A 57671-nucleotide genomic window follows, 5' to 3' on the forward strand; every position below is an offset into this window, starting at 1 on the left:
GGTATGAGTAGCGAAAGATGAGTGAGAATCTCATCCACCGAATGCCTAAGGTTTCCTGAGGAAGGCTCGTCCGCTCAGGGTTAGTCGGGACCTAAGCCGAGGCCGAAAGGCGTAGGCGATGGACAACAGGTTGATATTCCTGTACCACCAAAGAATCGTTTGAGTGATGGGGGGACGCAGGAGGATAGGGTAAGCGCGCTGTTGGATATGCGCGTCTAAGCAGTTAGGCTGAGAAGCAGGAAAATCCGCTTCTCGTGAAGGCTGAGCTGTGACAGCGAGGGAAATTTAGTACCGAAGTTCCTGATTCCACACTGCCAAGAAAAGCCTCTAGCGAGATTCAAGGTGCCCGTACCGCAAACCGACACAGGTAGGCGAGGAGAGAATCCTAAGGTGAGCGAGAGAACTCTCGTTAAGGAACTCGGCAAAATGACCCCGTAACTTCGGGAGAAGGGGTGCTCTTTGGGGTTCATAGCCTCGAAGAGCCGCAGTGAATAGGCCCAGGCGACTGTTTAGCAAAAACACAGGTCTCTGCGAAGCCGCAAGGCGAAGTATAGGGGCTGACGCCTGCCCGGTGCTGGAAGGTTAAGAGGAGGGGTTAGCTCACGCGAAGCTCTGAATCGAAGCCCCAGTAAACGGCGGCCGTAACTATAACGGTCCTAAGGTAGCGAAATTCCTTGTCGGGTAAGTTCCGACCCGCACGAAAGGCGTAACGATCTGGGCACTGTCTCAACGAGAGACTCGGTGAAATTATAGTACCTGTGAAGATGCAGGTTACCCGCGACAGGACGGAAAGACCCCGTGGAGCTTTACTGTAGCCTGATATTGAATTTTGGTACAGCTTGTACAGGATAGGTAGGAGCCTGAGAAGCCGGAGCGCCAGCTTCGGTGGAGGCGTCGGTGGGATACTACCCTGGCTGTATTGAAATTCTAACCCGCACCCCTGATCGGGGTGGGAGACAGTGTCAGGTGGGCAGTTTGACTGGGGCGGTCGCCTCCTAAAGAGTAACGGAGGCGCCCAAAGGTTCCCTCAGAATGGTTGGAAATCATTCGTAGAGTGTAAAGGCACAAGGGAGCTTGACTGCGAGACCTACAAGTCGAGCAGGGACGAAAGTCGGGCTTAGTGATCCGGTGGTTCCGCATGGAAGGGCCATCGCTCAACGGATAAAAGCTACCCCGGGGATAACAGGCTTATCTCCCCCAAGAGTCCACATCGACGGGGAGGTTTGGCACCTCGATGTCGGCTCATCGCATCCTGGGGCTGTAGTCGGTCCCAAGGGTTGGGCTGTTCGCCCATTAAAGCGGTACGCGAGCTGGGTTCAGAACGTCGTGAGACAGTTCGGTCCCTATCCGTCGTGGGCGCAGGAAATTTGAGAGGAGCTGTCCTTAGTACGAGAGGACCGGGATGGACGCACCGCTGGTGTACCAGTTGTCTTGCCAAAGGCATCGCTGGGTAGCTATGTGCGGACGGGATAAGTGCTGAAAGCATCTAAGCATGAAGCCCCCCTCAAGATGAGATTTCCCATAGCGTCAAGCTAGTAAGATCCCTGAAAGATGATCAGGTTGATAGGTCAGAGGTGGAAGCGTGGCGACATGTGGAGCTGACTGATACTAATCGATCGAGGACTTAACCAAGCTTTAAAGCGAAAAACTCGTTTTTACAACATTTCTTCTACATTATCTAGTTTTGAAAGAATGAACTTCTTTCAAGTAAATAGTCTGGTAATTAAGGCGAGAAGGTCACACCCGTTCCCATACCGAACACGGAAGTTAAGCTTCTCAGCGCCGATGGTAGTTGGGACTTTGTCCCTGTGAGAGTAGGACGTTGCCAGGCTGTTTTTTATAAACAAAACATGGAGCATGCTCCAAACTTTATACTTTTTATTATCGCGGGGTGGAGCAACGAGCGTTGCTTCAATGAATAATCTGCGAGTTGTAACCATCGAGCTGCTGCTTGAATAAGCTTTCTGAGATGGGGACAGTCAGTAACAAAACATGGAGCATGCTCCAAACTTTATACTTTTTATTATCGCGGGGTGGAGCAGTCTGGTAGCTCGTCGGGCTCATAACCCGAAGGTCGTAGGTTCAAATCCTGCCCCCGCAATTTGGTCTGGTAGTTCAGTTGGTTAGAATGCCTGCCTGTCACGCAGGAGGTCGCGGGTTCGAGTCCCGTCCAGACCGCCATATTTTTTTAAAACTAGTCGAAACATGGTTTTCGTCTTTTTTTTTGCCCTAAAATATAGGATAAAAGGTGAAATACCTTTACGAATAACTTTTAAAAGAAGATTTTTGAAAATCAGATAAACCATACCATTCTTCCTCTCACTTAAACCGAACCGATTATCTTTAATGGACAGTTTTTTAAAACATCCGATGGAATTGTCCAATAGACCAGCCCTAAAGGACATTTTATTAGGAAATCAGAGGGATTTGTCCAATAGAGAGGTTCTAATGGACATTTAACCTAAGAAGTCTGAAGAAATTGTCCAATAGACCAGTGGTTCTATTTATAACGAAGAACAAAATCCGAGTGAAACCATGTAAACGCTGCTTCATCCCCTGATGAGGTACAAATTAAAGCAGAATTCTTATAAACTACATAGGTATTCATCCTTAGGAAGCATCCTAAGGTTTTTTTTATGCCTAAATAAGGGTAAAATGAAACTAAAGTATTGTTAGAGTAAAGTTAGGTGATTGGATGAAAGAATATGAATTAACGACATCAAATGACAGTGATACTTCGCAATTTGCGGAAAGACTCGCAACGTATCTGCAGCCAGGCGACGTTATTGCTCTTGAAGGCGACCTTGGTGCTGGAAAAACTACGTTTACTAAAGGCTTAGCCAAGGGGTTAGAAGTGAAAAAGACAGTGAATAGTCCTACCTTTACAATCATCAAAGAATATCGTGGACGGCTACCATTGTATCATATGGATGTATACCGAGTAGCTGATGCATACGAAGACCTAGGCTTTGATGAATACTTTGAAGGGGAAGGAGTTACCGTCGTGGAATGGGCCCATCTTATTGAAGAGCAGCTGCCAGAAGAACGGTTAACCATCTTTTTATACCATCAAGGTCAGAATCAGCGGAAAATTGTCTTAAAGCCTAAAGGACAAAGATATGAGCAATTATGTAAGGAGATAGTTTAGATGACCATTTTAGCGATAGATACTTCTAATTATGTTTTAGGAGTAGCGCTGTTAGAGGATAATCAAGTGCTCGGTGAATATATTACCAACTTAAAGAAAAACCACTCTGTTCGAATAATGCCTGCGATCCAAACCTTAATGAAGGATTGCGACAGAGTACCTGCTGATTTAACGAAAATCGTGGTTGCGAAAGGTCCTGGATCCTATACAGGAGTTAGAATAGGCGTAACCGTTGCAAAAACGTTAGCGTGGACCTTAAATATACCTCTTGTTGGGGTTTCCAGTCTTGAAATTTTAGCAGCTGGTACAGGGCGTTATTTTGATGGGTACGTATCACCACTATTTGATGCCAGAAGAGGGCAGGTTTATACAGCTCTTTATCAATATCAAAACAGTAAGTTAACAGCCGTAAGACAGGACCAGCTCGTTATGTTGGCTGACTGGGCAGTTGATCTACAAGAAATGGACAAACCAATTTTATTTGTCGGAAATGATTTGCCATTGCATCAGGCTAAAATCCAAGAGATTTTAGGAAATAAAGCGAACTTTGCGGGTATAACAGAACACAATCCTCGTCCAGCAGAGCTGGCGGGATTAGGGCAGGATAAACCAGGAGAAGATTTACATACCTTTGTTCCAAATTATATTCGCTTGGCAGAAGCCGAAGCAAAATGGCTGGAGGCAAAGGGGAAAATTCTAAATGGATAGGGTTAGAGATAAATGGTAGATTCTTATGTTTTTCGTTTTATGAGGGAAGAGGATATTGACCAGGTATTAGAAGTAGAGCATGCCTCCTTTACCACACCATGGAGTCGCGAGGCATTTTTTAATGAAATACACAATAATAAATTTGCCGTTTATATTGTCCTTGAGGAAAATGAAAAAATTGTTGGATATTGCGGAACTTGGGTAGTTATTGATGAAGCCCATGTAACCAATATAGCGATTCGCCCGGAATATAGAGGCAAGAAACTGGGTGAAGCTTTATTATCAAAACTAATCTCGACAACCCGAGAAATGGGGGTAAGGAGTATGACACTTGAAGTCCGTGTGACCAACCATGTCGCTCAATCCCTTTACCGAAAATTCGGTTTTCAAAACGGCGGGATTCGAAAAAATTATTATTCCGATAATCAGGAAGATGCATTAATTATGTGGGTGAACTTATGACAAAAGATTTATGGGTATTAGGAATTGAAACTAGCTGTGATGAAACCGCCGTAGCGATTATAAAAAATGGCCGTGAAATCGCAGCGAACGTGGTGGCATCGCAAATTGAGAGTCATAAAAGATTTGGCGGGGTTGTACCTGAAATCGCCTCTCGTCACCATGTTGAACAAATAACAATCGTAATAGAAGAAGCATTGCGTCAGGCTAAGCTAACGTTTTCGGAAATCGATGCTATCGCCGTTACAGAAGGCCCTGGCCTAGTGGGCGCGCTTTTAATTGGTGTTAATGCTGCTAAGGCGCTTGCCTTCGCTCATAACAAGCCACTGGTGCCGGTTCATCATATCGCTGGGCATATTTATGCCAATAGATTGGTAACCGAACTAAAATTCCCATTACTGGCTCTTGTCGTTTCAGGCGGGCATACAGAGCTTGTTTATATGAAGGAGCATGGTCACTTTAAAGTGATTGGGGAAACAAGGGACGATGCTGCTGGGGAAGCGTATGATAAGGTGGCAAGAACTTTGAATATGCCTTATCCAGGCGGCCCTCATATTGATCGGCTGGCCCATGAAGGTAAACCGACAATTGATTTGCCAAGAGCATGGCTTGAGGAAGGCTCGTACGACTTTAGTTTCAGTGGGTTAAAGTCAGCCGTTATCAACACGGTTCACAATGCAGAGCAGCGTGGCGAGGTAATTGCTCCAGAAGACTTAGCGGCAAGCTTTCAAGAAAGTGTCATTGAAGTGCTTGTGAAGAAGACGGAGAGAGCTGTTGCAGAGTATAGAGTTAACCAGTTAGTAGTAGCGGGTGGCGTTGCAGCAAATAAGGGACTAAGAACCACCTTGGAACAAACCTTTTTAAAACACCCTAAGGTTGAATTGGTAATTCCTCCTCTTTCATTATGTACGGATAATGCAGCGATGATTGCTGCTGCCGGCAGTGTAATGTTTGAAAAAGGAATCAGGGCGGGCTTGAACCTTAATGCCAATCCTGGACTCGATATCGAATTATATAATGAATAGTCCTTCCAATCGGAAGGGCTTTTTGTATTTAGAACTTCTCTGTTGAAGCACCCCACAAGGAAGACTTCGGCAGTATAGGCAGCACATGAAGGAAAAGTTTTTTCAGGAGGCCATACTCCGCTGACCAGAGCGCTTGTACTTTTCATACGATTTGCTGTCGATATTAAGCACCTGTGGATAAAATATTCTGAAAAGTAAAAAACATATTCACAATTTGTGGATAGATATCAACAATCTGTTGATAGTGTGGATAAAATTGGGGATAACTGTGGATAATGTGGAAAACTGTGACGAATGTTTATATTTATGCTATCTAAAATGTGCGTAACCTTGTGGACAACTAAATTTCTTGCTAAAAAAAAACCGGGAAAATACTCCCGGTTTCGTCATTATTCGGCAAGAGCCGCCCATTCATCCATTAACTGCTCAAGTTCTGTTTTTGCTTTTTCAGTCTGTAGATTAATTTCTAATACCTTTTCATGGTCTTGAAAAACCTCTGGGTCACATAACTGTTGTTCAAACGCTTGAATTTGCTCCTCAAGTTCCTCAATTCGCTGTTCCACTTCATCTAAGCGTCTTTTTCGCTGACGTTCAAGTTTTTTACTCTCTTTATCCTGTAGATAACTATTTTTTTCGAGTGAATCCTTTTCAGCTGTTTTCTTAGCAGCGTCCGCTAGTGCGAGTGCGGCTAGTTCTTCCTGCTCGAGCTTCTTATCAACATAATAATCATAATCTCCCAAATACTCTAAGCTACCCTTAGGACTCAACTCCAGCACCTTAGTAGCAATCCGGTTAATGAAATATCGATCATGTGAGACGAAAAGGATCGTACCAGGATAATCAATCAAGGCATTTTCCAGTACTTCTTTGCTGTCGAGGTCCAGGTGGTTCGTTGGCTCATCTAAAATCAGCAAATTGGCCTTTTCAAGCATGAGCTTGGCAAGAGCGAGCCGTGCCTTTTCACCGCCGCTTAAGGTGGAGACAATTTTCAACACATCGTCGCCGGAAAAGAGGAAATTCCCTAAAACTGTCCGGATTTCCTTTTCGCTTTTTAAAGGATAATCATCCCATAATTCATTTAACACTCGTTTATTTGAGGTTAATTCTGCCTGCTCCTGATCATAGTAGCCAATGGCAAGATTGGTCCCATAGCGGATGGTACCCGCTAATTGCGGCAGCTTTTTGATAATGGTTTTTAAGAGAGTGGATTTCCCAATTCCATTCGGGCCGACTAAAGCAATACTTTCTCCTTTATAGGCGCGAAACGAAATATCCTCGGAGACCTTTTTACCTTCATAGCCTACAGCCAAGGAATCTACCGCTAACACATCGTTGCCGCTTTGTTTTTCAATTTCAAAGGAGAAAGTGGCTGACTTCTCATCGCCAAGCGGCCGGTCCATTAACTCCATTTTATCAAGCTTTTTACGACGGCTTTGGGCGCGTTTCGTCGTGGAGGCCCTAGCGAGATTGCGTTGAATAAAGTCTTGCAGATTAGCAACCTCTTGTTGCTGTTTTTCATAGAGCTTCATATCGCGCTCATAATTAGCTGCCTTTTGATCAAGGTAGGCACTATAGTTGCCGGTAAACCGTTGGATTTGTTTCCGTGATACTTCATAAACTTGGGTGACCACTTTATCTAAAAAATAACGGTCATGGGAAACAATCAAAATGGCACCATCATATCCCTGTAAATATTGCTCCAGCCAGGAAAGGGTATCGATGTCGAGATGGTTCGTTGGCTCGTCCAATATTAAAATATCAGGTTTTGTTAATAACAGCTTTCCTAAAGCGAGGCGGGTCTTTTGCCCACCGCTTAAGCTTGTGATCATCAGAGAATTATCATGAAAGTTTAATCCATAAAGGACAGAGCGAATATCCGCTTCATATTGATAGCCGCCCTGCTCTTTAAATTTCACCTGAAGCTGATCATATTCTTTTAAAATACGTTCGTATTTTGCACTGTCTTCAAAAATACCAGGATCGGCCATTTGTTCTTCGAGCTGGCGAAGCGATTTTTCCATCAATTGAAGCGGTTCGAAGACGGTTAACATCTCATCCCAAATCGATAAATTTGATTCAAGTCCGGTATTTTGCGCTAAATACCCGATTGTTACATCCTTAGGCTTAATAATCTCGCCGCCATCATGGGACAGGTGTCCGGCAATGATCTTTAATAATGTCGATTTCCCGGCGCCATTTCGCCCAACCAGGGCAACGCGGTCGCGGGTTTGTAATTCTAGCTTTATATTCGATAAAATAAGGTCAGCACCATAATATTTTTGCAGTTGGTTTACTTGTAGTAAAATCATTATATTCACCTCTATTAAAAAAACAAAACGCAGGATTATGTCATTATAAGATACAAGCTATATTCCATTTCATCTTATAAGTGAAAACTTTCACTTATATAAGCAGCAAATCGGTCTCTACTATATAAATAGTGTACAGTATTAGCGTAAGGTCGGCAATAAAGTGAGGTTTTATGGCACTTTTTTCAGGAAAAAATGCATATTCGTTCAAACTTTCACACACATAGTGGTAAAAATAGTGTATTATTTTTTCGTAGGGGGATTTTTTTATGTCAGAATTTACGCATTTCAATGACGAAGGCAGAGCGAAAATGGTGGATGTTAGTGACAAACCCGAAACGACACGAACGGCTCTTGCTCATTCGAGTATTACTGTAAGTGATGAAATTTATCAAAAAATAACGAACCATGAAATGAAAAAAGGCGATGTCCTAGCCGTCGCACAGGTAGCAGCGGTAATGGCTGCCAAAAAAACATGGGACATTATTCCGATGTGTCACCCGATTCCATTAACAGGGGTCAATATCTCCTTTTCATGGGAAAAAGGCCAAAATGAGAGCCATCAATTGCATATTGCTGCAGCCGTTAAAACAAAAGGAAATACAGGTGTTGAAATGGAAGCGCTCACAGCTGCAACAGCTTGCGCTTTAACCGTTTATGATATGTGCAAGGCAGTAGATAAAGGTATGATCATTGGACCGACATACTTAGTTGAGAAAACAGGCGGAAAAAATGGAGATTTTAAAAGAACAGAGCAAGTTAAATAATATTTATTCATTTTGGGAATGGGGTGTGGGAGATTATGAGTAATGAAACGATGAAGATACCACAGGCGACAGCCAAACGGCTGCCCCTCTATTATCGGTTTTTAAAAAATCTGCATACTTCCGGGAAACAAAGAGTTTCGTCTGCGGAACTAAGTGAAGCGGTGAAGGTAGACAGTGCAACGATTCGCCGAGATTTTTCTTACTTTGGCGCCTTGGGGAAGAAAGGATACGGCTACAATGTTAATTATCTGTTAACCTTTTTCCGTAAGACACTTGATCAAGATGAGCTAACAAAGGTTGCGTTAATTGGGGTTGGTAATTTAGGAACCGCCTTTTTGAACTATAACTTTTTAAAAAACAATAATACCAAAATAGAGGTTGCTTTTGATGTCGATCCGGAAAAAATGGGAGGAAAAGTTCGGGAAGTTCCTGTTTATCCTATGGATGATCTCGAAAAGGTGCTCTTAGAGGAAAAGATATCTGTTGTTATTCTTACGGTGCCAGCCCCTGTTGCCCAAGTGATTACCGACAGGCTGGCAAAGGCAGAGGTAAGAGGGATTTTGAACTTTACCCCCGCACGATTAAATGTGCCTGCATCGATTAGGGTACATCACATTGACTTGGCAGTCGAACTGCAGTCGTTAGTCTACTTTTTAAAACATTATCCAACAGAGGAAATTGAAGAATAATAAGTAAAAGGTGTTTCACTTACAAAAATTAGTGAAACACTTTTTTTGCACCTTTACTTGCGCAACAGTGTTATGTTACACTGTTTTTAGAAAGGGGTTAACTGACAATGAGTGACGAGTTAATTTCAAAAAAGGAACTGCTGGAAATGGCTGATATTTCTTATGGGCAGCTTTACCGGTGGAAACGGAAGGACCTGATCCCCGAAGAGTGGTTTATTCGAAAATCCACCTTTACTGGACAGGAAACGTTCTTTCCAAAGGAAAAGGTGTTAGAGCGAATTCATAAAATCCAGACCATGAAGGATAATTTATCTTTGGATGAATTGGCTGATATGTTTTCTCCGAATATTAGTGATTTAAAGTTGGAAAAGGATGATTTAGTAAAACGTAACATTGTTTCGTCATCTGTTATGGATATTTATTTGGAAATGGATAAGGGCGGTCATCAGTTTACTTTTTCAAGAATAATTGAAGTTTATGTATTGGAGAAACTTTTGCAGTCAGGTGATATCAATTTAGAAGAAGGCAAAATGGTGCTTCAAGTTTTAAAGGATCATACGCAGCTGATCAAGCAGAAGAAATGTGAAGTAGTGATGACAAGAAAGCTTGGTGTATCATCCTGCCTGCTGCTTATCAATTCAGAGGGTTTTCATTTTGAACAGGGAACGAAAGTGGTCACTGTTTTATCAATTATGACATGTATGGAAGAAATCAAAGCGAAATTATTATAAGGGAGAATGGCTATGGAAACGAATCGAAGAGGCGACCTGGTCATCAATGGACTTGGTTCATCTAATGGGGGACATTTTTCGCTGGTGACGCTGAATGGAAGTGGGACCATTAATAGTGACCTCGTATGTGAGGAATTAGAATGTAACGGCTCCGGAACGCTGAAGGGGAATGTAGCTGCCACAAAAGTAAACGTTAACGGCAATGCCCGGTTCCATGGAACGATTGAGGGTGAGAAGCTGAAAGTGGATGGGACAGCTAAAGTTGCCCAGGACCTTTTAGTGCAAAACGTAAAGGTCTCCGGAAAAGTCAATGTTGAAGGCAAAGTAAAAGCGGAACAGATCAGCATTCATGGTATTTTAACCGTGGGTGAAGACTGTGAAGCTGAGAGTTTTAAAGGGAAATATCGCTTTACCATTGGTGGACTTCTCAATGCAGGGGAAATCGATGTAGAGGTTTATGGGGAGTGTAAGGCAAAGGAAATTGGCGGGCAGACCATTACCGTTAAACAACATAAAGGGTCGTTTATCGGCGCTATATTTAAACCTTTTTTCAAAAACCAGTTAGAAACTGATTTGATTGAGGGCGACAAAATTGTGCTCGAGAATACCGTGGCAAAGGTGGTTCGAGGCCATCAAGTGAAAATAGGTCCGAATTGTCAGATCGGTGTGGTGGAGTATACGGATGAATTTTCTCAAGATAAAGATGCGGTTGTAGGGGATATTCAGAAGATTTAGGAGGAGGGAGAAGAGAATGGGCAAGGGTCAAAATCTAATTATTAATGGTTCAGGAAGTTACCCAGGCGGCATATATGATAAAGTCAGCATCCGTGGTGAGGGGATGATTGTAACCGACGTCGAATGTTCTGCCTTTCATGTGTATGGTACGAGTGAGGCGAAAGATAATGTGAAAACAGGCTCGGTAAAAATTATGGGCGAGGCCGAAGTGAAAGGAGATGTAGCGGCGAACGATACGCTTGTGATGGGGACGCTGATGGTCGGCCGGAATGCCAGTCTGAAGAAGATGAAGATATTTGGGCTGCTCGAAGTGAGTGAAAAGTTAAGCGGAGATGTGGCGACCATAAAAGGAAGTATCTCTGTTAAAGGAGATGTCGAATTTGAAACGTTTGATTCGAGCGGCAGTTTTGACATCAAAGGATTACTAACAGCAGATAAGGTTAAGATTGGGCTGCGATTCGGGCAAAGCATGGCAGAGGAAATAGGCGGTGGGAAAATTGTCGTCAAAAGAAAGAAAAACTCGATCCTCCCGTTCGGAAGAGAGGAAGGGACTCTTTCGGCCAAAGTAATCGAGGGTGATGATATTTACTTAGAAAATACAACTGCTGAAGTGGTCCGCGGCAATACCGTTAAGATCGGTCCCGGCTGTCAAATCGGCCTTGTTGAATATACAACGGAATTGAAAAGCGATTCATCGTCAGCAATCAAATCTAAGACAAAAGTGTAAAGGGGTAATCGAATGGCTACAAAGGAAAGTAAGTTAGGACTGGTCGTTGCAGGATTGTTACTGGGGATCCTGATGGCCTCCATGGATAATACGATTGTCGTGACAGCAATGGGAACCATTGTTGGCGACCTCGGCGGGCTTGAAAGCTTTGTCTGGGTGGTTTCAGCTTATATGGTGGCAGAGATGGCAGGGATGCCAATCTTCGGGAAATTATCCGATATGTATGGGCGTAAACGATTCTTCATCTTCGGGTTGATCTTATTTATGATTGGTTCTGCATTATGCGGAACAGCGGAGACCATTACACAGCTAAGCATCTACCGGGCGATTCAGGGGATTGGCGGCGGAGCCTTAGTTCCCATTGCCTTTACGATCATGTTTGATTTATTTCCTCCTGAAAGACGCGGGAAAATGGGTGGATTGTTTGGAGCTGTTTTTGGATTATCCAGTATCTTTGGTCCGTTATTAGGGGCCTATATTACGGACCATATCAGCTGGCATTGGATTTTCTATATCAATTTACCACTTGGAATCTTATCCTTGTTGTTTGTTTCGATTGCCTACAAAGAATCGCCGATTCACCAGAAACAGAGAATAGATTGGTGGGGGGCTATTACTTTAATTGGGTCGGTTGTTTGTTTAATGTTTGCCCTAGAGCTTGGCGGGCAGAAATATGATTGGGATTCTAGTATTATTTTGAGCTTATTTGCGGGCTTCACCGTTCTTTTCTTACTCTTTTTATATATTGAAACAAAAGCAAAGGACCCGATCATTTCGTTTACGATGTTTAAGGACCGTTTATTTGCCGGAAGTACACTTGTCAGCTTATTTTATGGAGCGGCATTTATGGCGGCAACTGTGTATATTCCCATCTTTGTGCAAGGGGTATACGGCGGAACAGCGACCAATTCAGGACTCATTTTATTGCCAATGATGCTTGGATCAGTGGTGACGGCCCAAACAGGTGGATTTTTGACGACCAAGATGAGTTACCGTAACATTATGTTTTTATCTGGCCTCATTTTGATAATCGGATTTTTGCTGTTAAGCAGTATCTCGCCGGATACAACCAGGGCTCTGTTGACGGTTTATATGATTGTCATCGGTTTAGGCGTTGGTTTCTCGTTCTCTGTTTTAAGTATGGCGGCGATTCATCCATTCGGTATGGAGCAGCGGGGTTCAGCTACGTCAACCAGTAACTTTATTCGGTCGCTCGGGATGACCATCGGCATTACCATATTTGGAACGATCCAAAGAAGCAATTTAAACGCTGGGCTGAAAGATGCCTTTTCTGGAATGGGGCAGATGAAGGGGCAGCCGTTTGGCGATTCGCGTTCACTCTTATCGGAAGAAGCAAGAAGTCACATACCTCCACAAATCTTAGACAAAATAACAGATGCCCTATCAAGCTCCATCGTCCACACCTTTACATGGGCACTAGTCCCGGCAGGAATCGCATTCCTCTTTATCTTTATCCTCGGCAAAGACCGTCTCAGATTAAACACACAAGCACCATCGAAATAATAGAAAAGGTGACAGGCACCATGGGTGCCTGTCACCTTTTCTTACTTCTTCACATTATTTTTATACTTTATATGAAAAAGGATCATCTTGACGCCGGAACCAAAGTCGAAGGTGGCCAGTATCACGAGCAGGTAGCCGAAGAATCCCCAGCCGTTTGTTTGGACATGGTCGATGGCAAAATAGGTAAACAGCGTACCGAGAAAGAGGTAGATAAAACCGGAAAACAAGGGTGAACGTCTCATAGAAAGCCTCCGATAAAGTTTTGAATCGCTTCCGCCTCTCGTCTTAGTCGTTCAATATCATCTTTATAAACAGATTGAACCAAAACAACCATTGTGTTCATCGATACATGAGCAAAGATCGGAACAATAATACGTTTTGTTTTGACATAGAGAAATGCAAACGTAAAGCCCATCGCCGCGTAAAGTAAAATATGCACAGGCTCCATGTGGGCTAATGCGAAGATAACGGAACTAATTAATGCGGAGATGAAAAAATTATATCGTTTAAATAGTGCACCAAAAATAATTTTGCGAAAAACGATTTCTTCCAGAATAGGGCCAATGATGCTTGTAACAAGGATTGCCAGCGGCAGGGTTTCAATGATTTTGAGGATATCCTGTGTATTTTCCGAACCCATTTTAATCCCTAAAAGGCGTTCGATTATAGCTGCAACATACTGGGCAAATAAAGCTAAAAATACCCCTAATACTGCCCATATTGCCGAATATCCAAATGAAGTCCCTTTCTCATCCAAACTACGTGTATTCATTTCCTTCCGTAAAATAAGGAGGATAATGATCAAGGCGATCGAAAAACTGGCAATCAGATACACAGGAACAGCAAGTCTTTGACTGATATCGAAATGCTTAAAGCCAAAAATTAAGATAGGAAGCCCCACTAGACTTGAAAACTGCATAGCTATATAAACAATAATGACCCACCAATATTCCTTTTTCAAATGACAATCTCCTTTATGTATAGTTATAGGATGCAACGAGTAACTAACGATAATGAATAGGTCCGATATAAGCACTAATATTTATTTTACTCTTAAAGCAGTGATGGTTTCAATTTAGATGTACTGTTTCATCAAAATTGAAGGACTCTGGCTGTGGAAACCCTAAATAGTTATTTTCTTTTAAAAAGGAGGTATAGATTGCCTGCTTTTTCACATACTTTATAAGGTTGTAAAAAAGAAAATTTCTTTGTAAAAATTTATGCATCCTACTTGCAAAAGATTTTAAGATTCATTATTATAATAATTGTGTTAGCACTCATCAGAGGAGAGTGCTAATAAAGAAAAAACTACATATATTTGAGGAGGTTGTTTGAATTGTTAAGACCTTTAGGTGATCGTATTATTATTGAGCTTGTGGAGTCAGAAGAAAAAACTGCAAGCGGAATCGTATTACCGGATTCAGCGAAAGAAAAGCCTCAGGAAGGTAAAGTTGTTGCCGTTGGTACTGGCCGTGTTCTTGAAAGCGGTGAGCGTGTAGCACTTGATGTGGCTGTAGGTGATCGTATTATCTTCTCAAAATACGCTGGTACTGAAGTGAAATACCAGGGTGTTGAATACTTAATTTTACGTGAAAACGATATCCTTGCTGTAGTAGGCGAGTAAATAAAAGCATTTAAGCCTGACACATACATGTCAGTTATTGAACTTTAAAGAAATAGATTCAGAGTAAAAATACGAGGAGGTTTTTTTACAATGGCTAAAGAAATTATGTTTAGTGAAGATGCACGCCGCGCAATGCTTCGTGGTGTTGATGCTCTAGCAAATGCAGTAAAAGTTACGCTTGGACCTAAAGGACGCAACGTGGTTCTTGAGAAAAAATTCGGTTCTCCACTGATCACGAATGACGGTGTAACCATCGCAAAAGAAATCGAATTAGAAGATGCATTCGAAAATATGGGTGCTAAACTAGTAGCTGAAGTAGCTAGCAAAACAAACGATGTTGCCGGTGACGGAACAACAACTGCAACAGTTCTTGCTCAAGCGATGATTCGTGAAGGGTTAAAGAACGTTACAGCTGGTGCGAACCCAATGGGTATCCGCAAAGGAATTGAAAAAGCAGTTACTACAGCTGTTGAAGAATTAAAAGCGATCTCTAAACCTATCGAAAGCAAAGCTTCAATCGCACAAGTTGCGGCGATCTCTGCTGCTGACGAAGAAGTAGGTCAATTGATTGCAGAAGCAATGGAGCGCGTTGGTAACGACGGCGTTATCACAATTGAAGAATCTAAAGGCTTCACAACTGAGTTAGATGTAGTTGAAGGTATGCAGTTCGACCGTGGTTATGTTTCTGCCTACATGGTAACAAACACTGACAAAATGGAAGCTGTTTTAGATAACCCATATATTTTAATCACAGACAAAAAGATTTCTAGCATTCAAGAAATCCTTCCAGTTCTTGAGCAAGTAGTACAACAAGGCAAGCCACTATTACTTGTTGCTGAAGATATCGAAGGTGAAGCATTATCTACATTAGTAGTAAACAAACTTCGCGGAACATTCAATGCTGTTGCTGTTAAAGCTCCAGGCTTTGGCGATCGCCGTAAAGCGATGCTTGAAGATATCGCTGCATTAACTGGCGGTGAAGTCATCACTGAAGAGCTTGGCCGTGACCTTAAATCTGCAACCATTTCATCTTTAGGCCGTGCCGCTAAAGTTGTTGTAACAAAAGAAAATACAACAATTGTTGAAGGTGCTGGTGCAACAGATGAGATTCAAGCTCGTGTAAACCAAATCCGTACTCAATTAGAAGAAACTACTTCTGAATTTGACCGTGAAAAATTACAAGAGCGCTTAGCTAAATTAGCTGGCGGTGTAGCAGTTATCAAAGTTGGTGCCGCTACTGAAACTGAATTAAAAGAGCGCAAACTTCGTATCGAAGATGCATTGAACTCAACTCGTGCAGCAGTTGAAGAAGGTATCGTATCCGGTGGTGGTGTAGCCCTTCTTAACGTATACAGCCGTGTGGCTGAGCTTCAAGAAGAAGGCGATATCGCAACAGGTATCAACATTGTTCTACGTGCAATGGAAGAGCCAGTTCGCACAATCGCACACAATGCTGGTCTTGAAGGATCTGTTATCGTTGACCGCTTAAAGCGTGAAGAAGTTGGAACAGGCTTCAACGCAGCTAACGGCGAGTGGGTAAACATGATCGAAGCTGGTATCGTTGACCCAACTAAGGTTACTCGTTCAGCTCTTCAAAACGCTGCTTCTGTTGCGGCTATGTTCTTAACAACTGAGGCAGTTGTTGCTGATAAGCCAGAACCTGCTGGTGCTGCTGGAATGCCTGACATGGGCGGCATGGGTGGAATGGGCGGCATGATGTAATGACTGCCTAAACCCTTGATATATAAGGGTTTTAAAGTGATTTGCTAACAAAATGCTAACATTAAGTATATATAAGAGGCTTCTCATTAGTTGTATAAACTTTTGAGAAGCCTCTTTTTTCATTCTTACGTAACATGGAGAAACACATTTTTTGTTAATTGATCATCAGTATCCCCAAGCCGGTCTAGGATTTGTTCGAGTGATACACCTGTCTCTGCTAAGAGAGATGTATCGGCTTGGCAAGTCAATATGCTGAAAAGGTAAAAATGGCTAAATAATCAGATAGGAAACAAATTAAGAGGTTGTCCCAAAATGGTGGGGTAATCTCTTTTTTGCTATATTCCATTTTTTTAATACGTTGATGTAGTTCGGTCCCCAAGCAGTACCGCCAAACTTTAATAAAGTTCTTCTGCACGGTTTATAAAGTTGTTTTTTGACAAGACTGTTGAAAGCTATTTAGTGAGTCAATCACCACTAACATCTCTAACCGTTATACCCCCAATACAAATCAGATAAGGTATATATCAACAAAAAAAGGAGAAGGAAAATGATCCACTTACTCTATTATACAACCCCATTTATAGCGGCATTTATCATATACGGCGGCTTTTTTCGATATAAGAAGCCCACTATTTTAACTAATAAAATAAAATATTATCATGCTTTGGAAGAATTAGAAAAAGATCCTAAAAATGAGGAATTAAAACTAGTAGCCAGAGAATTTGGCCGCAAATTTTATGGATCTGCAAGAATCACCGGTATTGCGAATACGTTTGACGAGTCACTCATAAATTGTGAAATTATTGCATCATGCGAAGCTGATGAAAAAGATGCAAAGTAAAAGTTGATACTGATTTTTTTGAAAATTGCGGGGATTTTTAGTGTACGATTGTACTAACCTAAAAAAAACATAAAAAAATCTAAAATTAGCACGGTTTCCCATAGGCATGAAAACATTTACAATAAACACATGAAAGCACTTACAATATTAAAAGACTTAAAAAGGAGGGGGAATTGGTAGTGAAAGCCTTAAAACGATTTTGTCTATTCATAGATAGTCTTTTTGAGAAAGTAGCGATAGGCTCACTGATAGCCATGATTATCATCGTTACGCTGCAAGTTTTCACGCGAAAGTTGTTTAATTTTGTATTGTTTTGGTCAGAGGAAGTTACTCTTTTATTATTGTGTTGGTTTTCGTTTATGGGGATTGCCATAGGTGTTCGAGAAAAATTGCATTTAGCCATTGAATCCTTTACCGCAAAACTGCCTCCAGCAATAATTAACATCATCGAAAAATTGGTATCACTTGCTACCATGGCTTTCGGTTGGTATTTGTTGAAATATGGCTGGGATTTCACCGTTTTAATGGGTGATTCAACTTTACCGGCAACTAAATTATCAAATGCTTGGGAATATGCTGTCATGCCAATTACAGGATTTATGATGATCATTTATGCCTTCTTGCAATTAATTGGTGTTGACACAAGGAGACATAATATTGAAGGTGGTGGCCATTAACGATGGATCAAACAACGATTGCGATAATTATTCTTCTAGTTAGCTTTGTTATCATGCTGCTGCTGCGTTTTCCAGTGGCGCTGACATTGGCAGGTTCCACTGTCATCACAATGATCTATTTGAACATGCCGCTTGAGGTTATTGGTCAACGGATGATTCAGGGAGTAAATTCATTTGCATTATTAACCATTCCATTCTTTATTCTGGCTGGTCAATTAATGAATGAGGGTGGTTTGGCCGCTCGTTTAATTAACTTTGCCATGCTTGCAGTCGGCCGTGTCCGCGGTGGTTTAGCAATGGTTAACGTCCTTGCCTGTTTATTATTCGGCAATATTTCAGGCTCTGCTGCCGCGGACGTTTCGTCAATCGGTTCAGTAATGATTCCAATGATGAAGAAAAAGGGATACAGTAAAGAATTTGCAACTGGCTTAACTTCTGCTGCTGCTATTCAGGGTGTAGTCGTTCCGCCAAGTCATAACTTAATTTTGTACTCTCTTGCTTCCGGCGGCGTATCGATTGCAACCTTATTTATGGCTGGTGTAGTGCCAGGAATCCTGCTTTGTGTAGCACTTATGTTTGTCAGCCGCATTTTGGCTATCCGTCAAGGCTTTACTCAAACTACCGTCATTGAGAAAAAAGAGGTTCCTAAGGTCATTAAAGATGGAATCATATCGGTTATGCCGATTGTCATCATCCTGGGCGGAATCTTCTCAGGCTGGTTTACCGCTTCAGAATCAGGTGCAATTGCTGTTTTGTATGCAATTATTGTTACCTTCTTCGTCTTTAAGGAAATTCCGTTCAGCCGGATGTGGACCATTCTGATCAGAACCTTCAGGACGGTCTCCATGGTGTTGTTCCTAATTGCAGCATCCAATGCTTTAGGTTATGTCCTTGCGTTCCTGCAAGTACCTAACATGGTTACAAATGGATTATTAAGTATCTCTGATAATCCGATTATTATCCTATTGATTATCAACGTATTGCTACTCATCCTTGGATGCGGCATGGATATGGCACCACTTATTCTGATTATGACACCAATCCTCCTTCCTGTAGTTACTTCATTGGGGATGGATCCGGTTCATTTCGGTATCATTCTAATGTTAAACTTAGGGATTGGGCTTTTAACACCTCCAGTTGGAACGGTGTTGTTCATAGGCTCCGCAATCGGCGAAGTCCCTATCATGAAAGCGGCCAAGGCCATGGCTCCGTTCGGATTGGTGCTCTTGGCGGCATTAATGATTTTAACCTATGTACCAAGCATTTCATTATGGCTGCCTAAAGTACTAGGCCATTAAAAATGGTTTCAACAATGAATCTATAAAACTATTTATTAATTTGAGAGGGGTTTTATTATGAAGAAGTCACCAAAACGTTTATCCGTAATGCTAACTGCAGTACTTGGGGCAAGTTTAGTTCTTTCCGCCTGTTCAGGAACGGGAAATTCAGCAAAAACCAGTGGAGATTCCGACTCAAAATCTCAAGGTAAAACATACACTTTCCGGTTGGCTGATACCCATCCGGACAATTACCCAACTGTATTGGGCGATAAGAAGTTTGCCGAGCTTGTTAACAAGAAATCTAATGGCCGCATTAAAATTAGCGTGTTCCCTAATGGACAGTTAGGAGACGAGAAATCAGTAATTGAACAGGTTCAATTGGGAGCAGTTGAGTTCACGCGTGTTAGTGCCGGTCCATTGGCTGAATTCAGTAAGCCACTTGGTGTATTCAGTCTTCCATATATCTTTGACAACTCTGAACACGAATGGAAATTCTTAAATGGTGAAAAAGGACAGGAAATGTTAAAGAGTTTAGAGGCGTCTAAAATGGAAGGCCTGGCTTACTATGATTCTGGTGCCCGCAGCTTCTATTCTACTAAACCTCTCAAGGACCTTAATGATCTGAAAGGCCAAAAAATCCGTGTACAACAAAACCAGATTAACATTGACTTAATTGCCGCACTTGGCGGCAGTGCCACTCCAATGCCTTACGGAGAAGTATTCAGCTCACTTCAAACAGGTGTTATCGATGCAGCTGAAAATAATGCACCAAGCTATGTTTCTGCTAACCATTATCAGGTAGCGAAAAATTTGATTCTTGACGGTCACCAGCGAGTGCCTGAAATTCTATTAGCAAGCAAAACTATTTGGGATAAGATAAGCGATGCAGATAAAAAGATTATCCAAGAAGCTGCAAAAGAATCTGTAGAAACAGAACGTGCAGAGTGGGAGAAAATGGAAGAAGATTCCCAGAAGAAAATTGAAGATTCTGGCGTGAAAATTGTTGAGGTAAAGGATCTTAAGCCTTGGCAAAAGAAAGTTGAACCTGTAATCGAAAAGTATCGCGCTGATTATGGTGATATTCTTGATGCAATCGATAAGGCAAGGAAATAAACTAATACCTTTTGGGAACTATATGGAAAAATAATAGGAAGAGCTATGCTAGAAATGTTATTATTATAGCATGGCTTTTCTTTTTATCTTACATAGGAACAAGGTGAAATATGCAACGGTTTGGAAGACATACTTTTGCCCGGCTAACGAGTATACTGCTAATAAAAGATCAGTCACTGGTTCGCAAGTTATTTGTTTTTGCAACATTGCTTGTTGTTGTTCCGATTGGTTTTATCGGATTTTTTTCCTATCAGAAATCAGTCGAAGTGCTTGAAAATGAAGCACGATCAAATAGCTGGCAAATTATAAGGCAGGTAAACACGCATATCGAGTATTATGTAGGCGATTTTGAGATTGATATATTAAAAATTTTAAACAACCAGACGCTCAACCGATTTCTTCAAATGAGTAGCCAAGAGGAATTTGATTCGAGTGAAATGGCATCTAATGTCCAGCGTATGCTTCAAAATGCAGCCTACTCCAGGTCGGATATAACCAATATTACTGTATCCGTCAATAACGTAGCCACGGTCGATGCAAGTGATATCCGTTACAATCGATTTCATCCCAAAGAGTCTTTTGATCCGGAATTTTTTCAAAAAATCCTGCCGGACACCGCTGAACCTGTTTTTTTCACACGGATGCTTACAGATGGTGAGAACAACGAGTATGTGATTTCCATTGCCAGAAGGTTGTTTAGCCCGAAAACTCTTAAGCCAATTGGTTATATTGTGATGGATGTAAACTTTAAGCGGTTTAAGGAAATTGCCAGCCAGGTAAGTATTGGCCACTCGGGATTTATGTATATTGTTGATTCACAGGGGAATTATGTCTATAATCCAGATTTCTCCCAACTCGGAAAAAAAGCTTCTCTTCAAAATATAGAAGAAATCCTTCATGGGGAAAGCGGTTCATTTGTGACAAACGGAAAGGACAAAGAATTGCTCACGTATACCCATTCTGGGTTTCTTGGATGGACCGTCATTACATCTATTTCTTATAACGAACTGATTAAGAGTTCAGTTTATATAAGAAACACTATATTTATTACGATTCTCATTACATTGTTGATTGCAATTATTCTTGGAGTAGGTTTATCAAGAAGTATCATTAAACCAGTAAGAGGACTGCAAAGGATGATGAAGCGAGTGGAGAAAGGGGATTTTAGCGGACAAGTGAAAGTCTTATCCAAAGATGAGATTGGTGAGCTGTCACAGGGGTTCAATAAAATGCTGATCCGTTTAAATGAACTTGTAAATGAAGTTTATCTTTCTAGAATTCGGGAAACGGAAATGCTGTTCCGTCAAAAAGAAATTGAACTAAAAGCACTACAGGCACAAATCAATCCACATTTTTTGTTTAATTCCCTCGAGACCATTCGGGGAATGGCGTTGGAATACGGAGTAGAAAACATATCAGATATCTCTGCGTCATTGGCAAAGTTATTACGTTATAATTTAAATAATAACTCTCAAACCGTATGGCTGTCGGAAGAAATTCATCATACGAATGTATACCTTCGAGTTCAGAAATACCGGTTTGATGAAAAATTGGAATATGAATTCTTCATACCAGACTGGGCGAAAAAACAACCAATTGCCAAGTTCTCCATTCAGCCGATCGTTGAAAACTCGTTTAAGCATGGGATTGAACCTTCTGGCGGTGTATCAAAAATCACCATAACGGCGTTACGGGATTCAGAGGATGCTTATGTCATTACAATTCAGGATAATGGGATCGGGATTTCTCCAGAGAAACTGGAAGAAATTCGACGAAATTTAAGTGAGAAGGATGTAATGGATGGGGGGCCAGGAATCGGCATCGTGAATGTCCACCGAAGAATTGTACATCTTTTCGGAGATGAGTATGGAATAAGCGTACAAAGCAGTCCAGGAAGCGGAGCAATCATAATCATTCGCCTGCCGTTAATGAGGCACATTGAACAAGCTGATTTATAACAAAAGATAATGGTCGTACATTTTTAAAAATGATTGCTTTATTGGGAAGTGATAGCATGTATACGATTCTTCTGGTCGATGACGAGAAATGGGTTCGAACTGCATTGCGACATACGATAATCAAGACAGGGCTCTCCTTTAAGGTGATTGGTGAATGCTCCAATGGATTGGAAGCTTTGGACTTTTTAAAGGAACAAGCTGTTGATTTGGTAATGACAGATGTTCGGATGTCCGTGATGGACGGGTTATCCTTTGTGACAGCAATGGCAAATGGTGTACATCAGTCAGAATGTATTATGATCAGCGGATACGATGACTTTAAGTATATACAGCATGGCCTTCGTTCAGGAATTTTTGACTATCTGCTTAAGCCTGTAGAGTTGGAGGAACTTAAGGAATGCCTGGAAAACTGGGCAAACCATCGTCAAAAAATAAGTGAATATTCAGCGAATAGTTTGGTAAAAGAGGCAGATCCCTTAGAATTATCCACTATCGAGAGAGTTATTAACTACGTCAAAAGCAAAGTTCCGGGTGAAGTCACTTTAACAGATGCCGCAAATTACGTCAATTTGAATCCAAGTTATCTCAGTAAGCTATTTAAAGACAAAACAGAGCAAAACTTTGTAGACTTTGTTGTTGAAACCCGTTTAAATGAAGCAAGGCATCTGCTTGTTTCGACCTCTTTAAGAGTTTGTGAAATAGCTGACAGGCTGGGTTATTCCGATATTACCTATTTTAGTAACATGTTTAAGCGGAAAAATGGAGTAACTCCATCTGAATATCGAAAAAGGGTAAGTACGAATTAAAAAGGATATTGCAGTTTTTGTAAATATCTTTAGAAAAAACTGTCTGGATTTAGTATTTTGATAAATTAATTGAAAGGAGGTAATTGACTTGTTTTTCTTTGGAAAGAATGAGCAATTTGTTGATGCGGAAGAAGGTGCTAAAAGAAAACTTTTAGGAAGGGGCGGCACCCTCATGATGGCAGAAGTAAGTTTTCAGAAGGACGCTATTGGTGCCATTCACGCTCACACTCATGAACAGGTTAGTTATATTGTTCAGGGAAGTTTTGAGTTTCATTTGGACGGAGAGGTCCAGCGAGTGGTAAAAGGGGACAGCATTTACGTCTCCTCAAATACATTGCATGGAGTAAAGGCACTTGAAGACAATTCGATTATATTGGACGTGTTTACACCGCAGCGGGAAGATTTTGTTTGAAGTGTGTGAAATTAAAATTTTAACCCATAATGGCTATGTGAGAAGAGAAAAAAATTTGTGACTAGTTGATTTATTATCTACAAGCAAAAATGATTCAAATGAAATGTCTTTATTTCCTTGTCTGATAGGAGTGCATTTTAATGAGACTAAAAGGTTATAAGAATTTGTTGGAGATAATTAATAAAAAAACTGACCTAGAAGAACATTTAATGCAGAATCCAGATGAGGTTTCGAAAAACTCTAAACAACAACCTTTCATTTTTGAACATAAGCTAGGGAACGACAATTGGAAAATTATTATGGATATAGATGAGGAAGGAATTATAACATCTTATCCTAATAATGAGGTGAAAACCAATAAGTTTTCAATAAGGAGAAAAACTAAGTTCATCCCTATTTTAAAACACAAACATGAATATATTGAAATGGTATATGTTTTAGAAGGAAGTTTTATTCAAGAGATAAAAGGAAGACAAGTTGAAATGAATAAAGGGGATTTATGTATTTTAGACAAAAATATCGTACATAGTTCCTTGCCTTTAAGGGATTCTGATGTGGTTGTCAATATTATTATAACACCGGAATTTTTTGATGGTATTTTCATGCATTTATTGTCAGATGATAACTATATTTCTAATTTTATCATCAATAGTCTTTACTCTAAGAGTAAAGTACAAAATTTCTTAATGCACCATGTAGCAGAAGATTCTGTCATAAAGATCATATTAGAGAACCTTCTGATAGAATATTATACACCAGAAATTAGATCTTCAGCAGCTATTAATGGCTACTTGCTAGTTCTTTTTACAGAACTATCAAGAGAATTTACTTACAGTACGGGAGAACTGATAAAGGATGAACAGCATAAGGTAAAGAAAAGAATTTTAACCTACATTAGAAATAAATATAAAGATACAAATCTTAATGAAATGGCGGAATATTTTCATTTTCATCCAAGTTATCTGAGCAGCCTCATCAAAAAAGAATTTGGTAAAAACTTAAAGGACTTACTGACTGATATTCGAATGTCAGAAGCTGAAAATTTACTTAAAAATACAGATATGACAATTGAAAATATCGTTCTTGAAGTCGGGTATAACTATAGTTCCTTTTTTAAAGTATTTAAAAAAACATTCGGTATGACTCCAAATCAATACAAAACAAACTTGGATAAAAATAAGTGAAAAAAGGGCAAATGAGCCTTAGAATGAATGTCTATAGATCATGAAAATCCTGCCGGAATAAGGTGGGATTTCTTTATGTTATAGGTTTGTTGTTCATTAGGAATAATGAAACAACCTAATCCTAAAAAAACATATAATCTCCTTAAAAAATGACATTACCTGATTATTCTATTAAATGATAAAATTCAGGGTAAGTAAGCGCTTTATAAATAAAAAAAAGGAGGTAATTTATAAGATAATAGTAAACTCAAACGTACTGTAAACGCATTATCAATGGGGAATAGAATGGGGGAGACGGATGTTCTGGATTAATTTTAAAAAATCAGTACTACTTATGCTGGGGATCTTGCTGTTATTTTCGCTTGCTATACCAAGTGTGAATGCAGAGCAAGGAAATAAAGATACAGCAGACATTACAGGTAGAATTGTAAAGAATATTAATAAAGATTGGACATTCCATAAGGGTACACAAGGTACAGATGAAAATTATAGTGCCAGTAATTTTAATAATAGCAGTTGGCAGAAGATAAGCCTTCCACATACCTGGAACGTAGAGGATGGCAGTGGGATTACAGAAAATTACAAAGGTGATGGATGGTACAGAAAGGAATTGAATATTCCGGCTTCCTACAAAGGTAAAAAATTATACCTGCAATTTGAAGCAGCAAACAAAGAAGCAGAAGTATTTGTAAATGGTAAGTCTGTACATACCCACATTGGCGGGTATAGTGCATTTATAGTTGATATTACAGACTATGTAAAGTACGGGGATGAAAATATTGTCGCCGTAAGAGTAAACAATGAAGTGAAAGATTCGGCACCATTACAAGGAGACTTTACTTTCTGGGGTGGAATCTACAGAAGTGTAAATCTATTAGTTACAGATAAAACTCATATAGATGTAAACGATTATGGTTCAAGTGGTGTCTATGTTACCATTCCAAATAATCAATTCATTGAGAAAAGCGCAGAAGCCACACTTACAGTACCAGTTACAATTAGCCGGGATGATGTCGAAAGTAAATCTAACTCTATTGAAGTAAGAGCCTTAATAAAAGATGCAGAGGGAAAAATCATATCAAGAACAGAGTTAAAGGCAGATGGGAAAAAGTTGAAGTCTGCAGATCTTTTAGGAGATCAAGCCGTTTTTACTGGGACAATGAAAGTAAGTAATCCACATCTTTGGAATGGAACCAAGGATCCTTACCAATATACCGTTGAGGTTGCGATTTCAAGAAAAGGCGATGTAATTGACAAGGTGAATGAAAAAGTAGGATTCCGTTATTACTCCATAGATCCTGATAAAGGATTTTTCCTAAATGGTAAAAGTTATCCGCTCCATGGTGTTGACCTTCACCAGGATAGAAAGGGTTACGGTAATGCAGTACCAGATTCAGTCAGAGCAGAGGATTTTGAACTTATTAAGGAAATTGGAGCAAATACATTGAGATTAGCTCACTATCAACACTCACAGTATGATTACAATAAAGCTGATGAAATGGGCTTGGTGGTGTGGTCTGAAATTCCATTGGTCAACAAAATGTCACCGACGAAAGAATTTTCTGATAATACTGAAAAGCAATTGACTGAGTTAATCAAGCAAAACTATAACCATCCTTCAATCGTAACCTGGGGTCTCGAGAATGAATTTGGAGGAAGCGGCTCTTATATGAGTGACACCAGTCTAACTGATGAAGAGCAGTATGCCAAGGAGACAGAATTGATTAATCGTTTGGCAACGAAGGCAAAAGAATTAGATCCAAACAGACCTACTACTCAAGCTCTTCAGGGGAATTCATCTTTTTTGGGTACTGAAGGTTACTCTAAAATTTTACAAAAATCTTTAGCCTGGAACCAAAGTGCAGGTGTGGATCTTGCCTCCTTTAATACGTATTTTGGTTGGTACTATAATAAAGCAGGTGAATTAGCCCAATATCTGGACAATTTACATGAAAAGTATCCGAATATACCACTGGGTATTTCCGAGTATGGTGGAGGTGCAAACCCTTATCAGCATCAATTGATAGATGACAATTTTATCAACAACTGGAATAAGAATCGGTCGGACTCACGCGGTCCATGGCAGCCAGAGGAATATCAAAATTATCTTCATGAAAGTGCATGGAACATTATTAGTCAGCGTCCTTATTTATGGGCAACACATGTCTGGAATATGTTTGACTTTGGCGTAGCTGGTAAAAATGAAGCCACAACTCCAGGTATTAATACCAAGGGTCTCGTATCATATGACCGACAAGTTAAGAAGGATGCATTCTATTTCTATAAAGCACAATGGAATAAAGACGACAAATTCGTTTATATCACAAGTAGAAGATATACCGAAAGAAAAGAAAGTATAACACCGGTAAAGGTTTATTCAAACCTTAAGGAAGTTACTTTAACGGTAAATGGAAAGGATTATGGTCAGGGAAGATTGCAGCAATCCGGTGTATTTGTGTGGGATAATGTAGAACTACAAGAAAATGACAATAAGGTAACTGCCTCAGCTAAAAAAGCAGATGGAACGAATGTAACAGATTCTGTTACTACTTGGAAGGTTGTTAAATAATCTTATAGGAACTAATGAGCGGAAAAGCTGGTATGAAGAATTTTATCATGCCAGCTTTTACTTAAATTAGCATTATAAAAAGAACATGAAGATGCAAACTGCACATTGAGTGATTAATAATCTAGTCTACGAAACTAGCTCAATCCTAGAATGTACATATTCAATTACAGTGTAAGAAAAGGAAGGGGAGTACTATGAAAACAATCTTATTAGTTGACGATGAAAAATGGGTTCGAACTGCCCTAAAATGGACAATCAATAAGTTGGGTCTTCCCCTACATATTATCCATGAATGTGTAAATGGATTAGATGCAGCGGATTGGATCAAACAAAATGAGGTTGACCTTATTATTTCGGATGTTCGTATGCCTATAATGTGTGGACTATCACTTGCAAAAGAATTGAATCAATTGAATAGGAAACATGATCTCATCGTGGTAAGTGGCCACAATGAATTTCATCTGGTTCAACAGGCATTAAGAAACCGCGTGATAGATTATCTCCTTAAACCAATTGAAGAAACTGAACTAAGAGAATGTCTTGAGAAATGGTTATCTAAACGGACGATTGAGGAAACAAAAAGAGATAATCAACAAGAAAAGGATGATACATTCCCTGCCTCGCCGATAGAGCAAGTTCTGTTTTATATCGAAAGGACACCATTAGATCAAATAACATTAAAAGATGCTGCAAAGAGCGTGCATATGAATCCGAGTTACCTCAGTCAACTGTTCAAACAGCAGCTTAATATTAAGTTTGTTGAATATATTACTGAGCTCCGAATAGAAGAAAGCAAAAGACTATTACAACATACTGCCTTAAGGATCTCAGAGATTACGGAGAAGGTCGGGTACTCGGATATAGCCTATTTTAGTAATAACTTTAAACGGCTTATGGGTTGCTCCCCATCAGAATATCGAAAATCTGTTACTGGAGTCAATTAACTGGCTCTTTTTTTATTAGCCTCTTTTGTGGGAACTGTTGGAAGCTACATCTAGAAATAAACCTAAACGAAAAACCTAGGGTTAACACCTCTAGGTTTTTTGTGTTTTGCCGATAATGCCAACCAACCAGTTGGATTATTAAATTCGACTAGGTTACCTTTACAAAAATTATAGATAAATTTTCAGAAAATTTACAATCCCGCAAAAGAAGGTCAACATTTTTATCTTATATTGTTAATTGGATGAAAGAGGAGGGTACAAAAGTGATTCGTCAAAAAATTTATTTCATGGTAGATGGCTTGGTTTTTGAAGTCGATGAAGCAGAAATTTCCTTGGAGCAATTGAGAGGATCAGATACAGACGAACCGATGGAATTTAGAAAATTAAAAAGGAATGACCATGATTCTTTTAAAGTTGAGCGTGATTAATATTCTCTCTGAAACTTGATAGTGTCCGCGTAAAGAAGGGTTTCTTTATTGAAAAGCCTTATAATGAGAGGGATGTGATCAGTTGAGTATTACTGTTGTTATACCTACTTATAACCGAGCAAACAAGCTGAAAAATTCCATTGATAGTGTCTTGGAACAAACATATCCTGTCGATGAAATCATCATTGTTGATGACTTTTCAACGGATCAAACAGAACAGGTAGTTCGGTCGTTTAATAGTGAAAAAATAAAATATGTCGTCAACTCATTTAAAAAAGGAGCAAATGGTGCACGAAATACGGGGATTATGTTGGCTAAGGGACAATATATCGCCTTTCAGGACAGTGATGATAGATGGTTACCTGAAAAAATAGCAAAACAATATCAATACATGATCGAACATCCAAGTGTTGATCTGTGTTTCTGCAGCATGAATCTTATAGGAAGTAAACATGGAATTGTACCCAAGCGGCATGTGAAGCCGAAAGAAATCGCCACGCAGCTTGAGAAAGGAAATTTTATTAGTACCCAAACCATTTTCACGAAAAATAAAGTGGCAAAAAGCATTCTATTCGACGAAGACCTGAAACGATTTCAAGATTGGGATTTTGTTTTGAGAGTGGCGAGAGACTATAACATTCACCATTTAAATGAAAATCTTGTAGAGGTAGAAGTCCAAGAAGATAGTATTAGTAAAACGATAAAAGAGGTAGAAGCGCTTAAGGAATTTTTCACTAAACATCCTTATTTGACCAAAACACACCTGGTTAATAAAGCTCGTTATTACAAAATCCTTGTTCATGATTATATAGGTCAGGAACAAGCCACTAAGGCAATCATGAGTTTATTGACATATAACTTTTATCGTTTTTTTAATAAGGTGATTAATCGGAGACTGGTGTAGTTGTTAAAGAATAGTAGTTAAGCTGCAAAAGGATTTGCAGTACTCAGTTTGTACAGATGATTAAAAGGTAAAAGAGAATATAAAATACAACATCAATTGAGGACAACAAAGCCATAATCGGTTCTTTGAGATCGTTAGGAAGGAAGTAAAATGGAAAAAGTCGATATATTGCTGCCGATTTACAATTCAGTCTCTGAAACTCGAAACTGCATTGAAAGCATTTTGGAAAATACACCACAAGATTCCTTTAATTTATACTTATTGGATGATAAAAGTACGGATGTTCAGATCGAATACATGACAAAGTACTATTCGGAAAACTACCCCAAAAATATCTTTGCGATCCGGAATAACGAGAACCTCGGCTTTCCAGGGAACGTTAATAATGGGTTTGCGATCACGAAAAATGATGTGATTATCCTGAATAGTGATACATTGGTTGCTGGAAATTGGCTGAAAATCCTGGCTGACGTGGCCTGCAGCGATGAATCAATCGCCGCGATTAATCCAATGAGTAACTACGGCGTTTTAGCAGGACTTCCCACTCCCAATAGTACCGTAAATGAACTATTTTCGTTTAAAGAGCTTGCAACGGCGTTCCAAAAAAGTAAAGAAACTGGATATATCGAAACACCGCTGTTAATCGGTTTTTGCATGTACATGAAAAGAAATGCATTAAAAACGGTTGGGGTGTTTGATGCTGAGGCATTTAAACGCGGATATGGAGAAGAAACGGACTGGTGCATGAGGGCCAGACAAAAAGGGTATAAACTGGCGGTGGCAAAGGCAGCCTATGTTCACCACATTGGCGGAAGTTCATTTGGTGCGGAAAAAGAGCAGCTGCAAAAAAGGTCGAGGGAAATTCTACTGCAGCGTTATCCGCAAATTGATACTGAAATAGAACAGTTTGTAAAAGGAAACCACTTTAAAGCGATGAGAAGGAACATGATGTGTAGTCTGCCGTTTTTTCAAAAGAAAGCCGGGGGCAAGTTAAAAATAAAAATGATCAAACATTTTGTTTCGAACCGTATCTAGTCAACTAAGAAGGAGCTAAAAAATGTAGTGGGTAAACTTGTCTCGAATTATTTTTTCACCGTCCTGTATCAGTTGTTATTAATGTTAACCCCATTTATTACAACTCCATATATAGCAAGAATTTTGAAGGCTGAAGGAGTCGGGACGGATGCCTATGTATTATCGGTAGTACAGATTTTCATTGTTTTTATTGTTTTAAGTTTGCCGATGTACGGAAGCAGGCAAATCGCAATAAAAAAAGATCAGGAAGAAGCTTCAGTTGAATTTTGGTCTATATTTACCTTCCAACTCATTGTCTCTATTTTAAACCTAATCGTTTATTTGATTTTTATTCAGACTGTTTCGTCTCATAAAGAATTGTATTATATTCATATTTCAACTCTATTATCCTATAGCTTGGATATATCCTGGTATTTTATCGGCAAAGAGCAGATTAAAATGATTGCGATTCGAAATATGATGATTAAGATTGCAGGCATTTTTTTGATTTTTACTTTCGTAAAGCATTCACAGGACCTGCCGCTATATGTTGCTATTAATGGCGGCACGCTGTTAATCGGGCAATTAATTATGTGGAGGCCATTATTTAAGGAAATTACATTTGTGAAGCTGTCGATAAAGGACATGAAAGAACATATTCGTCCCATTTTTATCTTGTTTATTCCGCAATTAATGATCCAAGTCTATGCATTGATTAACAGGATTGTTCTGGGAAATATTTCTGGCGAGATACAGGTGGGGTATTACAATCAGGCATCTAAAGTGGCGAGAATAGCAATTGGCATAATCAGTTCACTAGGAACCGTCTTACTGCCAAGAATGGCTTCAGAGTTTTCCAAGGGAAACAAAGAACAATTGAAAAGGTACACGGACTATACACTGCAGTTTGTATTGATGATTACATTACCGATGACGTTGGGTCTAATGGCGATTTCGCCCAATTTTGTAAAATGGTTTTTAGGAGCAGAATTCACAAGTGTTTCAAACACGTTGATTCTGATGTGTCCAGATATCATTTTTGTGGGATTGGCTAATGTATTTGGTATTCAAATATTAGTTGCAACCCAACAGCAAAATAAATACACCATTTCGGTCACGGTTGGCGCTTTTTTGAGTTTACTAATTAATTTGCTATTGGTCCATTCATATGGAAGCATCGGGACAACGACTGCGTTATTGGTCGCCGAGGGAGTTGGAGCAGTGTTACAAATGTATTATGCAAGGAACTATTTTCACTTTAAAAACTTTTTACTGTTATTTAGTAAGTATCTGATTCTCAGTGTGCTTGTTTTCATACTGGCAGTCTATTTAGGGAAGGTTCTATCGGTTCCTCCCATGCTGTTAACGGTGATCCAGTTGATCGCAGGTGCATTCATCTATTTGGTTGGATTACTGATAATAAGGGATCCCCTTCTAAAGAAAACGGTTAAGGGTTTTTACAACCATTATAGAAATGATTGATAAGACATTAGACGTAGCGGAGATGTATTGAAAATGAAAATTACCATTGCAGGAACCGGCTATGTAGGATTATCCAATGCGATACTTTTAGCCCAACACAATGAGGTCATAGCTCTTGATATTATTCAAGAGAAAGTAGATATGATTAATAATAAAAGATCTTCTATTATTGATCATGAGATTGAAGAATTCTTAGCAACAAAAGAACTTAATTTAACCGCAACAACAGATAACTATAAAGCTTTTAAAGATGCGGAATATGTGATTATATCAACGCCGACAAACTATGACCCTGAGAAGAATTATTTTAACACAAGAACGGTTGAAGCGGTAATTGCCAATGTTCTTTCCATAAACCCAGATGCTGTCATGGTGATTAAATCTACTGTTCCGGTAGGTTACACGGATAAAGTAAAAGAGAAGTTTGAAACCGACAATATTATTTTTTCACCGGAGTTTTTAAGGGAAGGAAAAGCTCTTTACGATAACTTGTATCCTTCCAGAATTGTGGTTGGTGAACAATCAGAAAGAGCGAAACTATTTGCTGATTTAGTAGAGGAAGGTGCCATAAAAGAGGATATTCCTGTTTTGTTTACGAATTCAACGGAAGCGGAAGCGATTAAACTATTTGCTAACACTTACCTGGCAATGAGGGTTGCTTTTTTTAATGAACTGGATTCCTTTGCCGAGGTCAGAGGATTAGATACCAAACAGATTATCGATGGTGTTGGCCTCGACCCGCGTATAGGGAACCATTACAATAATCCTTCCTTTGGATATGGCGGCTATTGCCTGCCGAAAGATACAAAGCAGTTATTAGCCAATTATACTGATGTACCGAATAACATCATGACGGCTATTGTGGATGCCAATAGAACGAGGAAAGATCATATTGCCGACATGATTATCAAGAGAAATCCGCAAATAGTTGGTATTTATAGATTAACGATGAAAATGGACTCGGACAACTTCAGACAATCAGCTATTCAAGGGGTCATAAAGCGCATTAAGGAAAAGGGCATTGAAGTAGTTGTATATGAACCTGCTTTACGTGAAGAGAAGTTCTATCATTCTAGGGTAATTAATGAACCATCAGAGTTTAAAAGAGTAAGTGACGTTATTGTTGCCAATCGATTATCGGATGAATTATTGGATGTTGCGGATAAAGTGTATACAAGGGATTTATTTAGTAGAGATTAAAATTTCAACAATCTTATAAAATTAGGAATATAGCTAATAATAAGGAATGGTTATGGCGAAAAAATAGCCCCTCCATCTAAAGATGGGAGGCTCTAATTAGATTCATTATTTTCAAGTAGATTCTTACTCATTACTCTTTTAGTTATTTGTCTAATGCCTGCAATGCTAACTCTCATCCAAATCCAACTATATACGATGCTGAAACCTTCTATAGCAAGGATGGTGGTGGGGTTAATATCACTTGAAATGGATGGACCCAGTACCGGAAAGTGGAAAATAAAGAGCAGCAAAAGGATTCCTGCAGATAATGCCAGTCCTCCCGTCAAGGTAACGGAAATTTTTTGTTTGGACCATTTGAATCCCAGCCCTAATGCAACCCCTAATAGCCCGGTTGTAAACAGAAAGACCAAAACCTCCGAGGGCTGGATAATCAGCAGTAAAATGGCGGTTACTACATAGGTAAGCAGGCCAAATTGAACAGAGATAACAGTAGACAGTACAATGGGCCCAGTAGCCATCATGCTAAACGCATAACCGAAACCGCCAATTAACCCAGCAGACTGTAAAATTGCCGCAATGGCTCCTAAAAGGCTCCCCAGCAGCATCTTCGTATTCCTCGGATAATCGACAACGGATACTTCATGAACCTTCAGAAGAAAACGGATGCCCCTTTTTAACACTTGCAACATACTCCCTTCCGCATAAATGAACCTCGCCAAACTTCGGGCGGTGCCTGACACCTTTCGGTTGTATAGGATGGAGATTGGTGCCATCTCTAACATGTATTCTTGTAGAAGTAATTGATGCATGGTTTTTTCATGGACAGACTTTTAATTGGCCGAGCTCATTAATGGTGTGATTAATGTATAGCGAAAAAGCAGATGATAACTGATTAAAAGAATATTAAAATTAGATTTGGAAGGGGTTTTTTATATGGAAAACATTCGAAATATCTATTGTGTAGGCAGGAACTATGTATCACATGCTAAGGAATTGAATAATGATATTCCAACATCGCCTTTTTTGTTCTCTAAGCCGACGCACGCTTTGGTGGAGACATGCGGACAAGAGATTAATCTGCCGGGTGACCGTGGGTCTATTCATTATGAAGTGGAATTGGTTGTACATATTGCAAAGTCCTATGAAAAGGGAATGAAAGTTGACGAACTTGTTGATCGTATGGCGCTTGGGATTGATTTTACACTAAGGGATGTGCAAAGTGAGTTGAAGAAAAAAGGATACCCATGGTTGCTTGCAAAAGGCTTTCCAAACTCTGCTGTATTAACTCCCTTTATTGAGTTCCCGGATATCGAAAAATGCAAGCAATTTGATTTTTCACTCTGGAAGAATGGTGGGCAAGTACAGCGAGGGAATATTCAAAATATGATTTTTGATTTACAAACCATTATTGATTTTAGCGCGTTACATTTTGGTCTTGGAAAAGGAGATATCATTTTTACAGGAACGCCTGAGGGAGTTGGGCCTGCAGCAGAAGGTGATAGGTTTGCTCTCAAATGGGGAGAAAATACACTTGGAGAGTTTTCCGTATCTTTAAAAAATAAATAGACGAGTAAGCTAAAGAGTGAGATAAACTGGTCGGAAAGGCTTAACTAAGAAATAGTCAAAGCCATGTTATATAAGTTTGAACAACGGTATGTCCATTCTTGGAATTTGAATCGACTGGCAGCAAGCTATTAAAGGACTTGATCTCCTAGCAGCAGTTGCCTTCGGCTTTGGGAATAAAAATAAAGCATCTTAAAATTAAGATGTATTTAAGGTATGTTTCCTAAAGCGTCTTTTTTATAAAATTCTAAAAAAGAGACCGCGGAAAAGTTAAAATCATAATAATTCTCAAAGAGCAATGTTTTTATATGCATTGCTTTTTTTGTATTGGAAGGCACTGAAGGCCACTTAAAATTAGGTTGAGTGTTAAATTGGCTGTTGATTTCTTGTTTTAATATAAAATCATTTGTGCTATTTTATAAAAAATGCAGATTTTTATAAATATTCTTTATATTTGATTTTATATAATTAGATTTAAGTGAGCGCTTAAGTAATATATCAAAGGGGTAGGAGGCGGAATCAGTTTCTGTGCTAGGGTTTCGAATATCTAGTTTTATCTTGGTAAGTTATCAAGTAATTTAAAAGTTAGGAAATGAAAAGAAGTAAAGAGTTATGGAATGCGACTTATTTCGAAAAAGAACATGGATTTAATCCCAACCATGTGCTTAAAGTTATACTCATATGCAGCACCGAGGTAGATTATTTTTTTAAAAGGAGGTATTACACAAGATTATGAAAAAAGTAGTTTCGAAAATCATGTTATCAACTCTACTATTATCATCCTTTTCAACTGCAGCTTATGCGGATAACCCTATTATTAAGGATAAGTTCACTGGAGACCCGGCTGCGCTAGTCCAGGGTGACAAGGTTTATCTCTATGCAGGACACGATGAAGCGAGTGCAGGTGGAAACTTTTACTATATGCCAGAATGGGTTATTTATTCTACAACTGATATGGTCAACTGGAAACAAGAAGGGTCACTAAGCGTCAAGGATACCTTTTCATGGGCAAGGGAAGATGCCGCATGGGCAAGTCAAGTAATCGAGAGAGACGGTACCTATTATTGGTATGTTGCTACTAATAATAAGGACGGTAGTGGATATTGTATTGGGGTAGCTACCTCAAAAAGTCCAACTGAAGGGTTTAAGGATGCACTTGGAAAGCCATTGATTACCAATCAAATGACGACATCAAATATATCCTGGGATGATATTGATCCTACAGTCATGATAGATGATGATGGACAGGGATATCTATATTGGGGAAATTCGTATCCATACTATGCAAAGCTTAAGCCGAACATGATTGAGCTAGACGGGGATATTCAAAAAGTTACCATAAATAACTTGAAGGGTGGTTACACCGAAGCTCCGTGGATTCATAAACACAACGGCAAATATTATTTATCATTTGCTCATGATTGGCCAGAAGGTCTAGCCTATGCAATGAGTGATAGCCCTACAGGTCCATGGGAATATAAGGGGGTGATTATGGATCCGTTCACCTCAGACCCCAATGATAAGAATAATAGTAACACGGAGCATCAATCCATTATTGATTTTAAAGGAAAGTCTTACATTATTTATCATACCTCTGCATTGCCTACTGGAAGTTCATACAGACGTTCAGTATCAATTGATCGATTATACTATAATCTTGATGGAACAATAAAGAAGGTTGTTCCTACTTCTACAGGCTTGGATGGGGTAGGACAAAAGCTGCAGTCTTATAGTTTCCTAGACCGTTATATTAGGCACTATGCTTATGATGCAAGGATAGATCCTCTAGACGTCTCAAACAATTCAAACTTTGATTCTAGATGGGATATCGTTCCTGGCTTAGCTAATTCAGAAGAGGGTTATGTTTCCATACAGTCTGTTAGTAAGCCAGGATATTATCTAAGACATAGTAATTATGACCTTGCACTTGTAAAGAATGACGGTACTAGTGGTTTCAAAAACGATGCCACATTTAAGATGGTACCTGGTTTAGCAGATCCAAACTGGACTTCATTCCAATCATATAACTTTCCAAAATTATATATTAAGCAAAGGGATTACTTATTGAAGTTAGAACAAGTCGGTACCGAAGAGGATAAACAGAATGCTACTTTTAAAATGTCAGAGACAGATGTAAAGGATGTTCAACTGAGCCTTGATAGCCTAACATTACAAGAAAATGGAGAAGAAAGTTTGTCAGCCATTGTTTTGCCAAGTAGTGTACTTAATCAAAAAGTTACATTTACATCTAGCGATCCAAATGTGGTATCCATTTCTAATCCAACTTATAATCCAGAGGATGGAAAGTCTAAAGTTACAATTGTGGCAAAATCTCCGGGTACGGCGGAAATAACTGCGACAACAGACGAAGGACAATTTACTGATTCAGCCTCCATCACAGTTGAAAAACAGCTACCTCAAACTATAAAGGATTTAAACATATGTGTTAATAATACAAAAGTTGTAATTGAAGGCTATATGACTCAGAAAAAAGGCACGGATGTGGCTGTTAAAGTTACTGCACCAAATGGTAAATTGGATTATCTCGATCAAATTACCACAGAGGACGACGGTAAATTCAGTTATAGCTTTACGCTGTCGAATCATGCAGCCGGTAAATATAACGTTAGTCTTGGCGCAGCAGACTTAAATGAAATTGTGAATACAAGCTTCCAATATAAGCAAGGTGCAAAAAATGAGTAAGTATTTAGAACGCAATGCAACCGGAGATACACTCTAATACTCTAATAATCTAATAAATATTCTAATGTAAGAAACATAGGGGGGGATTAAATATGAAGTTGAAAAAAACAATTCATTGTGCGCTTGCTGTCACACTTTTATCGGTACCAATAGCCACTATTCCTTCTTGGGCTAATACATTAAATGCCGAAACAACAGACTCAGTGCAACAGACAACTGGGGTTGCTGCAGTAGCTCAGGAAGCTCTCACAACTTGGTATAAATTCGATCAGTTAAATGGGACAACAATAACCGATACCTCTGGTCATGGTAAAGATGCTACTGTTATGAACGGTGCTTCATTGACTACTGTTGACGGCAGGACGGGTATCGATCTTGATTATACGAAAAGCCAATATGTGCAGCTGCCAAAAGGTATTATGAGTACTCTGGATGATTTCACCATTTCCACATGGGTTTATCTCGATTCAAAAACAGGAAATTGGGCTCGAATATTTGATTTTGGAACGGGCGCTAATGCTGGGAAAATCTTTCTTACGGAAAATTTGTATTTGGATCTAGTAGGACGAGTTGCCGATGCTACTCCGAGTGCTCCGAAGGTTGGTGAATGGACGCATATCGCTATCAGTAAAACCGGAACAGCTTACACCATCTATGTTAATGGAAAGGTTGGTGCCACAGGAACTTCAAATATGAAGCCTTCAGATTTTGGGGAAACCGCCTATAACTATATCGGAAAATCGAATTGGGCCGATCCTTATTTAGACGGTAAAGTGAGTGATTTCCGCATCTATAATAGAGGATTGAGTGCTGAAGAAATCCAACGGGTTGTCTCAGAATCAATGACCGACCAAGATGCCGTTGGAAAAGCTGTAGCAACTTTAGCTCTTGGTGATACTGCAAAAGTCGTTAAAGATTTAAAATTACCTGTAACTGGGGATAATGGGGTATCCATTTCGTGGAAATCTGATACACCATCCGTTATTTCCGATTCGGGTGTAGTGACACGACCTGAAAAAGATCAAAAGGATGCAAATGTGACCTTAACAGCAACTATTAGCCGAAATGGATACTCAGAAACGAAAAACTTTACGGTCACCGTACTGGCTGATAGTATCGTATCAATTGAGGACGTAAATTTAAGGACAATGGTAGATTTCCCGCCAAAGCTCCCTGAAAAGGTAACCGTACACCATTATGATGGCCATACCGAGCAACTTGATGTAAAGTGGAATCCTATTTCAAATGATGATTTCTCACAGGCTGGTACGCTTGAGGTTAAGGGCTCTGTTTATGGTACTAACATCCAGCCTGTAGCCAATATTAGTGTTACTAAGATTGCTAAAGTTGAAGACGTGAACGTAAACACGAAACAGGGCACCGCCCCACAACTTCCATCTACTGTAGATGTACATTATAGTGACGGGTCTACTGGGACACTTAATGTGGATTGGGGTCAAGTGAACAAACAGGATTACTTTAAAACAGGTTCTTTTACCGTTAAAGGTGAAGCCACAACCTATTCATATACTGACCCATTGATTGAGAAGAGAGCGGATCCTCAAATCTTTAAACATACTGATGGGTATTATTACTTTACAGCGTCTGTTCCTGAATATGACCGCATTGTCTTGCGAAGGGCGAAAACAATACAGGGACTCGCTACGGCAGAGGAAAAAGTAATTTGGACTAAACATACTTCAGGGGCGATGGGAGCGCATATTTGGGCACCCGAATTACATTATATCGATGGAAAATGGTACATTTACTTTGCAGCAGGATCGGCAGAAAATATATGGGATATCCACCCATATGTACTTGAATGTGGAGATGAAAATCCACTAACAGGAACCTGGACAGAAAAAGGCATGATTAAAGCACCAGCAGGCAGTAAGGCCTTCACCAATTTTTCATTGGATTCCACTACATTTGAGAACAACGGCAAACGTTATTTAGCCTGGGCACAAAAGGATGGTGGAAATTCTAATCTTTATATCGCAGAAATGAGCAATCCATGGACAATCACTGGTAACCCAGTTATGATCTCTACTCCGGATTACGCATGGGAAAGACAGGGATATTGGGTCAATGAGGGGCCGGCTGTATTAAAGCGGAACGGTAAAATATTCATGACTTTTTCAGCCAGTGCTACTGATGCTAACTATTGCATGGGGTTATTAACTGCTTCAGATACAAGTGATCTGTTAGATCCAAAATCATGGAAAAAATCCCCAGAGCCTGTATTGAAAAGTGATGAAACAACTGGCCTTTATGGACCGGGGCATAATTCCTTTACGGTAGCGGAAGATGGGAAGACGGATATTCTTGTTTACCATGCCCGCGACTACAAGGAAATTCAAGGCGATCCCCTGTATGATCCAAACCGCCATACAAGAGTGAAGAGAATCACCTGGAATGCAGATGGAACACCGAATTTCTCAAGTGTAAAAGTAAACGGAGCCGTACCGGGACCTACCATTTCGGTAAATGCGAATGTAACGGTCGCAGGGGACTTTTCGGTCATCACTGATTTTAGTTCAAAACAACTGCAACCGAAGGAAAATCTAAGTGCTAAAGTTGAGGTAACCAGCCACAAGAGCACTGCTCAGCCAATTTTAGTAACGATGGCTCTATACGATGGGGAGAATAAACTAGTAGACACCCAATCGAAGTCCCAAAGCATAGCAGCTGGTTCTAAGTCATCTTTCTCCTTGAGCATGAAGATGCCTGCCAAATTGGATGGTTACAAAGTAAAGGTATTTGTGTGGGAAGGCACGGATATTGAATCCACATCACTAAAGCCAGTATCGGCTCCGACAATTTTAAAATAGCAAAAAAATCAGGGCTAAATTTGGCCCTGATTTTTTTGTTATAGATCTATCAGACTAAAATTAAGGTCGCTTAAGTGGATATTACCAATTCTGGGCACAATTTTTAACATCTATTAAAAAACTAGAATGGAAAATTATAAAAAAAAGCTGATGAGTGGAAATACTTTAAATTAAATATTTTTTATAATCAAAATATACAAAAAACGAGGAGGAACAAAAAATGAAAAAACTGAAAGGTATGTTTGCAGTGGCAGGAACAACGGCTTTAGCACTTTCTCTTTTAGCAGGTTGTGGAGCGTCAAATTCAGTAAGCTCAACAAGTAAGCAGGGGGCTAGTAAAGATCATAAAATTGTAATCGGTTTCTCACAAGTTGGAGCAGAAAGTGGATGGAGGACTGCCAATACTGAATCAATAAAATCTGCTGCCGCAGCGGATTCTAATATCGAATTAAAGTTTTCAGACGCACAGCAGAAGCAGGAAAATCAAATTAAAGCCATTCGATCCTTTATTGCTCAAAAAGTAGATGTAATTGCTTTTTCTCCAGTTGTACAAACAGGATTTGAACCAGTTTTAAAAGAAGCAAAAGCAGCTGGTATACCTGTCATTTTAACTGACAGATCAGTAGAAGCAGATCCTTCACTATATGTCACAATGATTGGATCAGATTTTACACAAGAAGGAAAAAAAGCAGCAGACTGGATGCTTAACAATATAAAATCAGATGGAACCGTTAATATTGCAGAATTGGAAGGAACAGTGGGATCAGCACCTGCGGTAGACCGTAAAAAGGGATTTGATGAAGAAATTAAGGATCATCAGAATTATAAAATAATTAAATCTCAAAGTGGTGACTTTACACGGTCAAAAGGAAAGGAAGTAATGGAAGCTTTCTTAAAATCCGATGGAAAAAAAATAAATGTGGTATTTGCACACAATGATGATATGGCCCTTGGTGCCATTCAAGCAATTGAAGAATATGGATTAAATCCTGGCAAGGACATTAAAGTCATCTCGATGGATGGGATAAAGGATGCTTTTCAGGCCATGGTCGACGGTAAATTAAATGCATCTATAGAATGTAATCCATTATTAGGACCAGCCTTAATGGAAACAGCTGAAGGTGTATTAGCAGGGAAAAAATATCCTAAATGGATTAAGTCCGAAGAAGGTGTATTCGATCAAACGAATGCTGCAAAAGAGTTGCCAAATCGTAAATACTAATCTCTTATAACAGAACATTCTAAAAAGGATAAGAAGGGTATGTGTACCCTTCTATCCTTATATTTTTGTAAAGGAGCGGCTAATATGCATAAATCTCGGGAGCCAATTTTGGAAATGCAAGGAATAGTTAAGTCTTTTCCCGGTGTAAAAGCATTGTCTAATGTAGATTTTACCTTATGCAAGGGGGAAATTCATGCCTTAATGGGTGAGAATGGTGCTGGGAAATCAACGTTAATAAAAGTATTGACAGGCGTTCATGAACTTGATAGTGGAAAAATTGTTTTCAATAACAAAAATATAAGGCCGAAATCACCTCAGGAGGCCCAAAAGCTTGGAATCAGCACCGTATATCAGGAGGTAAATTTATGTCCTAATTTAACGGTGGCAGAAAACATATTCATTGGAAGACTACCTAAAAAAAAGCGTGGTATTGATTGGAATTTGATAAACGAAAAATCCAAAGAAATATTGCGCAGAGTTAATTTAGATATTGATCCGACTCAGATGCTTTCATCATTTTCTGTGGCAATCCAACAAATGATAGCTATCGCTCGAGCAGTTGATATATCAGCAGGAATTCTAATTTTGGATGAACCCACAGCAAGCTTGGATGAGAACGAGGTAAAACAATTATTTAAAATTATGCGTAAATTAAAAGAAGATGGAATGGGTATTATTTTTGTTACACATTTTTTAGATCAAGTTTATGAGGTTACAGACCGTATTACTATTCTCCGAAATGGTAATTTAGTTGGTGAGTTTATGACAAAGGAATTATCGAGGATAGATTTGGTTACTAAAATGGTTGGTCGCGAAATTAATGAAAAGGAACATAATCTGGAAAATAGGAAAAGGCGCAGATCCTCTGAAAAAATAGACACCATGGTTAAGGCAGTAGGTTTGGGGAAAAAAGGAACATTGGAACCATTTGATATGGAAATGAAGAAAGGTGAAGTTTTAGGTCTGGCTGGTTTATTAGGATCAGGGAGGACAGAAACAGCCCGTTTAATTTTTGGGATTGATAGAGCGGATAATGGCGTTGTAAATATTGATGGTAAGGATATACAACTTATGTATCCAAAAAAAGCGATCGAGGAAGGAATGGGCTATTGTCCGGAAGATCGAAAAAAGGAAGGAATTGTAGGAGAATTAACCATAAGGGAAAATATTATTCTTGCTTTACAAGCTAAAAGGGGCAGTTTACGTTACATTTCTAAAAGAGAACAAGTGGAAATTGCAAATAAATATATTAAGATGTTACAGATCGCTACACCTTCCATGGAACAACAAATTCGAAATCTCAGTGGAGGAAATCAACAAAAAGTCATACTGGCTCGCTGGTTAGCCACCAATCCTAAGCTGCTGATATTAGATGAACCAACCCGTGGAATTGACGTAGGGACAAGAACAGAAATTCAAAAATTGATTCGAACTCTAGCAAATGAAGGGATGACAGTTTTATTAATTTCTTCAGAACTAGAGGAGTTGGTCGCCTGCTGTGATCGAATCGTGGTCTTGCGAGATCGTACACCCATCGGACAGTTGCAAGGGGATGAAATTACGGAAAGTGTCATAATGAAAACCATTGCAGATGGAGGTAAAGTCAATGCTTCTTAGTAATTGGAAGAAAATTAGTGGAACAAAGATATTTTGGCCATTAGTAGCTTTATTAGTACTTTTTGTCTTTAATTATTTTTATATTCCCGGCTTTTTTAAGATAGTTTTAAAAGATGGGCATTTATTTGGTAGTTCTATAGACATTTTAAATCGTGCAGCCCCTTTAATTATTATTTCAATTGGAATGACTCTAGTAATCTCCACAGCTGGCGTTGATATTTCCGTAGGTTCAACAGTCGCCATTGCAGGTGCATTAGCAGCGTACATGATGGGGGGGAATAGTACAGGAGGTCATTCTTCGTTAACAATTGCTATTCTTTTATCACTCGGTCTTTCGTTACTATGCGGTATGTGGAATGGTTTATTAGTGGCAAAAATAGGGATTCAACCAATGGTAGCCACTCTCATACTGATGACAGTCGGAAGGGGGATCGCGCAGCTTATAAGTAATGGTCAAATTATTACGGTAAGCTCTGAATCATTTCACTTCTTAGGTGGAGGGTATCTATTCGGAATTCCATTTGCAATTTTTGTAACTGGGATCGTGGCATTATCTGTTTTTTTACTGACGAGAAAAACGGCAATGGGATTGTTTTTGGAGTCAGTTGGCGGAAATGTAGAGTCCAGCCGATTTACAGGGATTAATTCTAAGCTAATTATCTTTTGGGCATATGCCATATGTGGAGTCTGTGCTGGAATTGCCGGTATATTAATTTGTTCTAATGTAAAAAGTGCAGATGGTAATAATTCAGGATTGTGGATGGAGTTAGATGCTATCTTAGCAGTTGTTCTTGGTGGAACCTCCATGAATGGTGGAAGATTTTATCTTTCCGGTACAATTGTAGGCGCAATATTTCTCCAGACATTAAAAACAACAATTTACTCAACAGGTGTACCGCCTGAAAGTGTGTTGGTCGTAGAAGCTATTGTAGTTATTATTGTGTCTTTCATACAGTCAGAACAATTTAGAAATTTGATAACTATCAAGAAAAATAGCAGAAAGAGGGTGTTCCAGGCTAATGAAAAACATGCTGCAAATTAATCAATTGAATATGACGCTTGTTGCCACAATTATTCTGTTTATCGGGTTGTTCAGCTTAGGTTCACTAAGATATACAGGTTTCTTTTCCTTACAGGTTTTTCTTAATTTATTCATCGATAATGCCTTTTTGATTATTGTGGCGACGGGTATGGTCTTTGTGATTATATCCGGAGGAATTGATTTATCTGTAGGTTCCGTTATCGCACTTACCACAATGGTGTGTGCAGCTTTATTAAAAAAAGGGGTTAACCCAATAGTAGTGATCCTGCTTGTCCTTATAATGGGATTCCTTTTTGGCTTGGCCCAGGGATATGTCATTCAACGATTCAAACTTCATCCGTGGATTGTTACTTTAGCAGGTTTGTTTCTGGCAAGAGGATTATGTTATTTAATTAGTGTGGAATCTATAGATATAAATAATAAATTGTTCGAAACAATATCTCAATATAAAATTCCGCTAGGCGGACAATATAATGTATCTATTAGTGTAATCATCAGTTTAGTCTTTGTACTAGGTGCCATGTATATTGGTAAATATACAGAGTTTGGTAGAACCGTATTTGCCATTGGAGGTAACGAACAGTCAGCGATACTAATGGGTTTACCAGTAGAAAGGACCAAAGTTTTTATTTATGCAATAAGCGGCTTTAGTTCTGCATTAAGCGGCCTTGTATTTTCCTTTTATATGTTATCAGGGTATGGACTGCACGCGTTAGGTATGGAAATGGATGCGATAGCCGCCTGTGTCATCGGTGGTGTCCTTTTAACTGGTGGGTATGGATTTATTATTGGCCCGATGTTCGGTGTTTTGAGTATGGGGGTTATTCAAACAATTATCATGTTTGAAGGTACTTTAAGTTCATGGTGGACAAGAATTGTGATAGGGATTCTATTGTTTATTTTTATCGTTTTACAAAGAGTAATTGTAGTTCAAAAAGAGAGAAATACAACTCTAATTAAAAGAAAAGCTGTAAAAATATCAACATCTAATTCTGTTTAAATTTAAAAACAGGAAGTGAAAATTAAATCATATAGGTTAATGTTATATAAATTAAAAGGATGCTGACGATTTGATTGTCAGCATCCTTTTAATTAATAAAGATTTTATTCAAATACCTTAGCCAAAGTAAAAACTATATCCTTGAAAGGGTAATGGCTTTAATTCTTCAGTTAACAATGAAAGTAATATTTTCCCAAAAGGTAATTTAATATAATAAAACGTTTGCTATAATATAGAGAAGAACTTTTGTTAAAAGTTCGAAAATTTATAATATTGTACTTTTGGTGATGAATATATAAGTTACTCGAAAATAGGGGAAGTAAATGGAAATGGTAGATCGAATTTTTAAAAATAAATCACTTTATTTTAAGTTAATATGTATATTTATTTTGATTATCGTAATGTCTGTTACGATTTCAACTACCTTATCAGCAAATCAATTTACTAATGTTGTGGAAGATCAGGCAAACGCTAATACGTTGAGTGCAATAACGACAGTTAAAAATAGTATTGAGTTACAAATACATGAATTAGATAATATTACTACCTACATTAGCGAAAATGATGATTCAAAGAGTTTCTTCCAAAACAATATGAGTTCGAAGGTGGAAGAAAAACTAAGAAAGCAGCTTAATATGTATACGGTTACAAAACCAAATATTGCTGGTATTTTAATTGTAAATAGCCATGACTACTCGATAAGTAATGAAATGAGCAGAATTTCAAGAGACCCATTAACAAACGAGTCTTGGTATAAACAAGCAGCAGCTTCCCCAAAGACGTTTCATTTGGACAGCAGGCCTATAGGACGAAATATAAAAACAGTGAAAAATTACGGTGCGGATGAAGTACTATCTTTAACGAAAGCAATAACAGATGAAAAGACTGGAAAAGTCTTAGGAGTAATTTTAATAGATTGGAAGCTTGATGCAATCAAAAGTGAGATTGAACACATGGGTTTTGGGTCAAATGGCTTTGTTTATGTGATGGATGATAGTTCACAAATAGTTTACAGTCCGGTAAACCCAATTGTTTATCGGATAAATGGGAAATGGTTTCATCCTTCTGGATCCGGTAGTGTTATAAAACGAATCAATCATACGGATTATCAGATGATGTATGATCATTCATCTTATACCAAATGGGTAATAGTGGGCGCTTTTTCTATTAATGAAACATTTCTATTTATTCAAAAGGTCAAGTGGATAGCTGTTTTGATTGCCATGATTGTATCAGTTTTCGCCATCTTTGTTGCCGCCTTTTTTACATCCTCGATAACCAAACCTCTGGTGAAACTTAGATCACTAATGAAGAAGGCAGAGGAAGGAAATTTAGATATTAAATTTGAAAGCAAGAGTGATGATGAAATTAAGCAATTAGGTGACAGTTTTAACAGTATGATAGGATCCATCAAAAAACTAATGAATGTCATAAATGAAATTGAGAAAAGAAAAAGAGAAGCAGAGTTGAAAGTACTACAGGAGCAAATTAAACCGCATTTTCTTTACAATACACTTGATACGATAAGATGGATGGCGCAAGAATACGAAGCGAGAGATATTATGGCAGTGATCGATGCTTTAACTAATCTTTTTCGAATTGGTTTAAGTAAAGGAAAAGAGAGTATTAGGGTATCTCAAGAGATTGAACATGTAAAGAGTTATCTGATTATACAGATGACTCGATATGAAGAAAAATTTGATTATGACATTCATGTGGAAGATTGTGCAAAAGATCTTTATGTCCTTAAGTTGATTTTGCAACCTTTAGTCGAAAATTCCATTTATCATGCTATTAAAACCAAAAGAGGAAAAGGAAAAATTTCTATTATTGTCAAGAGTGTCGAGAATAATCTTTGTCTTAGCGTAATAGACAACGGGTCAGGAATGATGAAGGAGGAAATGCACAAATGGAATGAACTTCTTAAGACGCAAGGGATGATTGGAAAAAAATCTGAAGGATATGGAATGTTGAATGTAAACGAAAGAATCAAACTATCTTTTGGAAACGATTACGGTTTACAGATTGATAGTGTGGAGGGAAAAGGTACAAAAGTAGAAATAAAGCACCCAATAATAAGGGAAACTACTAACTTTTAGTTTATTGTAAGGGGGCCAAGAATATGATCAAGCTATTAATTGCAGACGATGAACCTAAAATTCTTAGAGGTCTTAAAAAATCACTGGATTGGGAAGAGTTGAATATTGAAATTGTTGGAGAAGCTGAAGACGGTGAAATAGCCTTTGAAATGGCGAAACAACAAAAACCGGATATTCTGTTCCTAGACATCAATATGCCATTTCTCAATGGGCTGAAATTAATCGAAAAATTGAATAGTGAATTACCATTATCCGTTGTCATTGTCATTAGTGGCTATGATGAATTTTCTTATGCTCAGGAAGCAATTCGATTGGGAGTTTTTCAATATTTACTGAAACCTGTCAATACAGAAGAATTAAGGAAGGTAGTAACAGAAGCAGTACAGCTTCTCGAAGAAAGAAAAAAGGAAAATCATTATAAAAATTGGATAAATGAGAAATTGGATAAAAACTCTCATTTAATTAAGCAAACGTTTTTAAGCCACTGGATGAAGGGGAAGTTGACCGAAAATGAAATTCAAGAGCATATCGCCTTCCTGGATATGAACTTTCATGATATTTGGATATTTGCAGCAAAACCAATGATTAAAGTAACAGAAGGAAAAAAAGCGGAATCATGGGATCAATATTTATTGTACTTTACTTTACAAAACTTCATGGAAGACCTTTTATCAAATTACGAATCGATGGTTGTTTTTAATGATGAATATAAACAGATAATCGCATTTGTTCCATGTTTAAACACAGATCAAATACATTCAGTAGGTCCCATGATTGAGGAGATGTTTGAAAGGCATACAGGAAAGAATATATTTTTTGCAAAAAGGGCATTTAAACTGAATCAAAATATGCCTGAGCTGTATCAAGGTATATGTGAAGAAATCAGTTCACAATCGAGAATTGTCCCTGTTGTATTGTTAGCTAAAAAATATATTGAAAGAAATTATTACAGACAAGATCTTACCCTTCAAGAAGTGGCAGAAGAGGTAAGAGTAAGTCCAACGTATCTTAGCAGACTGCTAAAAGAGGAATTGGGTTCTTCATTTATTGATTATTTAACCAGGGTAAGAATTGAAAACGCAATTGAGTATATGGGAAATCCAGTTTACAAAATGTACGAGGTTGCTGAAAAAGTTGGTTACAGTACCCAACATTATTTTAGTACAGCATTTAAAAAGGTTATTGGTGTATCTCCTTCTGCCTATGCAAAGAGGTGGGAATAAAAAGTGAGAGGTATCAATAGGAAGGGGTTTTTGGTTCTTTTTGTTGCATTGGTTATATTGTTGGTATTCCTTTACATCTTTGTTTTTAAACATGGTCATGGAAATCAAGATAATCAAGGAACCCGCTTTGTAATAGGTGTTTCACAGTCAAATCTAACCGAACCTTGGCGAGTCCAAATGAATGAAGAAATTAAAAAAGAAGTACAGAAGCATAAAGATTTACAGGTGATATATACGGATGCTGCACAAAGCAATGAAAAACAAAAGAAAGATATAAATAGATTACTCGGTTATGGAATAGACCTTTTAATTGTATCAACAAATGATACAAATAGTTTAACGCCTCTTATAGCAAAGGTTCATAAAAAAATACCCGTAATTGTTCTGGGCAGAGCAATTGATGGCTATGATTATTATACGCTATTTATTGGACCTGACAATCAAGCTATAGGAAGAAATGCTGGCCAACTAGTAAGTGATATGCTAGGTAGGGAACAAGGTAATATTGTTGAGATTCAAGGTCCTGAAGGTTCTTCTCCAGTTCGGGAAAGAAGTCAAGGCTTTAATGAGGTTATTCAAAAACATCCAAACCTTCACCTTTATAATACGATAGTGGCAAATTGGCAGAAGGATGAAGCGGAAGATAAGGTAACGGCATTATTACAAAGTAATCCTCAAATCAATACTATTTTTGCTCAAAGCGACGCCATGGCATTAGGTGCATATAAAGCTTTGCAAAAGCACGAAATAAAGGGAGTAAAGGTAATAGGGGTAGATGGACTTGAAGGTACATATGGTGGTTTGGATCTTGTTAAAAAGGGGGTTTTGGCGGGGACATTCGCGTATAAAACAGGTGGCAAGGAATCGATTCAATATGCAATGGATATTTTGAAGGGGAAATCCAATATTCCCAAAAAAATTACTTTACGTGTGAGTACAATTACGCATAAGAATGTTGATCAATATGCTTTAAATAAATCAAGTTTCCCTAAGCAGATTAAAAGTAGGAAACATATCGTGCTAGGGTTTGTACAGGTAGGAGCAGAAAGTAGTTGGAGATTGGCAAATACTGCTTCTATTAAAAAAGCTGCACAGGACTATGGAATTGACCTGAAATTTAAGAATGCAAATGAGAGTATTGAAGCTCAAATTAGTATAATTCGTGAATTTATCAAACAAAAAGTGGACGTTATTGCTTTTTCTCCTATAGTTGAAACTGGTTATGAGCCAATTTTAAAAGAGGCTAAGGACGCTGGCATACCGGTTGTCCTGGTGGATAGAGATCTTGATTTAAAAGATAATGATTTATGGTTAACATCCATTGGGGCGGATTTTGAGGAAGAAGGTAAAAGGGCAGCAAGATGGCTACTTGATAATACAAAAGGGATAAAAAGTAATATAAATATTGTAGAATTAGAAGGAACTACGAACTCTTCCCCAACTGTTTACAGGAGAAAAGGATTTGAGGGGGAATTACCTAAAAATTCAAATAGATACCACATTATTGCTTCTAAGTCAGCTAATTTTACAAAAGAAGAAGGAAAGACAGTTACGACTGAGTTTTTGAAAAAGTTTGGGAATAAAATCAATGTTGTCTTTGCACATAACGATGATATGGCACTTGGTGCCATCGAAGCAATTGAGGCTTTTGGAAAGAAACCAGGAAAAGATATTCTAGTAATTTCAGTGGATGCGACACAAGAGGCTTTAAATAACATCTACGCAGGAAAGCTAAATGTAACAGTTGAGTGTAATCCTCTGTTAGGTCCCTATATGATGAAGGCTATTATAAATCATTTTAATGGAAAAGAGCTTCCAGTTAAAATCATAACAGAAGAAGGAATATTCACTGCAAAAGATGACCGGTCGGTCTTCTTTAATCGACCTTATTGAGTAGCAAACTGTAAAGGGACAATGTATTTTGTTAGACATTCATTCATTGTAATAAACTGTTAGATTCGGATATCACACTAAGAGGAGGATTCTACAATTAAAAAAGTAGCATCCTTTTCTTTTTGTTCAAAAATGATATCAAGAACATATTTTGGACGAAAGTAAAAATAGATTAGAGCTTAATCTTGCAATTCTAATATAGATATTTGAATGTCAATAGTAGTATTGAAGATATTAAATTTTTTTTAGAAGATACTTTAAAGCAAATGTATAAAAAGAAAATTTGGAAAAGTATAAACTTTAACGGTTTTCTATAAATACAGATAATTATTTTTTATATTAAAATTTATGTAAGGGTTTTATTCTTTGATTAAATAAAAATTTATACTGGGGGTTCTTATGAGGAAAAAGAAAAGTCTATCAATCTTTTTAATAACCATGATCATCGTGTATTCCGCTCTACAAATATTTCCACGTTCGTCATTTGCTGAAGAGGCAAAAGAAACAAAGTTAATTCTTGATTATGATATGAACAATATCGAGGGCACAAAAGTAATAGATAGCACTGGGAACTTTGATGGAAGTCTGGTAAATCCCCAAAACGCTGAACTTATAAAGGGGACTGATGCAGGGGTTATCAGCTTTAAAGGCGGTTCAACAAGCTCTTATATTGAAATGCCAAAAGGAGTATTAAACAATTTGGATAGTATAACTGTTTCGTCATTGGTAAATTGGAAAGGGGCTAATGAGGCCGAATGGTTATTTGGGTTAGGTCAGGATAGTAATAAATATTTATTTACTACCCCGAAACGTAATTCAGGTGACCGATCTGCAAGAGCGGGACTCGGCACAACAAGTTGGATGAACGAAGCAGGTGCAAATGCGACAACGGGATCATTAACACCAAATAAATGGAAGTTGATTACTACAGTTGTATCAGGAGCAGATAAAACGATAAAGCTATACATTGACGGTGTTGAAGTCGGTTCTGGATCTACCAATGGATATACTTTAGCACAGATTAACAATCTTAGTGGAATAAGTGGTTTTATCGGACGATCCTTTTATTCCGCTGACCCTTATTTTGGAGGCATGATTGCTGATTTTAAAGTGTTTAATGGAGCATTGACAGCAACAGAAGTAAGCAAACTAAAAGAAGAAGCTGATAAAAAAATAGATGACATGGATGGACTCCTTCTAAACCATGCCGTGGAAAAATTAGATTCCTCCATGTTTATTGGTCAAAACCAAAGTAAAGACCAAATTACTTCGGATTTATCCTTTTCTAAGAACGGGGAATTCGGGACAACTATTACTTGGAAATCACAAAATCAAAATATTATTTCAGATGATGGAAAGGTTTACCGACCTTCATATGAAGATGGTGACCAATCAGTAGTTATTACTGCGAACGTCTCAGATGGTACTAATACTAGGACAAAAGAATTTACAGTGACTGTATTAAAGAAACCGAAAGATTCGGTGACAGTTCAATCGGATGCAGAAGCTTTAAAAGTTCATAACATTGATGATGTTAGAGGTAATCTTACTTTACCAAAGTCAGGAGTTAATGGATCTACAATCACATGGAAATCAAGTGATTCATCTATCATTACAGCAACTGGAGAAGTGACCCGTCCGGGTAATGGGGAAGGTGACAAAACAGTTAAATTGACTGCAACTCTCACCCTAAACAAGGAAACCATCACTAAAGCGTTTCTAGCTAAAGTGAAAGAAATGCCGAAAAAGGAAAACTATGAAGGCTATGTCTTCAGTTATTTTACAGGGGAAGGTTACACAAATGGTGAACAAATTTATTTCGCTTTAAGCGAAGGAAATAATCCTCTTAAATGGAAAGAGTTAAACAATGGGGCCCCTTCCATCGTCTCTAATTTGGGTGAAAAAGGAGTGAGAGATCCATTTATTATTCGATCTCCTGAAGGTGATAAGTTCTATTTAATTGCGACAGATTTGAAAATTAATGGAGATTGGAACTGGGATAGAGCACAACGGTTTGGCAGCCGCTCTATCATGGTCTGGGAATCCACCGATTTAATTCATTGGTCAGATCAAAGAATGGTACAAGTATCTCCAAAAGAGGCTGGAAATACATGGGCTCCTGAGATTGTGTATGATGATACAACAGGAGAGTATATTGTGTTTTGGGCTTCAGTATTGTTTGGTAATGAGGAACATACTGACTGGACTCATAACAGAATAATGTATAGTAAAACAAGGGATTTCTATACGTTTACTGAACCCAAAGAATATTTTGATCCTGGATATTCAGTTATTGATACAACAATGATCAAATATGACGGAAAGGTGTATCGTTTCACAAAAGATGAAAGAAATAACTCGACATCTTCACCAAATGGAAAATTTGTTTTCGAAGAAGTGGGGAATTCGGTTTTTGATCCTTCTTTTAATCTTATTAAAGAAGGAATTGGAAAAGGATCAATCAGTGCTGGTGAAGGACCTACCGTCTTTAAATCCAATACGGAAGAAAAGTGGTACATGTTTATTGATGAATTTGGCGGCAAAGGGTATGTACCTTTTGAAACAACCGATTTACAGTCAGGTGAGTGGAAGATGTCTACAAACTATAGTTTGCCTGCACGCCCTCGCCATGGAACAGTAATGCCTGTTACAAAATCTGAATATGAGGCTTTACTTGCAAACGTTCCAGAAGTAAAAAAGCAAAGTACAGAGCAACACGTTACAAACATAACGGTTGATAAGGAAAAGTTGGAACTAGCAGAAGGAAAAACTGCACAGTTGACTGCAACAGTGACACCTGAGGGGGCAGTCAATAAAGGAGTTCTATGGACCAGCAATAATGATGAAGTCGCAGTAGTGGATGAAACGGGTAAAGTTATTGCCAAAAAAGAAGGTTCTGCAAAGATTAGCGCAACGACAGTTGATGGTAGTTATATGGCAGTTAGTGAGGTCATCGTAGAGAAACAGACGGACTCTACACCACCAGAGGGGCAGTTTACGATTAATAATGGTGAGGAATTTACCAAAGATCCGAATGTGACTCTTTTGCTGGAAGCGCATGATGATCTAACCGGAGTGAATCAAGTTCGCTTTTCGGTGGATGCTAAGCAATGGACAGATTGGGATGCGTATAACACAATGAAAGAATTCACCGTGCCTACAGGAGATGGGGCAAAAACTGTATATATTGAATTTAACGACCATGCTGGAAATGTCAGTGAAAGGTATCAACAAAAGATAATACTTGATACGACAGCTCCTGTGATACAGTTTACCGGTAATAAAGGTACGTATCCTGTTGATGCTAAGATAGCGATTTCCTGCAGTGCAGTTGATGAATTATCTGGGGTAGCTTCTGCCAATTGTCCAAGTACCGAAGGATATGCGTTCGACTTCGGAGTTGGTGTTCAGACTATCTCGGCTTTGGCTACTGATAAGGCAGGGAATAAAACGGTAGCAGAAGAAAAGTTTACGGTAACGGTTGATTTTGATAGTTTAAGTCGATTGACTCAATCTTTTGTAAGTAAAGATGAGGTGGCGCATTCGCTTGTGGCGAAACTCCAATCAGCAAAAGAAGCAGCTGTTAAAGGTAATAAATTGGCCATTGATGGTAAACTTAAAGCTTATGTAAACGAGCTGTCCTCCCAAAGTGGGAAAGCAATTTCGGAACAACAGGCAAATATTTTAATAGATTTGTCAAGTGATTTTTGATTCGAAAAAGCTAGATGATAGTTGGGTTTAACTTAAATATACATTACTTTGATGCCTCTAGGTTAAATAATATAGGTTATTTAATTCTAGGGGTATCTTAATTATCTATATAATCATCATTCTTTAGGCTTGAATAAACTATCACATATCTAGTTAAAAAATGAGTTGGGAAGTAATTTCTGAAAGATAGAAACCGCCTTCTATCAACCACATTAAGGAGGTGATCTTAAACAAAGCTGTTTTTGGAATTTAACAATACTAAAAGGGAGGATAAACAATGGTATCTGTTAAGAAAATGACTAAAAAGATTTTAGCATGCGGGTCCGCCACAGCCCTGACACTGGGACTGCTTTCACCTACAGCAAATAAGGCATTTGCCACCGAAGATACACAATCAAGCACTTTAACGGAAACAGTTAAATTAGACCCAAGCTATCAACAGGCACCCTTTAATGGCTGGGGAACCGCCCTAGTATGGTTTGCTAATATTACAGGGGGCTGGCCGGATAATATCAAAAACCAGTTAGCTGACGCACTTTTTGGCAAAGATGGACTTAATTTTAATATTGCTCGTTATAATATAGGCGGTGGTGATTCCCCAGAAACCGTACCTTACATGCGACTTGGAGGAGCAGTCCCAGGTTATTGGAATCGTCCTGCAGAATTCGGGCCTCCTAATGGTAATACGGATGGATGGACAGAGCCTCAAAATTGGTGGGATCCAAATAATCCTGATCATTGGAACTGGAACGCTGACGCTAACCAGCGCTGGTGGCTAGAGGCAGCTAAGTCAAGAGGGGCTGATACGTTTGAAGCCTTTTCAAATTCTGCACCATACTTTATGACCCAGAGCGGATACGTATCCGGAAACTGGGATCCATGGAAGGATAACCTTAAGCCTGATCAATACACAAATTTTGCCAGTTATTTAACCGCGGTTGTGGATCATTTGCAAAAGGATATGGGCATTAAATTTAAAACGCTATCACCTGTAAATGAACCTAATACTGGATACTGGGGAGCAAAGGGAAGACAGGAAGGATCAAACTGGACCCCTGCATCTCAAGCAAAAATCCTCGATGAGGTGAAAAAGCAATTGGCGGAAAAGGGTTTGGAAACTGTGGTATCTGCAATGGATGAAACCAACCCGACCAATTTCCAAAAAGACTGGGATAACTACAATTTGGAAACTCGCAGTAATATTGGGCAGTTGAACGTACATACGTACGGAACCGGAGATAGAATTGGTGCTAGAGATATTGCTAAGGGCTCAGGAAAAAGACTTTGGATGTCCGAAGTTGATCTAAGTACCGGCGGACAGAATTTTGATGATATCAACCCTGGGCTAGCTTTATCACAAAGAATTCAAGACGATATCCAATTGCTCGAACCGGAAGCCTGGGTTCTTTGGCAGTCAATTGAGGATGAAGTAAATATGAACCCAGAGCATGAGAATGGTAACTGGGGGCTGATTCAGGTAGATTTTGCTGCAAAAGACCCTAGCAATATTAAAATCTATAAAAACAAAAAATATTACACAATGGGTAACTATAGTAAATTTATCCATCAAGGCGACCAAGTTATCAACTCAAACAATAATCATACTTTGGCTGCGATTGATTCGAAAAATGACTCGGTTGTAGTCGTTTATACCAATTCATCTGCAGAACAAAAGGCAGTAGACTTTGACCTATCCGGCTTTAAAACGGTGAAGGAAACAGCAGAAGCAACACCATATGTGACTTCCGTAAGCGATAATTTACAGAAAAAAGCGGAAATCACAGTAAAGGATAAAAAATTAGCGGTGACGGTCCAACCCAAATCGATTACGACATTCGTTGTATCTGGTGTTTCTGGTGTCAACGAGGATGCAAACTTTATAAATAATCATGATAAATATAAAATTAGCAATCTAAATAGTGGTAAGGTTCTTGATGTTACGCAGGATGGAAAGGTTGTACAAAAAAACTATGTTCGTGATAAAGCGAGCCAGCAATGGAGCATTGAAAAGGTAACGAACGGAAATAGCTCAAGGGAATTGTACAAAATTTTTGATACTAATAGCGGTAATGTAATCGGGGTAGAAAACGGGTCCGCTGTAGAACAAACTGACCAAAACTTGAAAAGTCAAAGGTGGATGTTATCGACTTCCGGTGATCAAAAATATACGTTCATTAATGCACAAAACGGCCAGCTACTGGAAGTAGGCGGCGCTTCGACAAAAGAAGATGCCAGTGTCGATGTCTGGTCAGCGAATTCTGGAAAGAATCAGACTTGGGAAATTGAAAAGACAGGAATAGTAAAAATTGAAACTTCCAATGTAGTCGTTACCAAGAAAAAGATTGCTCCGGATATGCCACAGGAGGTCACTGTTATTTACGGAGACGGAGAACGAGTACAAAAAGCCGTAGTATGGGATACAATTGATCCAAAACAATATGATAAGGAAACTATTTTTACAGTAAAGGGAATAGTTGAAGGAACTCAAGTACCAGCAGTTGCCAATGTTACGGTAAGTAAAGTGGAAAGTGTGGAACCTATTAAAGTCAAAACCGTTCCAGGAATGGCACCAAAACTACCGCAATTTGTTACTGCTAAACTTGAAGCCGGGACAGAAGGCAATGTACAGGTTGACTGGGAACAAATTGACCCGAGTAAATATGAACAGCTTGGAAAATTTACAGTATTAGGGTCTATTCCATATAGCCCAATTAAAGTAACCGTTAATGTACAGGTGACGAAACCTGCACTACAGAATATCGCCTTAAACTTGCCAGGCTCAGGCCAGGAGTTTCCAAAAGCAACTGCTTCTTTCACAGGAAAATATGATAAAGCATCTAATGTCAACGATGGGGATATCTCATCAATCAGATGGACGAATTGGGATCAAAGCAGCTGGAGACCAGAAGATTGGGTAGCGATTGATTTTGGTAGTGAAGATACCATTTCGAAAGCACAATTCCATTTTTATGATGATGCTGGCGGTACGAGACCACCTGAATCGTTCTCTCTTGAGTACTGGGACGGAGTCAACTGGAAAGCAATCGACGGTACGCAAACAGAGGTTAATGCACAAAAGGACGTAACGGTTAATTTTCAACCGGTTACCACATCGAAAATCCGAGTAGTGATGAAGGCCATGCCAAAAACGTGCATGGCGATTTCTGAAATCGAAGTATTTGGAAAGGGAGATATCACGAAAGCTACACCAAGCATTAGTGATGATGCAACGCTTGAAAGTATCTTAATCGATGGAAAGCCACTTAAGGAATTCCAACCGGACCAATATACTTATAGTGTAAAGGATAAAGCTTCGAAGGATCATTCAATAACAGCAGTAACAAACGACCTCTTTACCTCATATCAGGTAGTAAGAGACGAAAACTCTGCAGTAATAACTGTAAAATCCGAGGACGGTCTTCATACTGAAAGGTATACTGTAAAATTTAGATAATCCATTTCAGTCATAGTTGATGAGGTTGGAGATCCTCAACTATGACTTTTTACATTCTCTTTTTTCCATCAGACAGCAAAGTTCACCATTTCTACTTTTTTCTATTAAAAAATTGACAATTTGATAAAGGAAATTTAGGATAAAATCAATTTCTATGGAAAGCTTGTTGTTTTTTGAATTGTGGAAGGTTCTCATAATGAATTATTGGGGCGAATTAATTACTATTGGAAGCTGCATCAGTAAAACATCAATCTTTAGAAGTGGGATAAAAGAGAATAAAGAAAAATCAAAAAGAATCTGGAAATTCCGGATTCTTTTTTTGGTAGAAGTAAA

At 38.7% G+C, this 57671-nt stretch carries 43 protein-coding genes, 2 tRNA genes and 2 rRNA genes (1 of these 47 cut by a window edge); 43 read left to right on the forward strand and 4 right to left on the reverse strand.

Annotated elements, in window-relative coordinates; all coding sequences use genetic code 11:
• The 8 genes from L1999_RS01375 to tsaD form a co-directional block, all read left to right on the forward strand.
• A 23S ribosomal RNA gene (locus L1999_RS01375) occupies positions 1-1632 on the forward strand (it extends 1304 nt beyond the left edge of the window).
• Between the two features lie 83 nt (positions 1633-1715).
• A 5S ribosomal RNA gene (rrf, locus tag L1999_RS01380) occupies positions 1716-1831 on the forward strand.
• 196 nt (positions 1832-2027) lie between these two features.
• A tRNA-Met gene (locus L1999_RS01385) sits at positions 2028-2101 on the forward strand.
• A gap of 3 nt (positions 2102-2104) precedes the next feature.
• Positions 2105-2181: transfer RNA gene (locus tag L1999_RS01390), tRNA-Asp, on the forward strand.
• Positions 2182-2695: 514 nt separating this feature from the next.
• Positions 2696-3148, forward strand: a complete 453-nt coding sequence (tsaE, locus tag L1999_RS01395) for a tRNA (adenosine(37)-N6)-threonylcarbamoyltransferase complex ATPase subunit type 1 TsaE (RefSeq protein ID WP_235741910.1) — start codon at positions 2696-2698, stop codon at positions 3146-3148.
• Complete coding sequence (tsaB, locus tag L1999_RS01400; RefSeq protein WP_235741911.1) at positions 3149-3856, forward strand: tRNA (adenosine(37)-N6)-threonylcarbamoyltransferase complex dimerization subunit type 1 TsaB; 708 nt, start codon at positions 3149-3151, stop codon at positions 3854-3856.
• Between the two features lie 12 nt (positions 3857-3868).
• The gene (gene rimI, locus L1999_RS01405; RefSeq protein WP_235741912.1) at positions 3869-4318 is read left to right on the forward strand and encodes a ribosomal protein S18-alanine N-acetyltransferase; all 450 of its coding nucleotides are present in this window, start codon (positions 3869-3871) and stop codon (positions 4316-4318) included.
• A complete protein-coding gene (tsaD, locus tag L1999_RS01410) occupies positions 4315-5340 on the forward strand; it encodes a tRNA (adenosine(37)-N6)-threonylcarbamoyltransferase complex transferase subunit TsaD (RefSeq protein WP_235741913.1) in 1026 nt (341 codons plus the stop codon). The genes rimI and tsaD overlap by 4 nt, the downstream gene beginning before the upstream one ends.
• A gap of 389 nt (positions 5341-5729) precedes the next feature.
• Here the strand turns inward: tsaD and L1999_RS01415 are convergent, their stop codons facing one another.
• Positions 5730-7649: an ABC-F family ATP-binding cassette domain-containing protein gene (locus tag L1999_RS01415; RefSeq protein ID WP_235741914.1), complete on the reverse strand. Its 1920-nt coding sequence runs from the start codon at positions 7647-7649 to the stop codon at positions 5730-5732.
• A 269-nt stretch (positions 7650-7918) separates the two neighbouring features.
• On the opposite strand from L1999_RS01415, the gene moaC reads away from it, so the two are divergent.
• From moaC to L1999_RS01445, 6 genes are all read left to right on the forward strand, one after another.
• A complete protein-coding gene (gene moaC / locus L1999_RS01420) occupies positions 7919-8416 on the forward strand; it encodes a cyclic pyranopterin monophosphate synthase MoaC (RefSeq protein ID WP_235741915.1) in 498 nt (165 codons plus the stop codon).
• Between the two features lie 35 nt (positions 8417-8451).
• Complete coding sequence (locus L1999_RS01425; protein WP_235741916.1) at positions 8452-9105, forward strand: redox-sensing transcriptional repressor Rex; 654 nt, start codon at positions 8452-8454, stop codon at positions 9103-9105.
• A gap of 107 nt (positions 9106-9212) precedes the next feature.
• Entirely contained in the window at positions 9213-9836 is a 624-nt protein-coding gene (locus L1999_RS01430; protein WP_235741917.1) for a YhbD family protein, read from the forward strand.
• A 12-nt stretch (positions 9837-9848) separates the two neighbouring features.
• Entirely contained in the window at positions 9849-10571 is a 723-nt protein-coding gene (locus tag L1999_RS01435) for a polymer-forming cytoskeletal protein (RefSeq protein WP_235741918.1), read from the forward strand.
• 16 nt (positions 10572-10587) lie between these two features.
• Complete coding sequence (locus L1999_RS01440; protein ID WP_235741919.1) at positions 10588-11298, forward strand: cytoplasmic protein; 711 nt, start codon at positions 10588-10590, stop codon at positions 11296-11298.
• Between the two features lie 12 nt (positions 11299-11310).
• Positions 11311-12822 (forward strand): MDR family MFS transporter, encoded by a 1512-nt coding sequence (locus L1999_RS01445; protein WP_235741920.1) that lies wholly within the window; start codon positions 11311-11313, stop codon positions 12820-12822.
• A gap of 41 nt (positions 12823-12863) precedes the next feature.
• On the opposite strand, the gene L1999_RS01450 is transcribed toward L1999_RS01445, so the two are convergent.
• Positions 12864-13064, reverse strand: coding sequence for a YdiK family protein (locus L1999_RS01450; RefSeq protein ID WP_215046687.1), 201 nt, complete (start codon positions 13062-13064; stop codon positions 12864-12866).
• A complete protein-coding gene (locus L1999_RS01455; RefSeq protein ID WP_235741921.1) occupies positions 13061-13783 on the reverse strand; it encodes a CPBP family intramembrane glutamic endopeptidase in 723 nt (240 codons plus the stop codon). The genes L1999_RS01450 and L1999_RS01455 overlap by 4 nt, the downstream gene beginning before the upstream one ends.
• Before the next feature lie 375 nt (positions 13784-14158).
• On the opposite strand from L1999_RS01455, the gene groES reads away from it, so the two are divergent.
• The 17 genes from groES (at position 14159) to L1999_RS01540 (ending at position 32980) form a co-directional block, all read left to right on the forward strand.
• The gene (gene groES / locus L1999_RS01460; RefSeq protein WP_235741922.1) at positions 14159-14446 is read left to right on the forward strand and encodes a co-chaperone GroES; all 288 of its coding nucleotides are present in this window, start codon (positions 14159-14161) and stop codon (positions 14444-14446) included.
• Positions 14447-14536: 90 nt separating this feature from the next.
• Positions 14537-16168, forward strand: a complete 1632-nt coding sequence (gene groL / locus L1999_RS01465) for a chaperonin GroEL (protein ID WP_235741923.1) — start codon at positions 14537-14539, stop codon at positions 16166-16168.
• A 547-nt stretch (positions 16169-16715) separates the two neighbouring features.
• Positions 16716-17009 carry a hypothetical protein gene (locus L1999_RS01470; protein WP_235741924.1) on the forward strand — a complete coding sequence of 98 codons (294 nt, stop codon included), beginning with the start codon at positions 16716-16718 and terminating at the stop codon, positions 17007-17009.
• Positions 17010-17188: 179 nt separating this feature from the next.
• A complete protein-coding gene (locus L1999_RS01475) occupies positions 17189-17686 on the forward strand; it encodes a TRAP transporter small permease (protein ID WP_235741925.1) in 498 nt (165 codons plus the stop codon).
• Positions 17687-17688: 2 nt separating this feature from the next.
• Positions 17689-18984, forward strand: coding sequence for a TRAP transporter large permease (locus L1999_RS01480; RefSeq protein WP_235741926.1), 1296 nt, complete (start codon positions 17689-17691; stop codon positions 18982-18984).
• A 57-nt stretch (positions 18985-19041) separates the two neighbouring features.
• Positions 19042-20079 carry a TRAP transporter substrate-binding protein gene (locus L1999_RS01485; protein ID WP_235741927.1) on the forward strand — a complete coding sequence of 346 codons (1038 nt, stop codon included), beginning with the start codon at positions 19042-19044 and terminating at the stop codon, positions 20077-20079.
• 110 nt (positions 20080-20189) lie between these two features.
• The gene (locus L1999_RS01490) at positions 20190-22037 is read left to right on the forward strand and encodes a sensor histidine kinase (protein ID WP_235741928.1); all 1848 of its coding nucleotides are present in this window, start codon (positions 20190-20192) and stop codon (positions 22035-22037) included.
• A 56-nt stretch (positions 22038-22093) separates the two neighbouring features.
• Positions 22094-22843 (forward strand): response regulator transcription factor, encoded by a 750-nt coding sequence (locus tag L1999_RS01495; protein ID WP_235741929.1) that lies wholly within the window; start codon positions 22094-22096, stop codon positions 22841-22843.
• An 88-nt stretch (positions 22844-22931) separates the two neighbouring features.
• Positions 22932-23255 carry a cupin domain-containing protein gene (locus L1999_RS01500; protein ID WP_235741930.1) on the forward strand — a complete coding sequence of 108 codons (324 nt, stop codon included), beginning with the start codon at positions 22932-22934 and terminating at the stop codon, positions 23253-23255.
• Between the two features lie 140 nt (positions 23256-23395).
• Positions 23396-24439, forward strand: coding sequence for an AraC family transcriptional regulator (locus L1999_RS01505; RefSeq protein ID WP_235741931.1), 1044 nt, complete (start codon positions 23396-23398; stop codon positions 24437-24439).
• Between the two features lie 298 nt (positions 24440-24737).
• The gene (locus tag L1999_RS01510; protein WP_235741932.1) at positions 24738-27008 is read left to right on the forward strand and encodes a glycoside hydrolase family 2 protein; all 2271 of its coding nucleotides are present in this window, start codon (positions 24738-24740) and stop codon (positions 27006-27008) included.
• 194 nt (positions 27009-27202) lie between these two features.
• Positions 27203-27952 (forward strand): response regulator transcription factor, encoded by a 750-nt coding sequence (locus tag L1999_RS01515; protein WP_235741933.1) that lies wholly within the window; start codon positions 27203-27205, stop codon positions 27950-27952.
• 263 nt (positions 27953-28215) lie between these two features.
• On the forward strand, positions 28216-28380 hold the full coding sequence (locus tag L1999_RS01520; RefSeq protein WP_215046708.1) for a hypothetical protein: 165 nt from the start codon (positions 28216-28218) through the stop codon (positions 28378-28380).
• An 82-nt stretch (positions 28381-28462) separates the two neighbouring features.
• On the forward strand, positions 28463-29284 hold the full coding sequence (locus L1999_RS01525; protein ID WP_235741934.1) for a glycosyltransferase family 2 protein: 822 nt from the start codon (positions 28463-28465) through the stop codon (positions 29282-29284).
• Between the two features lie 150 nt (positions 29285-29434).
• Positions 29435-30319, forward strand: a complete 885-nt coding sequence (locus L1999_RS01530; protein WP_235741935.1) for a glycosyltransferase family 2 protein — start codon at positions 29435-29437, stop codon at positions 30317-30319.
• A 27-nt stretch (positions 30320-30346) separates the two neighbouring features.
• Positions 30347-31780, forward strand: a complete 1434-nt coding sequence (locus tag L1999_RS01535; protein ID WP_235741936.1) for an oligosaccharide flippase family protein — start codon at positions 30347-30349, stop codon at positions 31778-31780.
• Positions 31781-31813: 33 nt separating this feature from the next.
• Entirely contained in the window at positions 31814-32980 is a 1167-nt protein-coding gene (locus L1999_RS01540; protein WP_235741937.1) for a nucleotide sugar dehydrogenase, read from the forward strand.
• A gap of 92 nt (positions 32981-33072) precedes the next feature.
• Here L1999_RS01540 and L1999_RS01545 read toward each other — a convergent pair whose 3' ends face one another.
• A complete protein-coding gene (locus tag L1999_RS01545; protein WP_235741938.1) occupies positions 33073-33660 on the reverse strand; it encodes a hypothetical protein in 588 nt (195 codons plus the stop codon).
• Positions 33661-33913: 253 nt separating this feature from the next.
• Here L1999_RS01545 and L1999_RS01550 point away from each other — a divergent pair, with 253 nt between their 5' ends.
• From L1999_RS01550 to L1999_RS01605, 12 genes are all read left to right on the forward strand, one after another.
• Positions 33914-34546 carry a fumarylacetoacetate hydrolase family protein gene (locus tag L1999_RS01550; RefSeq protein ID WP_235741939.1) on the forward strand — a complete coding sequence of 211 codons (633 nt, stop codon included), beginning with the start codon at positions 33914-33916 and terminating at the stop codon, positions 34544-34546.
• Between the two features lie 729 nt (positions 34547-35275).
• Positions 35276-37246 (forward strand): family 43 glycosylhydrolase, encoded by a 1971-nt coding sequence (locus L1999_RS01555; protein ID WP_235741940.1) that lies wholly within the window; start codon positions 35276-35278, stop codon positions 37244-37246.
• 92 nt (positions 37247-37338) lie between these two features.
• Complete coding sequence (locus L1999_RS01560; protein ID WP_235741941.1) at positions 37339-40077, forward strand: family 43 glycosylhydrolase; 2739 nt, start codon at positions 37339-37341, stop codon at positions 40075-40077.
• Between the two features lie 220 nt (positions 40078-40297).
• Positions 40298-41299 (forward strand): ABC transporter substrate-binding protein, encoded by a 1002-nt coding sequence (locus L1999_RS01565; RefSeq protein WP_235741942.1) that lies wholly within the window; start codon positions 40298-40300, stop codon positions 41297-41299.
• Between the two features lie 114 nt (positions 41300-41413).
• A complete protein-coding gene (locus L1999_RS01570; RefSeq protein WP_235744208.1) occupies positions 41414-42916 on the forward strand; it encodes a sugar ABC transporter ATP-binding protein in 1503 nt (500 codons plus the stop codon).
• Positions 42906-43958, forward strand: coding sequence for an ABC transporter permease (locus tag L1999_RS01575; protein ID WP_235741943.1), 1053 nt, complete (start codon positions 42906-42908; stop codon positions 43956-43958). Before L1999_RS01570 ends, L1999_RS01575 begins: the two co-directional genes overlap by 11 nt.
• Complete coding sequence (yjfF, locus tag L1999_RS01580) at positions 43936-44958, forward strand: galactofuranose ABC transporter, permease protein YjfF (RefSeq protein ID WP_235741944.1); 1023 nt, start codon at positions 43936-43938, stop codon at positions 44956-44958. The genes L1999_RS01575 and yjfF overlap by 23 nt, the downstream gene beginning before the upstream one ends.
• A 323-nt stretch (positions 44959-45281) precedes the next feature.
• On the forward strand, positions 45282-47057 hold the full coding sequence (locus tag L1999_RS01585; RefSeq protein ID WP_235741945.1) for a cache domain-containing sensor histidine kinase: 1776 nt from the start codon (positions 45282-45284) through the stop codon (positions 47055-47057).
• A gap of 23 nt (positions 47058-47080) precedes the next feature.
• Entirely contained in the window at positions 47081-48280 is a 1200-nt protein-coding gene (locus L1999_RS01590; protein ID WP_235741946.1) for a response regulator transcription factor, read from the forward strand.
• Positions 48281-48283: 3 nt separating this feature from the next.
• Positions 48284-50173, forward strand: coding sequence for a substrate-binding domain-containing protein (locus L1999_RS01595; RefSeq protein ID WP_235741947.1), 1890 nt, complete (start codon positions 48284-48286; stop codon positions 50171-50173).
• Between the two features lie 399 nt (positions 50174-50572).
• Positions 50573-53884: an immunoglobulin-like domain-containing protein gene (locus tag L1999_RS01600; RefSeq protein WP_235741948.1), complete on the forward strand. Its 3312-nt coding sequence runs from the start codon at positions 50573-50575 to the stop codon at positions 53882-53884.
• A 277-nt stretch (positions 53885-54161) separates the two neighbouring features.
• Positions 54162-57338 carry a glycoside hydrolase gene (locus tag L1999_RS01605; protein ID WP_235741949.1) on the forward strand — a complete coding sequence of 1059 codons (3177 nt, stop codon included), beginning with the start codon at positions 54162-54164 and terminating at the stop codon, positions 57336-57338.
• Positions 57339-57671 lie beyond the last annotated feature (333 nt).

It is taken from the genome of Neobacillus drentensis (genome assembly GCF_021560175.1).
Taxonomy (GTDB): domain Bacteria; phylum Bacillota; class Bacilli; order Bacillales; family Cytobacillaceae; genus Neobacillus; species Neobacillus drentensis_A.

Coding starts and splice junctions, on each gene's coding strand:
- tsaE (WP_235741910.1), top strand. CDS start 2,696: ATGAAAGAATATGAATTAACGACATCAAATGACAGTGATACTTCGCAA.
- tsaB (WP_235741911.1), top strand. CDS start 3,149: ATGACCATTTTAGCGATAGATACTTCTAATTATGTTTTAGGAGTAGCG.
- rimI (WP_235741912.1), top strand. CDS start 3,869: ATGGTAGATTCTTATGTTTTTCGTTTTATGAGGGAAGAGGATATTGAC.
- tsaD (WP_235741913.1), top strand. CDS start 4,315: ATGACAAAAGATTTATGGGTATTAGGAATTGAAACTAGCTGTGATGAA.
- L1999_RS01415 (WP_235741914.1), bottom strand. CDS start 7,649: ATGATTTTACTACAAGTAAACCAACTGCAAAAATATTATGGTGCTGAC.
- moaC (WP_235741915.1), top strand. CDS start 7,919: ATGTCAGAATTTACGCATTTCAATGACGAAGGCAGAGCGAAAATGGTG.
- L1999_RS01425 (WP_235741916.1), top strand. CDS start 8,452: ATGAGTAATGAAACGATGAAGATACCACAGGCGACAGCCAAACGGCTG.
- L1999_RS01430 (WP_235741917.1), top strand. CDS start 9,213: ATGAGTGACGAGTTAATTTCAAAAAAGGAACTGCTGGAAATGGCTGAT.
- L1999_RS01435 (WP_235741918.1), top strand. CDS start 9,849: ATGGAAACGAATCGAAGAGGCGACCTGGTCATCAATGGACTTGGTTCA.
- L1999_RS01440 (WP_235741919.1), top strand. CDS start 10,588: ATGGGCAAGGGTCAAAATCTAATTATTAATGGTTCAGGAAGTTACCCA.
- L1999_RS01445 (WP_235741920.1), top strand. CDS start 11,311: ATGGCTACAAAGGAAAGTAAGTTAGGACTGGTCGTTGCAGGATTGTTA.
- L1999_RS01450 (WP_215046687.1), bottom strand. CDS start 13,064: ATGAGACGTTCACCCTTGTTTTCCGGTTTTATCTACCTCTTTCTCGGT.
- groL (WP_235741923.1), top strand. CDS start 14,537: ATGGCTAAAGAAATTATGTTTAGTGAAGATGCACGCCGCGCAATGCTT.
- L1999_RS01470 (WP_235741924.1), top strand. CDS start 16,716: ATGATCCACTTACTCTATTATACAACCCCATTTATAGCGGCATTTATC.
- L1999_RS01480 (WP_235741926.1), top strand. CDS start 17,689: ATGGATCAAACAACGATTGCGATAATTATTCTTCTAGTTAGCTTTGTT.
- L1999_RS01485 (WP_235741927.1), top strand. CDS start 19,042: ATGAAGAAGTCACCAAAACGTTTATCCGTAATGCTAACTGCAGTACTT.
- L1999_RS01490 (WP_235741928.1), top strand. CDS start 20,190: ATGCAACGGTTTGGAAGACATACTTTTGCCCGGCTAACGAGTATACTG.
- L1999_RS01495 (WP_235741929.1), top strand. CDS start 22,094: ATGTATACGATTCTTCTGGTCGATGACGAGAAATGGGTTCGAACTGCA.
- L1999_RS01505 (WP_235741931.1), top strand. CDS start 23,396: ATGAGACTAAAAGGTTATAAGAATTTGTTGGAGATAATTAATAAAAAA.
- L1999_RS01510 (WP_235741932.1), top strand. CDS start 24,738: ATGTTCTGGATTAATTTTAAAAAATCAGTACTACTTATGCTGGGGATC.
- L1999_RS01515 (WP_235741933.1), top strand. CDS start 27,203: ATGAAAACAATCTTATTAGTTGACGATGAAAAATGGGTTCGAACTGCC.
- L1999_RS01530 (WP_235741935.1), top strand. CDS start 29,435: ATGGAAAAAGTCGATATATTGCTGCCGATTTACAATTCAGTCTCTGAA.
- L1999_RS01540 (WP_235741937.1), top strand. CDS start 31,814: ATGAAAATTACCATTGCAGGAACCGGCTATGTAGGATTATCCAATGCG.
- L1999_RS01550 (WP_235741939.1), top strand. CDS start 33,914: ATGGAAAACATTCGAAATATCTATTGTGTAGGCAGGAACTATGTATCA.
- L1999_RS01555 (WP_235741940.1), top strand. CDS start 35,276: ATGAAAAAAGTAGTTTCGAAAATCATGTTATCAACTCTACTATTATCA.
- L1999_RS01560 (WP_235741941.1), top strand. CDS start 37,339: ATGAAGTTGAAAAAAACAATTCATTGTGCGCTTGCTGTCACACTTTTA.
- L1999_RS01565 (WP_235741942.1), top strand. CDS start 40,298: ATGAAAAAACTGAAAGGTATGTTTGCAGTGGCAGGAACAACGGCTTTA.
- L1999_RS01570 (WP_235744208.1), top strand. CDS start 41,414: ATGCAAGGAATAGTTAAGTCTTTTCCCGGTGTAAAAGCATTGTCTAAT.
- L1999_RS01575 (WP_235741943.1), top strand. CDS start 42,906: ATGCTTCTTAGTAATTGGAAGAAAATTAGTGGAACAAAGATATTTTGG.
- yjfF (WP_235741944.1), top strand. CDS start 43,936: ATGAAAAACATGCTGCAAATTAATCAATTGAATATGACGCTTGTTGCC.
- L1999_RS01585 (WP_235741945.1), top strand. CDS start 45,282: ATGGAAATGGTAGATCGAATTTTTAAAAATAAATCACTTTATTTTAAG.
- L1999_RS01590 (WP_235741946.1), top strand. CDS start 47,081: ATGATCAAGCTATTAATTGCAGACGATGAACCTAAAATTCTTAGAGGT.
- L1999_RS01600 (WP_235741948.1), top strand. CDS start 50,573: ATGAGGAAAAAGAAAAGTCTATCAATCTTTTTAATAACCATGATCATC.
- L1999_RS01605 (WP_235741949.1), top strand. CDS start 54,162: ATGGTATCTGTTAAGAAAATGACTAAAAAGATTTTAGCATGCGGGTCC.